We start from the raw sequence: 57,671 nt of genomic DNA on the forward strand, positions 1-57,671 counted from the left end.
GGATTTTAAAGTTTTGTTGATTTATTCGTATCTATTATTGTTTTTTATTGAAAAACACATCAGGGTAAAAATTTTAACCATGCTGGATTATTGGCTCAAATTATTTTAACAATTCATTCGAGCGTCCCTACCAACCGGCTTCGAGAATTCCTTTAGTCTCATTCGGGACACATTCGGAAAATTCGGAATGTGTCCCGAATGAGACCAAGTTTAAATGGAGGAAAAAAAAGATTGTAAATTTTTAGGGATGGCCAGAATAATGACTGAGCATGGCATACAAAACGAGGTTGCCAAAAAAGGCAACCTCGTCTATTATTTTTTGGAATTTGTTCTAATATATACCGTGCAGGGATCCACCTTTAGCGGCAAGTTGATCAACTCGCTTCTCCACTGCCGGATCTTTGATCAGATCAGGAGCATGATGAGGTTTACTTCTCGCATCGATGATCACAGGACCATGGCAGCCCCAGTGTTTATGGCTCGTGAAACTATCGATACCATAAATATCAAAGGCAGGATTGGACTTTGTAAAGGTCACCCACACAAAATTGTTTTCATTTTCTGCGGTAAAGTCTGCATCATCTGCTAATACGATAAGCTGTATGCCTTCCCAATTTCTATCCTTTGCTGCCGCGCACCATTCTCCCAGCAGCTTGGCTTCTTCTTCATAGCTCGTAAAGGCTTGACCATCTAGTACGATGATCCCAGGTAAAGCCAATTTTCCATGGTTGAAAGGTCTTGGTAAATCTAATCCCACAGGATATTCGCTAATCAATTGTCTTTTTACTTCCCCTACAGCTGCAAAAGTGACCTTTGATCCTGCATTCAATCCATCCCCTGTATAATCCAGGGTATCGATTGTCGTGTTGGTTTGGAAGTGCAGATCCCTGCTAAGGTCAATCCTTTCGAAGATATGGGTAAAGAAATCCTTGATACTATGGATATCCAATTGAGGGTTATCCTCAAAGGCTGAAATAAATAGATATTTCGCAAGACTGAGTTGGTTGGTACCTAAAATCTGGTTTGCAATGGTCAATACTTCCTGAGGTCTATCGACCTTTTGATATGGCGTATATCGTTCGCTACCTATGGCAAACAACAGGGGATGCACTCCAGCTGGGTCAACGGCATGTACAGCATGTAGACCGCCGATCTGCTGAGGGATGGCATTACCAGTAATTTCATGGATCAATGCACCAAAGCTGGTATCTTCTTGTGGAGGCCTACCCACGACGGTAAAGGACCAGATGGGGTCCTTTCTATGGTAAACCTTATGTACCTTCATCAATGGGAAAGGGTGTACCAATGAATAATAACCGATATGGTCCCCGAATGGGCCTTCAGGTTTGTTGTCATTTGGATAAACGGTACCCGTAATGACAAAATCAGCATCTGCAGAGATACAGAAGCCTTCCTCATCATAGAAATAACGGAAGCGACGGTTCCCTAGGGCGCCAGCAAAGATCATTTCGGAGAGTCCCTCTGGGAGAGGCATCACAGCCGAAAGCGGATGTGAAGGCGGACCACCGACGAAAATACTGACCTTCAGCGGTTTCCCTAAGGCATTTGCTTTGGTCTGATGTATACCGATACCACGATGCAACTGGTAGTGCAAACCGATCTCTTGATCTTGGACATATTCATTGCCCCCTAGCTGTATCCGATACATACCAAGGTTGGCATTCATGATGCCCGGTTTGCTGATATCTTCTGTATATACCTGCGGCATGGTCACAAAAGGGCCACCATCCATAGGCCAGTTTACGATCTGAGGAAGTTCGGAGATCTTGGTTTGCCCATACAAAATGGGAGCTGCAGATTTCTTTTTCCAAGGCAAAGCACCCAAGGCCACCATGGAAGAGCCCGCATAGGAAAATGGTTTTTTCAAAACGGACATCGGGTTCATTTTGACGTCAACCAATTTCTTGACGTGATCCAAGGTGTCCCGGAACATGAATTTCGATCGCTCAAGGGTTCCAAAGAGGTTTGATACTGCCGGAAATTTTGATCCTTTGACATTCTCAAAATATAAGGCCGGACCCTGGGCATCATATACCCGCATCTGAATAGAGGCCATTTCCAGGTAAGGATCGACTTCTTCTTTGATTCGGATAAGATGACCATGTTTTTCTAGGTCGGCAACACATTCTTGTAAACTTTTGTATCCCATATTTAATAGCTCGCTTAGCTACAAATGTAAGCTAATAGCGGGAATATAAGAAGGTTTAAGAATTTATTGGTCGAGCTTGATGACCTGATCTAGCGGGGTAAAGGAGAATAAGATTTTGTTTTTCCAAGATGTATTGTCAATAGGGTATTCACGCTCCATGAGGCGCTTGAATTCAATAAGGTCCTCTTTATGGATATGGTAGGCTTTTTTGAAAACCAAACTCATAATAAAATGTGGGACCAATATGCTTTTCACTTCGGCATTAGGGTACAAAGTTTTCTTGTACAAGCGATAAATTTCTTGAACGGTGATGGTTCTTGGCCCTCCAATCTCAATGGTTTCATTCAGGAAACATTTGTCCCAATCCACATTATAGACCCAGCGTAAGAGGTCCAGAGATGAGATAGGATTGAACTTAACTTTGGCAATGGCATTATCATAGGGCAGATAACGTCCATTGATCAGGAGATGCATATATTTATCCAGGACACTGCCCTTCCCTATAGCCAAGTTTTTGAGCACGATGGTATAGGTGATATTGGAAGCTTTCAAGAGCGCTTCAATATCCTTAATAAAAGGCTTATCCATTAGCCTTGCTATATAGACGATTCGTTTACCTCCATTTAACTTGGTCAGTTCAATGAAGTTTTTCAATGTTATAAGTTCTAAATTAAGGTTAACGAGTTCACCTAATGTAGGAACATGGGTAATATAAATGGAAAGGCCCACTCCAGACTCGATTTTAAAGGCTTCAAATTCTCTGCCTCTCCGCAATAAATCGACCTTATCAAGAGTTGCCGTCAATGTCTCAAACACTCTGGATTTAAACAAATCCAAGTCCCTAACAATCCCATGTACATTAAAATCCTCCCTGCTCAGGTTACTCATGGCTCGTTTTCCCAAATAAGAATTCAAACCTGATAATAACACTTCCATCTTCCCTCCTCTTATTTGTTATAATATTTATTTAATGCTAACAGAATTAAACTGCGAAAGTTTAAAGTTTCTAAAAATTTTACAAATCAAATAAATTTTAACAATTAATCACATTGTCTTTGACATGTAAAAATTCGGGTTGGGGATGCCCCCAGTCACTTAGAATAGACTATATTTGTTAAGTAACGCATTTCGGGGTATAATATGAGTAAAAGAGTAGTTCTTGTTTGGTTTAGGAATGATTTAAGACTGCATGACAATGAAGTATTAATTGAAGCTATAAACAAATCAGACTTAATCATTCCCGTTTACTGTTTCGATCCTCGTTATTTCCACAAAAACAAATTCCAACAAAACAATACCGGCATCAAGAGGGCACAATTTCTTTTGGAATCGGTTGCGCAATTAAAGGCGAAACTCCAAAAAATGGGCAGTGACCTGATGACATTTGTTGGAAAACCTGAGGAAATCCTTCCTGTTTTATGTGCTAAATATGAGGTTGGAGAAGTATTCCACCATCGGGAGGTAGCCTCGAGGGAGACCCAGATTTCCGAGATCGTGGAAGCCGAGCTTTGGGAGAACAAAATCAACCTGAGGCATTTTATCGGCCATACCCTTTTTCACAAAGAGGACCTACCCTTTCCAATCAAGGATATTCCTGATAAATTCAATATTTTCAGGAAAAAGATCGAACGAGAAAGTTCGGTTCGCCTTCCCCTTGCTGCGCCTCAGAATATTCCTAGCCCGCAACACTTGGAAGAAACGAATATCCCTAGCTTAAAGGAGTTAGGCTATACCGAAGAGGAAATAGAACCCCTCGCTGGGAAAAGCTTTGAAGGGGGCGAAGATTTTGGTATAGAAAAACTTAAAAACCTTTTGGACCCCAATTACGAAGGGCTGAACAATTTCTCATTGATCTCCCCATATATCGCTATTGGAGCCCTATCGCCGATTTACGTTTACCATGAGATGCAGGATTCAGCGTTGGTCCAAAATAAAAAAAGATACGATCGCCTGATGACCATGCTATTGTGGAGAGACTATTTCCGCTTTATGCTCAAAAAATATCCCAATGTATTTTTTAAGCTAAATGGAATGGAAACAGAGCAAAATAATATAGAAAGCATCAATGAGGAATTGGTCCTGAACTGGAAAACGGCCAATACTGGTCAGGAAACAGTTGATGATAGCATCCAAACTCTATTGAGCACAGGAAACATCACCTATGCGGAGCGAAGGTTGATTTCCAAATATTTTACCCAAGAGCTAGACTCCAACTGGCTTGCCGGTGCTAGCTTTTTTGAGGAGCACCTATTAGATTATGCGCCAGCAACCACCTATGGCTTTTGGTCGCACATGGCTTCTGTGGGGACCAGTCCTAAGGAAAACAGCTGTGCTGACTGGCAAGATCTTGCCAAGAAATTATATGTTTCGAAATAAACAAATTCATTTTCTCAACGTTAAAATATTATGGAGAAAACAATAATAAACCCAAAGTTTATCAAAAATTGACTATTATTTATTTCTTAAACAGAATACACGAAAAAACATGCTAAAACATTGTATTTTATATCGATTAAATGCGGAAAAGTATGTTTATTATTTATAAATTTGGCAAAATTTTATCACCCCAATCCACATGGACAAATTGACATTTTTGAGTAATGCTGATTCGAGTTACATCGACGGTTTATATCAAGCATACAAAGCTGACCCAAATTCAGTAGATTTTGGTTGGCAAAAGTTTTTTGAAGGATTTGACTTTGGTCAAACATCAGAAGGTGGTTCGGTTGAATCAGTTGAAGGTGTATCTGATCACGCATTAAAAGAAATCAACGTACTAAACATGATCCATGGTTATAGAGACCGTGGTCACCTATTTACCCAAACCAACCCTGTTCGCGAGCGTCGCAAATATTACCCAGGCAAAGAGTTAGAGACATTTGGCCTATCAGAATCTGATATGGACACGGTTTTCAATGCTGGTGTGGAAGTTGGTTTAGGCCCTGCCAAATTAAGAGATATCCGTCAGCTGATTGAAGACACTTACTGTCGTTCTATTGGTGCTGAATTCAAATACATCCGAAATCCTGAGAAAATCAAATGGTTGCAAGACCATATGGAAGCGGACAGAAACCAACCTCACTACGATGTAGATCAGAAGAAACGCATTTTCAGGAAACTGAACCGTGCGGTGATCTTCGAAAGTTTCTTGGGGACCAAATTCTTGGGACAAAAACGTTTCTCCCTTGAGGGTGCTGAAAGCTTAATTCCAGCATTGGATTCCATCATTGAAAAAGGTGCTAGTTTAGGAATCCAAGAATTTATGATCGGTATGGCTCACCGTGGTCGTTTGAACGTATTGGCAAACATCATGGGTAAACCTTACAAAACTATCTTCTCTGAATTCGAAGGTAAAATGTATGCCGAAGAGGATCCCGAATTACAATTTGGTGGTGACGTAAAATACCACTTAGGGTATTCATCGGACGTGACTACAGAAGACGGTAAATCTATCCACCTATCTCTGGCTCCAAACCCTTCGCACCTAGAAACCGTAGATCCTATCGTAGAAGGTATCACGCGCTCTAAAATCGACATGAAATACAATGGCGATTCATCGAAGATTGCGCCGATATTGATTCATGGAGATGCGGCAATTGCAGGTCAAGGTGTGGTATATGAGGTAACTCAGATGTCAAAACTTGAAGGATACCGCACTGGTGGTACCATTCACATTGTCATCAACAACCAAGTTGGTTTTACGACCAACTATAAAGATGCCCGTTCAGGAACTTACTGTACGGACGTTGCCAAGATCTCTTCTTCACCAGTTTTCCATGTCAATGGAGATGATGCTGAAGCAGTAGTTTATGCGATTAATTTAGCGGTAGAATACCGTCAGAAATATAAAACTGATGTTTATATCGACCTATTATGTTACCGTCGTTACGGGCATAACGAGGCTGATGAACCTAAGTTTACTCAACCATTATTGTACAAGGCTATTGAAAAACATCCGAATCCAAAAGATGTATATGCCAAGAAATTGGTGGATGAGAAATCCATTGACCAGACCTATGTGAAAAACACAGAGAAGGAATTTAAGGATTATCTTCAAGAGCAATTGGACATCGCCAAGAAAACAGATAAATTGGACGAAGAAGTTCCAATGTTCGGTGGAGCGTGGAAAGGTTTACATGCCGCTAAAAAGGCTGATAACTATGAAGAGGTAGACACGAAGGTTCCTGCAAAGGAATTCTTGAAATTGGCTACGGAAATCACGACCCTACCAAAAGACAAGAAGTTCTTCCGTAAGATCTCAAAATTGTTCGAAGATCGTGCTGCCATGGTTAAAAATGACAACTACGATTGGGCGATGGGTGAATTGATGGCTTATGCTACCCTATTGGATGATGGCAAACGCGTTCGTATTTCAGGACAGGATGTTCAACGAGGTACATTCTCTCACAGACATGCAGTTTTGACTTTGGAAGACTCGGAGGAGAAATACATTCCATTGGCAAATGTTAATGGTGGTGAGCGTTTCAACATCTATAACTCCTTACTTTCTGAGTATGCAGTCCTAGGTTTTGAATATGGATATGCATTGGCGAATCCTCAAGCATTGACAGTTTGGGAAGCACAGTTTGGTGACTTCTACAATGGTGCTCAGATTATCGTTGACCAATATTTGTCAAGTGCTGAAACCAAATGGAAAAGATCGAACGGTTTGGTCATGATGTTACCTCACGGTATGGAAGGTCAAGGTCCAGAGCACTCTTCGGGACGTATCGAACGTTTCTTGGAATTATGTGCGAACGACAACCTGATCATTGCAAACTGTACCACTCCAGCGAACTACTTCCACTTATTGCGCCGTCAATTGGTAAGAGATTTCCGTAAACCATTGGTAGTCTTTACGCCAAAAAGTTTATTGCGCCATCCAAAAGTGGTTTCTAAACTGGATAACTTTACCAAAGAGAACTTCCAAGAAGTAATCGATGATAGCTACGCAAAAGCAACGACCGTAAAACGTGTATTATTCTGTTCAGGAAAAATCTACTACGATTTATTGGAGAAACAACAAGCAGACAAACGTACCGATGTAGCCATTGTTAGGGTTGAGCAATTGTATCCTGCACCGGTAGATCAATTCAAGGCGATCCGTGCGAAGTACAAGAAAGCGACTGAATTCATCTGGGTTCAGGAAGAAAACGAAAACATGGGTGCATGGCCATATTACTGCCGTATATTCCGCAAGACTGATCTTGATTTCACGGATTATATTGCACGTACGGAGAGCGGAAGCCCTGCTACAGGTTACATGAAAAAACATGTGGCACAACAAGAAGCAATAATTAATAAATCATTCGAATAAACAAAATGTTTAACCGTCCGTTGTAATATTATAGTATATTTAATGGAGGTTTAAAAGAAGTAAATATGAGCTTAGAAATCAAAGTCCCTTCGGTTGGTGAATCAATTACCGAAGTAACCTTGGCCCAATGGCTAAAACAAGATGGTGATTACGTCGAAATGGACGAGAACATTGCCGAATTAGAATCTGATAAAGCAACGTTTGAACTACCTGCTGAAAAAGCTGGTATCCTACGTATTATTGCACAAGAAGGTGATACACTGGAAATCGGTGCGGTAGTATGTACCATTGAAGACGGAGACGCTCCTGCAGGATCTGGCGATGCTCCAGCGAAAAAAGAGGAAGCTCCAGCTGCACAGGCGGAGTCAAAACCTGCTCAAGCTGAAGCTGACGAAAGTCCTGAAACTTATGCTGCTGGCACAGCATCACCTGCTGCCGCTAAAATCTTAAGAGAAAAAGGAATCGACCCATCTACGATCAAAGGAACAGGTAAAGACGGAAGAATCACCAAAGAGGATGCTGAGAAAGCTCAAGCAGCTCCAGCGAAAGCGGAATCTAAACCAGCGGCTCCTGCTGCAGCGGTAACTCCATCTGCTCCAGTGAGTGCAGGTGAGCGTGTTGAACGTCGTGAGAAAATGAGCTCATTGCGTAAAACAATCGCTAAGCGTTTGGTTGCTGTTAAAAATGATACAGCCATGTTAACTACATTCAATGAAGTAAACATGCAACCTATCATGGATCTTCGTGCTAAGTACAAAGATACTTTCAAAGAGAAACATGGTATCGGTCTAGGCTTTATGTCATTCTTCACCAAAGCAGTGACTACTGCCTTGAAAGAATGGCCTGCAGTTAATGCTCGTATCGAAGATAATGAACTTGTATATTCTGACTTTGCTGACATTTCAATTGCGGTTTCTGCTCCAAAAGGATTAGTAGTTCCAGTAATCAGAAATGCAGAGTCTATGGCCCTATACCAAATCGAAAAAGCAATTGCTGAATTGGCTACAAAAGCTCGCGACAACAAATTGACGATCGACGAAATGACTGGTGGTACATTTACCATTACCAATGGTGGTGTATTTGGTTCAATGATGTCTACGCCTATTATCAATGCCCCTCAATCGGCAATCTTAGGTATGCACAACATTATCCAAAGACCAATCGCTGAAAATGGCCAAGTGGTTATCCGTCCAATGATGTACATCGCTCTTTCTTATGACCACCGTATTATCGACGGTCGTGAATCAGTGAGCTTCTTGGTACGCGTTAAGCAATTACTTGAAGATCCAGCTAGATTATTATTGGAAGTTTAATTCCAAAACACATAATTCTCAAAAGGTCGCTTAAAATAATTAAGCGACCTTTTGTATTTTTGAGAGATTCTTTATAAGTTGAGCTCCAAATTATTTTATGCAGCATTACCTATTTTCCATGTCAAGACCAGTCCTAACAGCTTTACTTTTATTGATAAGCTTCAGCACATTTGCACAAAAGATAGGCCTTGGGATAGATTTTTTCGGATATGCAGACAACAGGGAGTATGGAGCCCAATATACCATCCCAAAAACCTTCTTTGGAGCGACCATCTCCCCTAACCTATACTTCGAGATAGAGAAGAACCATAGGCTTTATGGCGGAGCGCATTTTAATCAGGAGTTTGGAATCAATTCAGAAAACAAAAGTCGATGGAACCCCATCGCATACTATAACTACAAGACGGAAAAAATTGATTTTGCTTTGGGGTTTATGCCTAGGTATGAACGTTTGAAAGACATTCCTCGCATGGTTTTGGCTGACACCTTGATGTATGACCGACCAAATATTGAAGGGATGTACTTCAATTACAAGAACGGCAATTTCCAACAATCTGTTTTCATTGACTGGATGAGCAAACAAGGTTATCAGAATAGGGAACAATTTGTCGCTGGAATATCTGGAAAATTTAGCATTGGAAACTTCTTTATCCGTAATGATGGGATGATGTACCATAATGCGCTAACTAGCAATGATAGCATCGACGAACATATACAAGATAATGCGGTAGTAATGCTAAGGCTGGGTGTAGATCTAAGCCATAAGACTGTCTTTGACTCACTGACCATTGATGCTGGTGCAGCTATGGGATTCGATCGCGTCAGATCGGTCTATGACATGCAAAAAGCAAATGGATTTATCTCCAATATACATCTGGGCTATAAAAGGTTTTTTCTGGCTAATACATTGTACCTAGGTGAACCATTGAACCTACCTAATGGCGACTCGTTTTACCACCGTAGGACCTATGATCGTTTAGACTTAGGTTGGATGCCCTTCAAATCAGACAAAATAGAAGGAAAGTTTACCGCCTCATTCCATTTCTCCCCTGGAAAAGTGGACAATCAGCAGATGTTTACCCTTCGATATAAATTTGGAAAAACCATTGTAAATTAATCGGCCACTAATTTGTTGTGGATCATCCGATTGTTGTATTGTTGCATAAAAGATTGCAGATGTTTCATCAGGGAGTCATGAACCTGAGGTTCCTTTCCTTTCAGGTCATGCTCTAATAGCTTATCGGTTTTGAGGTTATAGACAGACTTCACTTCCTTATCTCCATAGGTCATGAAATAATCACCCATAAAAAAGTTGTAGATATTCCCAATATTGCTGACCACGAAGTTATTTCGGTCGGGAGCTAAGGCATCAAATCCAAAAGAGAAATAAGGTTTATCATATTCCAAATAGTTCAATACCGTAGGCATGATGTCTATCTGTTGAACAAGCTTATCGGAAACACCTTTTAAATCCCCGCCAGGATAGTAGAACACAATTGGGATGGCAAAGGAATTGGGCATGGTATTGTACTCTTTAAAATGGCTCATACTGGCATGGTCGGCACAGATCACAAATAAGGTATTCTTGTACCAGGAACTTTTTGAAGCCGTTTCGAAAAATTCCTTTAGGGCATGGTCAGCATAACCTAAAGGCTCGTGCAAAGGAAGGGTTCCCTTCGGAAACCTACCGGCATATTTCTCTGGAACCTTGAAAGGGTGGTGTGAGGACAAGGAAAAAAAGCTACTGAAAAAAGGTTCTTGCATTTGATCCATTTCTTTTGCCATGTATTGCATAAAGGGCTCATCCCAGATTCCCCAGATACCGTCAAAATCAGCATCATTATTGTATTCATTTTTACCATAATAATGCTTGATTCCCGCTAACTGCATATAGGCCGAAAAACCCATGCTACCATTCGGGGCTCCATGGAAAAAGGAAGTTTCATAGCCTTCATCCGAAAGCAGCTTTGCTAAACTTGTTGTTTTGTTTCCTGAATAGATCGAAAGTACAAAGGGTTCTCCAATCGAAGGTATCCCTGTAATCACAGAAGGCAATGCATCGATGGATTTACGGCCATTTGCATACGATCTGGTGAAAGTATAGGATTGCTGGATCAAGGAGTCTAGGAAGGGAGTATATCCTTTGTAAGTTCCATTGTCCAGATCTTTGTTAAAGAATCCAATATGCTCTTTACCAAAACTCTCCATTATCAAAACGACAACGTTCAATTTCTTAAACTGTGCAGAGTCCTTAGGTTGATGGACAACCGGGTACATGGCATTAAGTTCTTGGTCTGAAAAGAAATGCTCCTCTTTGAGGCTTACAGCCTTTAAAGTCTTCAAGATCGAAAAGGGCGTATTGAGCACGATGTTCATTTCCTCCGGGGATTTCACATAATCTCCGGCATTGCTCAATGTGATCGGTCGAGTGCTATGGGCCCAGCCACCACGTACACCTCCAACAAAGAGAAAAGCCACGGCCAATAAAAGCACTAACTGCACGGAATAGAATTTCCAATTGAATGCCACCGGTTTTTCAACTTGGACCAGGTCATAGAGCTTTATCAACCCCCATACGATCAGGATAAAAAACAGTAGCAGGTACCAATATTCCAAACCAAAGTCCAAGAACAAATTTCCAAGATTCTCTTCATTGGCAAACTGCCCAAACACGGTTCCGGTAGTTCGCTTTAAGGTAAAAGGGTAATAGGCGAAATCAACAAGGTTAAGGGCTATTCCTATACTATTGGATACGACAAAGACCCATTTGGTTATTTTGGAAAAAACAGGGTTATATTTAAAAGGAACTGGAAAGGAAACAAGCAGGATATATAGGATATTGATGTACAGCAAAGCTACGATATCAAACTTCACTCCACCAGCCATCATGAGCATCAGTTCAGAAAAAGTTACCTGGGGAAATTGGGACATATTGAATCCATAGAACCCGAGCCTAAGGATTCCATAGAGCAATAGCATCAATCCAAGGCGAATTGCCATTGCTAAATAAGGTCCAAACCATCCTCTTAACTTAATCATATTAATATTTCATAAAATCTTCATATACCTCTTGGTAATAAGCTTTTGCCATATTCATAAGGCTATCTGCTTTTTCCTTGGGGTACTGCTCGTTGGCAATAAAGTTCACTCGGTTCCCTACACGATCGTATGAAACCACTTCCTCTTTGGTTATGATGCCAAATGCATCCTTAGAATTATAGAAGGCGACCTGAGGGAAGCTATGGTTGAAAAGATCACGACTCCAACGATAGCGATCAGTAGGTAGTTTTAATTGATTTAACAGGGATTTGGCAAGATCTGTTTGATTTCCGATCATGTTCATCTTTTTCCCTCTGTATTCAGCTTTTATAGGTTCACCAAAGAACAAAAGCGGAATATGAAAACGTTGGGGCATAGTGATGTCCCATTTCTCCGAAGGCAATCGGTGACCATGGTCTGCCACAAGCACAAACAAAGTATTTTTGTACCAATCTTTGGTTTTTGCCTGCTCCAAGAATTCATGGACTGCCTGATCGGTATAAAATGCCGTACTCTTGAACTTGTTTACATTATTGTCCTTACCAAATTTATAGCCATCGTAAAGGTCAAAAGGTTCATGATTGACCAAGGTAAAAATACTGGAAAAGAAGGGTTGATCTTCTTCATCCAAGTCTTCGATCATTCTTTCAAACACGACATGATCATACACTCCCCAAGAGGTTCGCGGCAACAGCGGGTTGAAGTTCATGATATCAACTACTTTTTCAATACCATGGGACAACATATAAGACTTAAAGTTGTAAAATTCACTCTGCCCACCATGATAGAATGAGGTTTTATACCCAGCATCATGGAACTCCTGCCCTATTGCAGGCATATTTTCATGTTTATCGATATATTTTATGATGCTTTCAGGACCTTGTGCAGGAAATCCGCTGAAAATACCGACAATGCCTTTATCAGAACGATCAGACGCTGCATAAATCTGGTCAAAAAACAGACCTTGTGCAATCAACTCTTCAAAATGTGGTGTTATTCCCTTCTCTCCGCCCATGGAATGTATCAGATCAGCAACGAAACTTTCCAGGACAATAACCACGACATTAGGCTTTTTGGCATTCAGGATATTGAAGGTGGAGTCCGGTATTTCTGTGAAAGCAGGTTTCAATACTGTTTTGGCCTCTTCGTCGGCGGAAAAGTATTTATATGGAGAGCGCATGCGCTGGTTTCTCGTAAAATACTCGCGCAACAGGGCGTAATGGGTATTGACCGCTGCATGATTATAAAAGGTATTGGCTGAAAAATAGGCTTTACTAGGATTCAAAGGGGCCCTTCCAAATCCACCACGGATAAATCCGAAGAGAAAAAGTCCACCAATGAAGAACTGTATCCCCAATATCCACCATGCTAATTTCTTAGGGAACCTCACTTCTCTAAATAGCCTTAGAAATAACCAATATCCTCCAGCAGTCAACAATACGATGCCCAGGACAGGAATCAAGATTGGGGTCGATTCAGCTGAGGCCGCTGCTCCAGCAGCATCTTCAGCGATGGCATCAATGGCGCGTTTTGAAATTTTATCCCCCCATTCCCTATAAATATTGACATTGGCAAAAGTGACAATCTGAAATAGGATAAGTATCAGAAAAGTATAGGCATAGAGCAGTTTTCGCTTAAGGATCTCGTTAGAATAATGGTTCAGAACGAGGTAGCCCAGAAAAGGAAGGGCACATATATAAGAGACCACGGAAAAGTCAAGTGGCAATCCGTGGTAGTAAATCCTCAATACATCCTTAAAGTTGGAAAAATTGACTTTATCGTAAAACGAAATTAGGAATATCAATCGATCTAAGAAGCTCATCAATAGCCAGTAGCCAAAATAGAAGAAGAAACCCCTTAAATCCTTAATAACATTTTTCATGTCATAAAAAATTCAATCGCCAAATTTACATTTAATTACAGATAGTAACAGTTAATTAACATTAATTTTTCATTTAGTAAATACAGCGGATTTATTTACGGTTAGCAAGTGGGAAATAAGGCATTAAATGCGTATTTTTGTAACCTTTTAGAACATTAAGAATATAATGAGCATAGCAAAAACGTACAATCCAAAAGAAGCTGAAGAGAAGTGGTATTCCTACTGGATGTCAAATGGATTTTTCCGTTCGGTACCAGATGAGCGCGAACCATATACCATTGTCATGCCACCTCCAAACGTCACTGGGGTCTTACATATGGGCCATATGTTGAACAACACCATTCAAGATGTGTTGATCCGTCGTGCACGTATGCAGGGCAAAAATGCATGTTGGGTTCCGGGAACAGATCATGCATCCATTGCTACCGAGGCGAAAGTCGTTGCTATGTTAAAAGAAAAAGGCATCGAGAAAACTTCCATCAGCCGTGATGAATTCTTGAAATACGCATGGGAATGGAAGGAAAAATACGGTGGTATTATCTTGAAGCAATTGGAAAAACTAGGAGCTTCATGTGACTGGGAAAGAACCAAGTTCACCATGGACCCTGACCTTTCTGAAGCGGTGATCGATACATTCATCAAATTTTATAAAGAAGGTTATATCTATCGCGGCATCCGCATGGTAAACTGGGATCCAGAAGGTAAAACCGCTCTTTCTGATGAAGAGGTTATCCGCAAAGAAGTCAATCAAAAGTTATACTACGTACGCTATAAGATCAAAGATTCGGATGAATATGTGATCATTGCTACGACACGTCCGGAGACTATCATGGCTGATACAGCAATCTGTATCAATCCTTTGGATGAACGCTATAAACATCTTCAAGGCAAAACGGTATTGGTTCCATTGATCAACCGTGAAATCCCGATCATCCAAGATGAATACGTGGAGATGGAATTTGGTACAGGTTGTCTGAAGGTAACTCCTGCCCATGATCTGAATGACTATGAATTGGGTCAAAAGCATAATTTAGAGGTTATCGATATCTTGAATGATAACGGTACTTTAAATGAGAAAGCACAGATCTTGGTTGGTGAGGATCGTTTTATTGCCCGTAAGAAGGTAGCAACATTACTAGAAGAAGCAGGCCAGATCGAGAAGATCGAGGACTATAAATCGCAAGTAGGTTTCTCGGAACGTACTAACGCTGCCATTGAGCCAAAGCTATCGATGCAATGGTTCTTAAAGATGGACAAACTTGCGAAACCAGCATTGGAATATGTGGAAGATGGCACCATTAAGCTGATTCCTGAAAAGTTCTTTGCTTCCTATAAGCATTGGATGGAAAATGTGAAGGATTGGTGTATTTCCCGTCAATTATGGTGGGGACAACGGATTCCAGCATGGTACAACGAGAAGAATGAGTGGGTAATTGCGAAAACTGAGGCCGAAGCCATTGCAGAATTTGAAAATACCGGAAAATCCGCAACAGGTATCCGTCAGGAAGATGATGTATTGGATACATGGTTTTCATCGGGTCTATGGCCAATGTCGGTTTTTGATGGTGTAAGGAATCCAGAGAACCCAGACTTCCAATATTATTACCCTACAAATGATCTAGTGACAGCACCAGAAATCTTGTTTTTCTGGGTTGCCCGTATGATTATCATGGGTCATGACTATACACAGAAACCTCCATTCCGCAATGTATATCTGACAGGTATCGTTAGGGATAAATTGGGTCGCAAGATGTCCAAATCATTAGGAAACTCTCCTGATCCGATTGAATTGATGGAGCAATATGGAACAGATGGAGTTCGCGTAGGGATGCTTCTATCCTCTCCTGCTGGAAATGACCTGATGTTTGATGTTTCATACTGTGAACAGGGAAGAAACTTCGCCAATAAGATCTGGAATGCATTCCGTTTGGTTAAAGGTTGGGAAGTAGTAGAGCAAGAGGCTACAGCTTCGCAAAAAATGTCTGCAAAATGGTTTGAATCCCGTTTTAACCAATCCTTGGTTGAAATTGAAGAGCATTTTGCCAATTACAGGCTTTCAGATGCCTTAATGGCAACCTATAAATTAATCTGGGATGATTTCTGTTCATGGTACCTTGAACTGGTAAAACCAGCATACCAAGCGCCAATTGAAAAAGAAACCTACGAAACTGTTAAAGGTCTATTCCAAAAGGTACTGAAGTTAGCTCATCCATTTATGCCTTTCATTACGGAAGAGTTATGGCATGATGAGATTTTTGGAACCCGCAGCACCGAAGACTGCATCATTGTAGCTGATTTCCCTAAGGTTGAGGCATTCGATGAGAACACCATCAAAGAATTTGCTATCGTTCAACAGATCATCTCTGAGGTACGTAATATCAGAAATTCTAAAGGTCTGTCTCCAAAGATTGCTCTTCCTTTAGCTATCAATGCAACGAATATTGATTACAGTCAATACCAAGATAGCATCAAGAAGCTGGCGAACATTGAAGACTTATCCTTTGTAAAAGAAAAAGTAAGTGGAGCGGTAAGTTTCCTTGCTGGAAAAGACGAATGTTATGTTGCCCTGGAAAACAACATCGATGTTGATGCGGAAAAGGAAAGAATCAGCAAAGAGATTGAATACCTGAAAGGATTCTTGATCTCTGTTGACAAGAAGTTATCAAATGAGAGATTTGTGCAAAATGCAAAACCTGAAATCGTAGAAAACGAGAAGAATAAAAAGGCGGATGCAGAAGCCAAGATCCAGATATTAGAAGAAAGCTTACAGAGCTTAGGTTAATACCTGAAAAATAAAAAAGAAGCCCTCGCACAACTTGTACGAGGGCTTTATTATTAGACTAAAACTTCTATTTATCGACTCTCAGGAATTTTCCATCGAGATCAAATACTAGATCAGTATCATTTTTCAGCTCTACAGCCATCACATCGATATCCTTATCGATTGATTGAATGGTCTGACCGGCATAATTGGCATTGATATATTCCTGAACCGAAGAAGGTAATACCGCCATCGGTACAACTACATCCCCTTTGGTACTGATTTCTCTCCATTCGCCATCTTTATCAAAATCAATTTCCGTATTATCAGAAAGGTCCACATCGAAAACAGTCCCATCCGTCACTGGGCTTTGTTTATTTTCAACATGTTGGATTGTTGCATTCGGGAAATGGTCTTCTATAAACTTTTTTGCAGCATGCGGCAAAACATCCGCTGGATTATTTGCCGGAATGGGACCTTGGGTGGAACCATCCGAAACCGCACTGTCCGCATTGTTATTGTTCTGTTTATTCTGGTTATTGCAGGCCAACATTAATAAGGCCGATCCTAATATCAATAGTTTTTTCATGTTTACTCCTTTTAAACATAAACAGCTACAACTAATATTTGTTTGTAAGGAAAATTCATTAACCTTCTTTTAGGTTAACTTTAGCTAATAAATGACATTCGTCATTAATGTTTATAATTATAGAAAACTTAATGAAATTTGAGTTGTATTAGGTTATAACATATAATCTAGATATCATGCTACATAACTCATAAATCATGGAAAACTTTCTTAAAACCATTAGAACAGCCGTAAAACAATGGTATCTGCCGTTGATCGTGGGTATCCTACTTGTTATTTTAGGTTTTTACGTACTAGCCACCCCTTTGACTTCTTATCTGGCCCTATCGTTCGTTTTTAGTATTTCATTTTTATTTTCTGGGGTGATGGAAATCATATTCGCCTTAAACAACAAGAATGAAATCGAAGGCTGGGGTTGGTATTTAGCAGGTGGGATCCTGAACACCTTATTCGGGTTGTTATTGTTGAGCAATCCTGCCATATCATTGGCAACATTACCCTTTGTAATCGGGTTCTTTGTGATGTTTAAATCGGTTCAATACCTTTCATTTGCTTTGGACCTAAAACAATATGGGATCAAGAATTGGGGATGGATCTTATTTTTTTCCGTACTAGGTATGATTTTCAGCTTTATCCTGTTGTGGAATCCTGTATTTGCAGGACTGACCATCGTCATCTGGACAGGTATGGCTATAATCTCTGCCGGATTGGCTTCCTGTATCCTATCCTTTCAATTGAAAAAACTGAAAAACATTTCGGAAAGGACACCAGAGGATTGGAAAAGAAGATATGAAGAACTGAAAGAAGAATACCATCGATATAAATCGAATAACTAAATTACAATTAGCAAAAGTAAAGGCTGGTCTATATTAGATATTGGCCAGCCTTTCGGTTTTTATGAATGTTGTTCTTTTTGTTCTTCTACTTCTATCTTTGGCGGAATCAATTTATAGATTACCGGAGTTACTATCCTTGACAATAAGGTCGAACTGATCAATCCACCGATCATCACCGTTGCCAATGGCGAAATCAGGGGATTGGACGACCAAGCGATCGGCAATAATCCACCAATGGCAGTTAATGTTGTCAAGATGATCGGCAGGAACCGAATCTCGCCTGCTTTTTCAATGGCTTCATTCAACGCCATCCCTTCCCTTCTCAACTGGTTGGTGAAGTCCACCAAAAGGATGGTATTCTTGACTTCAATACCTGCAAGGGCAACAATACCAATGGTGGCCACAAAGGACAGAGTATTTCCAGTTGCGAGCAAGGCCAGCACAGCTCCAACAACACCTAAAGGAATTACAGACAATACTATCAATGTACTCTTGAAGGTTTTGAATTCCAAGATCAGCACCGCGATAAACATAAAAATGGTAATCAGAATAATGGTTCCAAAACCTCCAAATGCCATCTCACGGCTTTCCACCTCGCCGCCCATCTCATAGAAATAACCGGTAGGGAAAGGGAATTTTTCCATCTGCTCGATTACCGAATTGATAACCTCATCGTTTCCATATCCCTTTTTCACAAAGGAATTGACCGCAACGGTCCTGATCTTATTCTGGTGATAGATATTGGAAGGCGACTCTTCAAACTCGAGTGTAGCCAATTGGGTCAATGGAATGGAAGTACCTGCAACATTGTCGATAAAGATACCTTCTAAGGTTTCTATGGTTGCTTCGCCATCTCGCGGGACACTGACCATGATATCATAGTCATTATCATCGGAATTCGGGTCAGAATAGGTACCTACGCTATATCCAGACAAGGCTACTCGGATAGTTTGGTCAATAGATGAGGTCGGCACACCAAGGGCCATGGCTTTCTCGCGATTGATGTTGACCTTAATGTCCGTTTTATTGTTTTTTATAGGGTTATTGACATACTCCGAACCTTCTGTATTTTTCAACAGCTCCTCTACTTTATAGGATAAGGCCTGAAGGGTATCGAGGTTCTCGCCAAATACCCTGACTTCTACTGGTGAAATGATCGGAACGCCCTGTTCGAAATCTCGCACTTCTACTTTTGCACCAAGATAGGGCGTCCATTTGGCTCTCAATTCTTCAATTAAGGCGACCTTTTCCTTTGAATTCACGTCACCGTGAAGCTGTACAAAGATATCCGCATAAGAAACGTCTTCCCGAGCCTGTTGCATATTATAATAGACCCTGGGGTTTCCTTTTCCGATGTTTGAGGTATAATACTTTACTTCAGGAATCTGTTTTAGATCATGCTCAATGGCTTTTGTGATGCTATCGGTTGTCTGTATATTCGATTGCAAGGCGGTCTTGATGTGGACCATGAACTGCGGTTTCTCCGAAGCTGGGAATAAACTGAAACCTACGATAGGTATCAGGGCCAATGAGCCCAAGAAAATAGCCAAGGCAATAATGGCGGTGCGACCAGGATGCTTTAAGGCTTTGTCCAAGAAAACGCCATATGATTTATGGATAATTTTCTGCATGCCTCGAAGGATGGCATTTCCACCTTCTTCTTCATGCGGCTTCAGGATCTTACTGGAAAGAAAAGGAACAACCAATATGGCAATAAACATGGATCCAATCACGGAAGAAATAACCGCAATAGGCATACTGCGGATGAATTCACCCGCCATCTCAGGCATAAATACCAGCGGCATAAAGGCAATCACCAAGGTGACCGTACAGCCCAATACCGCTAATGCTATCTGTTCTGTTCCTTTTATAGCGGCTTCCATCTTGCTATATCCTTCACGCATCCAGCGTTCGATATTTTCCACAACAACGATACTATCATCAACCACTAAGCCCAATGCCACCACAAAGCCAACTATACTTAACTGATTCAATGAATAACCAAAGGAATTCATTGCGATAAGTCCAATTCCAAGGGATAAGGGGATGGCGATCATAACCACCAGGGATGCCCGGGTTCCCAAAGGCAATAAGGTAAAGAGTACCAAGAAAATAGCTATTCCAAAATCAATGGCCAACCCTCCAAGGCGATTGTTTACATTTTCTGCCTGATCAAAATTGAGCACCAAGTCTATATTGTCTGGCAATCCTGCCTTAAATTCTTCCAAGATCTTTTTATACTCTTCTTGCGTATCGGAAATATTCATCCCTTCCTTCTGGGCAGCATTGATAAGGATGCATTTATAACCATTCAAACGGGTCATATGGTTACTTATACCAAATGTAGGATAGACATCCGCCACATCCTTCAATAAAATATTTCGCCCTTGGGCACTCGAAATGATGGTATGCTGTATATCGCTGATGCTCTGATAATTTCCTGAACTCTTGACGCTAAAAGACTGGCTCCCGGCATTGATACTTCCAGCAGGGATGTTTTGATTTTCACTTTGGACCGCTTGGATAATCCTGCTCATCGGGATATTTAATTCTGCAAGCTTGGCCTGGTTCAGGTCGATACGGACCTGTTGGTCAGGAAGACCTGAAATTTCAACTGATTTTAAAGCTTTCACTTTTTCAAGCTCCTCCTTCAGTTTGTCGCTATATTTCTTCATGCTGCTTGCTGAAGCATTCTCAGAGATCAGAGCCGCTTGGATAACACTGACATTGGTTGGGTCGATCTTGAGGACCTCCATGCTGTATATATTATCGGGTAGCTCCGAGTTGGCAGCATTCAATTCACGTACTAATTCTTGGTATTTATCATCGTAATCTTCTCCATAATCGAATTCCACCAAGAAAAATGCTACGCTGTTATTGATGGTGGTTTTAATGGTTTTGATATGGTCCAAGGCATAGAACCTGGCTTCCAATGGTTTCACCACCAATTGTTCCATATCCTTTGGGCTGGTTCCAGGATGCACCACCAAAACTGGGAAAGTGACCCCCTTCATATCAGGATCTTCTGCCCTTGGCATGGTCAACATGGATGTAATAGCAACCACCAGAATCATCAATACCATGATCATGGTAAATTGGTAGTTCTTAATTGGGTATTTAATTAAGCTCATGATTTCGGGTGTTAGGTATTATTTTTTAACAACAATTGCTGATCCATCGACCAAATACGGGCTTCCGGAAACAATGATGGATTGCGCTTGCTCAAGACCAGCTGCAACTAGTACATCATCATTTTCAATTTTGGCGACCTTGATCTTTTGCTTTTTGGCCGTTTTGCCATCTTCTGTGATGAAAACATAGCCTTCACGCCCATTTCCGTCCAGCAAGGCGGAGAATGGGATGCGCCATTGGTTGCCTGCTTTCATTCCAGAATTCATGATAATGGATTTTCCAAAAATCCCTGTAGCCAGTTTATAGCTAGGTTTTTCCTTTAGTTCCAAAAAGATGGTAAATGTACCGGTCTGCGGATCCAATCCTTCTGATTTCTTAGAAACCACTGCATCCAAAGTATCGGTAGGCATAGCATCTGTGCTGATCTTGGCCGGGTCACCAACCTTGATCTGGCTCCATTGCTGGTCTCCAACACCAACCTTCAGCTTCCAATTGGCATTGCTTGCACCATTGACTTGCAGGATCGGTGTTCCAGGACCGACAACTTGACCTTCATTGGCCATTTTCGCGAGCACAAATCCAGAAACCGGAGAATATATATTGGAATATTGTTGATTGAAACTTACAGACTTCAGATCTTGCTGGGCAACATCAAGCGCTGTTTTTGCATTCTGCATTTGCTCCAGCGTGGCTACACTGTCCCGGTACAGCTTACTTGCACGCTCGAAATCCCTTCTGGCCTTTTCTACAGCAAGTTTAGCTTGTCCAGCTTTTGCATCTACCTCAGAACTCAGTACAGAAGCTAAAAGCTGCCCCCTGCGGACCGCATCGCCTTCTTTGACCGTGATCTTAGAAATTACACCGCCATTCTTAAAGCTTAATACAGTTTCATCATCTGTGGTAAAGACGCCTGTTGCCTCTATTCCAGAATCTCCTGCTCCAATATTGATAGGCATCAATTTAACGGGAATGGTATCCTGTACGGATAATTCAGATTTTCGTTCGGCTTGTTTACAGCTAGAAATGGAGATTGCTATTCCCGCAAACAATAGGGTTGTATATGCTAATTTCATGGGTCTTATTTTAGTTGATATGATGCGTTTTCTCGTTCTAATTTTGCTATGGCAGACAATAATTTGAAGGCTGCAATATTATTAGCCATTTGCGAATTGGTGTACTGTGACCTGGCGTCGATGGTTTCGATATAGGTGTTGACACCTTCATTGAAGCCTCTTAATATCAACCGCTGATAGGTTGAAGCTGCTTCCATCTGGATTTTTGAACTTTCGTAGTTCTTTTGCATAGCTATCAATTCATTTTTAGCTACCTCAGCGGAAAGTTCCAATTGCTGTTTGGCTTGATCCATTTTGTTTTGAGCTTCGGCGACAGCAATCTGGTTTTCCTGGATCTTCAGTCGGTTTCTGTTTCCCTGAAATATGGGGAAACTCAATTGAGCACCCACCATGAAATATTGCGATTGACGGCTTACGCGCAAACCCTCAGCCTGTGATCCTAAATCCAAAAAGGCACTGAGCTTTGGAACAAAGGCTTGCTTGCTCATCTCTACCAAAGACTCTTGGATGGAAATATTGCCTTCAAGCGACTTCAATTCTTCACGGCCATCGATATTTACCGATAGTTCGGTTGCATGGAGTTCATTGGTCCTGCTTTGTGCAGGATCAAAATAGATTTCTGCATTCGCATCTCGGTTCAATAGTGAATTGAAATAATACTTGGCATTCTTGATCTGCTGTTCTGCTTCTGCGATTTTTGATTCCTGTTGCGCGATTTCGGCATCTGACCTGATCACGTATGCTGGCAGTCCTTTTCCTGCTTCCAGTAATTTTTCGTTCACCCGCCTGCCCTCTTTGGCTAAAGTCAAAGCGTTCAAATAAATCTCTTTGGCTTGGACCGCACTTAAATAATTGAAATAGGCTATTTTAATATCCTTAACTAATTCCCTTTTGTAGGTTTCTGTTTCGGTCTTGCTCAGCTCGACCATTTTTTCACGGACGACCTTATTGTGTTTGATATCAGTATTGATGATTGGCACGGATGTCCTCACCTTGGCATCGTAATAGTTCTTTGGAAGGAAGGTTATCTGTTCATTCTCAATCTGGGGGAAATTGCTGCTTTGAGTCAATTGATTCAACGTAGTGTAGACTGGATTCAACATATCGCCAATTGGAAGGTCGATGGATCGGCCGCCATCTGCATGAGAATAGGTCAAGTCGAAAGTGATGTTAGGAAGGTACATGCTCCTTGCCACCTCTAGTCCATTCATTGCCTTTTTCATGGATAGGTCTTTCTGGATCAACACCAAATTGCTATCCAGGCCCTGTTGTACATACTGTTCTAATTGATGGTCTTGCGCGTAACTGATTCCACTTATTCCGGTAAAAAGGATTATCAGCTTAGTTAGTGATTTGTATAAGCTCATTATTAACAGTGTTAACTATATATTCAAAAAAAACTATTTTGTTGCTTGGATCAATCCAACCAGGATGAGGTAGGAAGAATAAACATGGTCTTCCAGATCACCTGTTTTTCCAAACAACTCATGTAAACAATCTAAATGCTTTGTGATATGTAATGAAACCAATCCATGCACAGAACTCCAAGCTTGAATGGTCACAAATACAGGATCCATACCTTTGAAATAACCCACCTGTTGACAATCAACAATGGTCTTCTTTAATAATTCGATCACCAATTCACCCTCAACCCAAGAACTATCCTCTATCTGCGAATTCAAGAAAGACAATGGCTCCTTCATCATAAACATAACCTGGTAGTATTCAGGGTGTGTAAAAGCAAAATGAATGTATATCCGTCCGACTGCTTTTAAACGTTCAAAGGGATCTTCCACTGTCATCAATGGAAGGAACTGATCCTTCAGCATCCCGAACCCTACTTGATGTAAGGCATAAACGATATCATTCTTATCCTTATAGTATAGATAGATCGTTGTAGGACTGAATCCAATTTCCTTTGCGATCTTTCTTATTGAAGTCGCCTCATACCCTTCCTGGACAAACAGCTTTTTTGCTGCTTCTAAAATCACGGTACGTAGGTCTTCTTTTTGTTTTATTTTCTTTTCCACTTGATATTGTTTTCAAAAACAAAACTACTTAACAGTGTTAAGTAGTTTTGTTTAATTTTTCTAAAAAGACATTTGTATGACAATCCAATAAAAAAGGAGCTGTCCAAACGGACAGCTCCTCATTCAACTAACCACAATTAAACTTACTTCACTTCAATTAGTCTCTTTGCTACGATTGCTTCTTCTTTTTTACCGATCTTAATATTCAATACTCCATTTTCATAGGCAGCATCGATATTAGAATAATCAACTACTTCAGGTAGTGTGAAAGATCTGGAGAACGAAGTGTAGCTAAATTCTTTTTTGCTATATACTTTACCCTCTTCTACTTTTTCTTCTTGTTTTTCAACAGAGATATTGATTACATTCTTATCCACATTGATCTTGAAATCTGATTTCTGCAAACCTGGTGCAGCAACTTCAATATGGAAAGCTTCTGCGGATTCCGTAATGTTGACTGCAGGTACGCGTGTTACCAAGCGGTCTGTTAAAAATGAATCATTGAATAAATTGTCAAATACATTGTTTACAAATGGATTCACTGCATCTGTGTTGTAAGATTTTCCTGGTAATTTTATTAATGCCATGTTTAATTCCTCCTTATTTTTTAGTTCTTTAATTTCTGTTTTATAACATCCTATAATCAACTAACGTACCAAGGGCATACAAACTTATTTACAAGACAATTTGTCCTGTATCAAGCAAAAAACACAGCCAAAATGACCGGTTAAGAAAAATACAACATGATTTTTAGACAGTTAATCCTTTGTGTAATAAAGAGATACTACAGAATTAGCAACATCACCTCCAAATGGAGGATTAATCTTTCGAATGGATATCTCGATCTGTTGGATATGCGAATATTCTTCAACAATTCTGTTTAGGATATCTTCTGCTGCAGACTCCAGTAACTTTCTGCGAGGGCTCATCACCTCTACCAAGATAGCATAAAGCTCTTCGTAATTTACTGTATTTTCAATTTCTTCAGCGTCTGGATTTTTGAAGGGGAAACTTACTGAAACACTAACCATAAACTCATTCCCTAAAACCTGCTCTTCTTCATAGTAACCAATCGGTGAATAAAAACGAACATCTTCTAGTGCAATTTTTTGGGTAATCTGGGCCATTATGAATAAAGTTTTTGATTTTGCTTATTAAAAATAATGTTTTTTCTTATATTAACCATAACAAAATACTTAAACCGATGTTAAAACATTCTTTATTAATAGCATTGCTTGCTGGAGTATCCTATGCAAGCGCACAAACAAAGTTTAAACCTGAAGACACTGAATTTTATGAACCAGTTCCTCGCGTCGTTAATACCAAAGCTAATGCAGCCCCTTCGGATGCCATTGTCTTGTTCGATGGAAAGAATCTATCGGAATGGGTAAGCGACAAAGATGAAAGTGCTCCGCAATGGACCATCAAAGATGGCGTACTAACGGTTAAGCCAGGTACTGGTGGTATCCATACCAAAAAGACCTTTGAAGATTTCCAATTACATATCGAGTGGAAAAGCCCTGAAACCATCAAAGGTGAAGGTCAAGGACGTGGAAACTCCGGCATATTCCTACAAGGAAAATATGAACTTCAGGTATTGGATAACGACAACAACAAAACGTACACCAACGGACAAGCGGGAAGTATATACAAACAAAGCCCTCCTCTTGCAGAAGTGAGAAAACCTGAAAGTGGGTGGCATACCTATGATGTGATCTATTCAGCTCCTAAATTCAACAAGGACGGTCATTTGATCAAAAGAGGAATGGTTACTGTGCTACATAATGGCGTAGTTGTTCAGAACAACACCGAAATCCAAGGTACAACAGAATACATTGGATTACCTAAAATGCAGGTCCATGGCGCGGGTCCGATAGCATTACAAGATCATGGTGATCTAGTTTCTTTCCGAAACATTTGGATCAGGGAACTATAAGAAATTAAGAATATTAAATAGCAAAGGGGCAATCAAAAAATTGCCCCTTTGCTATTTAAAAGGTGATAGCCTACTTCAGAAGCTTCACTTCATATAAGTCTTTTCTTCTATCCTTCAAGATCTTGACAGTTCCATACTCATGCAGATCACGCAGAGCGTAAAGATCAACGTCAGCGATCAGGACCATTTCGGTATTTGGCGTGGCTTCTGCCTTGATTGCATTGTTTGGAAAGGCAAAATCTGATGGAGTGAATACCGCAGATTGTGAATACTGAATATCCATGTTGTTTACACGAGGCAAGTTACCTACCGACCCTGCGATCGCTACATAACATTCATTTTCGATAGCCCTAGCTTGTGCACATGCACGGACACGGATATAACCATTCTGTGTATCAGTCATAAAAGGCACAAACAAGATCTGCATTCCTTGATCCGCCAAGATCCTGCTCAATTCCGGGAATTCAACATCATAACAGATCAAAAGCCCCACTTTACCGCAATCGGTATCAAACACCTTCACTTCCGAACCGCCCACTAAGCCATAATACTTCATTTCATTCGGTGTAATATGTATTTTCTTATAATGGTCCAAACTACCGTTACGATGACACAGGTAACTGATGTTATACAACTTACCACGCTCCATGATTGGCATAGATCCGGAAATAATATTCACGTTATAAGAAACGGCAAACTGCTGGATTCGCTCAACGATCTCCTTGGTATGTTCCGCTAACTTCTCCATGGCCAGACGCTCTGGAAGCTCATTATAAGGGCTCATCAATGGTGTATTGAAAAACTCAGGGAACATGATGAAGTCGGTATTGTAGTCACTCACCGTATCCACGAAGAATTCAATCTGATCATAAAATTCCTGAATATCCTTAAACTGGCGCATCTGCCATTGCACCAAGCCCAAACGGATGGTTTGCTTGGTTGCCGAGTTCGAAGGAGCGTCCGGTTCATAATAAATATTGTTCCACTCCAATAAGGTCGCTACCTCCATCGATTCCGCATCTTCAGGAAGGTAATTCTTTAAGATCTTCTTAACGTGGAAATCATTGGAAAGCTGGAAGGTCAGAGTAGGATCATAGATCTCTTTTCTTTTCACCTTTTCAATGTAGGTCCTTGGGGTCATACTGTCCGAATAGTTATGGTAATTCGGAATACGTCCACCGGCGATGATCCTTTGTAGGTTCCTCTGCTCACATAACTCTTTTCGCTGATCATACAACCTTCTTCCTAATCGCAAGGAGCGGAAATCCGGATGCACAAATACCTCGATACCGTATAGGGTATCCCCATCTGTATCGTGTTTATCAAACTTACCATCATCAATGATGCTGTAATATTTATCGTAAATATTGGTCTTGCGTGAATTCAGGATAATGGATAATGCACATGCCACAACTTTCCCATCCACCTCAACAGCGATCTGTCCTTCAGGAAAAATATCGATAAGGTCAACAATATTCTCTTTGGTCCATGGATCCCCTACCAAACCATGGTAAGCTTCTTCCATAGAATTCTTTAAATCCTTATAATCTTTTTTACTAAGGTTTCTAACTTTAATATCCATTTTAATATGATTGAATTGCCAGAAGCGGCAAAGTTATCCATAAAACAAAACCCATTCCAAATTTTAACTGAAAATCACTATCCATTCGTAATGAACATCTTAGCTATTTAAGAGCAATCTCCATTTCCGCGAAACCGTGTAGGATTAAAAACAGGTTTTTATTTCAGTAAAATACATTAAAAAACAAAACATTCAGCAATATTTTCAAGAAACTGATTTTAACAGGCCGGAATCATTTCATGATTTTATACCTTCTCAGGAAACATCAAACAAAAATAGCTGCCAATGGCAGCTATTTTAAAGCTTTATGAAATAAATTTAAGCTTCGCCTTTTGGAGTTCCGAAGTTAAGGGGATATGGCATATCCTTTGGCTGGATTGTTCCATTCTGCCCTTCAAAACGGCTGATGTTCTCCTGCAAAGCTTTCATTAATTGTTTTGCATGTTCAGGTGTCAAAATAACCCTAGACTTAACTTTAGCCTTAGGCACACCAGGCATAATCCTAACAAAATCCACCACAAACTCTGTATTAGAATGGGTGATAATTGCAAGATTTGAATACACTCCTTCTGCAATCTCTTCGGTTAGTTCTATGCTTAATTCTTGTCCTTCCGGATTTGGATTAGGGTTTTCCATGTCTGTTCTCTTCTCTAATTTATTTTATTTACTAAATGTTCTGAAATCCTGATCTTTTTGGATGGTGAGGACCATTTCGTAGATCAATCGGATCACATTATCCACATCTTCTCTGTGAACCATTTCAACAGTTGTGTGCATATAACGCAAAGGTAAGGAAATCAACGCAGATGGAACACCTCCATTTGAATATGCAAATGCATCGGTATCGGTTCCCGTAAATCGTGATGACGCCTGTCTTTGAATTGGAATATTATTCTTTTGGGCCACCTCGATCAACTGTCTGTTCAAGTTAATCTGAACTGCAGGGGCATAAGAAACCACAGGTCCTTTCCCACAGGCCAGATCGCCTTGGGTGATCTTATTGATCATCGGTGTATTGGTATCATGGGTAACATCCGTGACGATCGCCACATTTGGCTTGATATAATTGGCAATCATTTCTGCTCCGCGAAGACCAATCTCTTCCTGAACCGAATTGACTACATATAATCCAAAAGGAAGTTTTTTCTTGTTTTCCTTCAACAATCTGGCAACCTCGGCAATCATAAACCCACCAGCTCTGTTATCCAGTGCCCTACCTACATAATAGCGGTTGTTCAAGATCATGAACTCATCCTCATAGGTGATCACACAGCCAACGTGGATGCCCAGTTCTTCGACCTCCTCTTTGGAAGTACAGCCACAGTCCAAGAAAATATTCTTCAGGTTCGGGCTCTCTTCTTTTTCACCAGAACGGGTATGGATGGCTGGCCAGCCAAAAACCGCTTTCACAATACCCTTGTCCGTATGGATATTGACACGTTTTGACGGAGCGATCTGATGGTCAGAACCGCCATTACGGATGACATAGATCAAACCGTCTTTAGAGATATAGTTCACAAACCAAGAGATCTCATCCGCATGAGCCTCAATTACCACCTTGTATTCTGCTTTCGGATTTATGATCCCAACCGCAGTTCCGTAGTTATCAATATAGGTCTCATCGACATAGGGCTTGATATAGTCCAACCACATTCGCTGTCCTCCCCATTCAAAACCTGTTGGAGAAGGATTATTGATATATTTTTCAAAAAAAGACAAGGAAGCATCCGTCACTACCGATGCTCTTTCTTCTACTTTTGCTGATTTTTTCGCCATAGTGAAGTATTAATTCTCGCAAAATAAGTATTTCCTTAATTTTCGCAAAAATAAAATCCGAAAGCTTATCTTTACCGGACACATTATTGCAATATGTTAGATATTTTAAGTTTTATTACCTGGGGACCTGAACCAGAAATCTTTAAAATTGGATCATTTGGCGTACGCTGGTATTCGCTATGTTGGTTGTTAGCCTTTGTAGTATCTTACTTCTTGATGCTCAAGATCTTTAAGAGAGAAGGAAAATCGCAAGAGTTATTGGATAAATTAACCATTTATATCTTTGTTGGAACTTTAGTTGGTGCTCGACTTGGTCACTGTTTCTTCTACGACTGGGCATACTACAAAGAACATTTCCTGGAAATATTCATCCCCTTTCAGAAAATCAATGGAAGTTGGGAATTAACTGGTTTTACCGGATTGGCGAGCCATGGTGGCGCCATTGGTATATTGATAGCCTTATGGTTGTTTTCAAGAAATACAAAAACTAATTTCATGTGGATTACAGACCGTTTGGTCCTTGTAGTGCCTATTGCAGGAGCTTTTATTCGTCTAGGGAACTTCTTCAATTCAGAAATGATCGGGAATCCTACAGACCTTCCATGGGCGGTCGCATTTACCCACATTGACCAGATCCCTCGTCACCCTGCACAAATGTATGAAGCCATTGCATACGTCATTATCTTTTTTATCCTTTGGGCGATGTACCAGAAAAACAAAGACCCAAAACCAGGGAAATTATTTGGAATATTCTTGATCCTTCTTTTTGGAGCACGTTTCGTAATTGAATATGTAAAAATCGATCAAGTAGCTTTTGAAGCTGGAATGTTATTGAACATGGGACAGATCTTAAGTATTCCATTCATCTTACTGGGAATCTTTCTGTTGGTCAGAAAGCCTAAAGAAACTAAAAAAGCTTAACAACATATAGCCCTGTATTAGAACAGGGCTTTTTTTATCCTTATTGAATGTCATCTGCTCTAAAAAACAACAGAAAAGTCACGCTGCTAATTTTAGGTTTACTATCTGCAATCGGACCTTTCTCCATTGATCTTTATTTACCTGCTTTTGATGTCATAGCTGAAGACTTCAATACTTCCGTGGATAAAGTTCAACTGACGCTTACCAGTTATTTTATCGGCATTGCCTTCGGTCAGATGATCTACGGACCGTTATTGGACAAATATGGCCGCAAAAAGCCGCTATTGGTCGGGTTAGCTATATATTTCTTTGCTTCCCTTCTGTGTATCTTGACCAAGGACATCAATCATCTCATTATCCTTCGATTCCTACAGGCTTTGGGAAGCTGTGGTGGCATGGTTGGCGCAAGAGCTATGGTAACCGATTATTACAGCAATCGTGAGGCGGCCAAGGTCTTCAGTTTATTGATGTTGGTCATTGGGGTCTCGCCTATCCTTGCCCCGAGCATCGGCGCCTTTATGCTGGCCCATTTTGATTGGCACTATATCTTTTTATTCTTGGCTGTGCTATCCTTATTTATTTTGGTTGCTACGGCTTTCTTGTTGCCTGAAAGCTTTGCTGGAAACCGAAGTTTGTCCTTAGCGCCAAAATCTATCTTGGGGAACTTCTGGCAGGTCCTTTCCAATAAGGTCTTTATTTCCTATTGTCTGATCGGCTCTATTGCTTCGGCCGGAACTTATGCCTATTTAGCGGGTTCCTCCTTTGTGATGCAGCAATTCTTTGGGCTAACAAAAGCAGAATACGGAATAGCCTTTGCCTTTATAGCATCTGCGATGGTCATTGCAACCCAATTGAACCGTTACTTTCTAAAAAAACATAGCAGCGAATACATCAGCCGGATGGCGAATACTTGGCAGGCCTTCATAGGAATACTGATGATTATAGCATTAATGACCAATAGCCTGAGTTTTCCGGTATTATTGATCCTAATTTTTTGCTTCCTTTTCGGTCATGGTTTTATTTTCCCGAATACCTCAGCCGTAGCTTTGACACCTTTCAAAAGCCTAGCCGGCAGTGCATCTGCCCTATTAGGCTGTATCCAGATGGCCATTGGAGCCTTTGCTTCAGCCTTGGTCAGCTTCTTCCATAATGGAACGGCATGGCCGATGCTAATGGTGATGTGCTCTGGAGGAATTTTGTCCCTGATACTACACCTTATCGTCAAAAAAAGGGTTCCAACAACAGAATCTTAATCAAAAAAATAACATAAAACAAATAGCGGGGAACTTATGGTTCCCCGCTATTTGTTTTATGTTCATGAACTTATCCGTTCAAAAAGCTTTCTAATCCCAATCGATAACTATCCAATCCGAAGCCTAATATTACACCTTTGCAATTTTTGGACAGGTAAGAATGATGTCTGAATTCCTCACGTTGGTGAACATTGGAGATATGAACCTCCACAACAGGCGTATTGATCGCAGCGATTGCATCTGCTATGGCTACTGAAGTATGGGTATAAGCACCGGCATTCAATATTACCCCATCAAATGAAAAGCCAACTTCATGGAGTTTATCGATAATTGCTCCCTCAGAATTACTCTGAAAATAATGCAGGTCCAAAACCGCATATTTATCTTTCAGTTGTTCAAAATAGGTTTCAAAGGATTGGTCTCCATAGATCCCCTTCTCTCGAACACCAAGTAGATTCAAATTAGGCCCATTTAGGATTAATATCTTCTTCATTATTTGCGTTTATTCGATAAAGATACTATAATCCTAAAGATCTCCATAAAGATTACGGAAACTTGAACGTAATCCCACGGTAATTACACCAGATTTCTGGGTCGGAGCTTTTTCGATCTTGTTATAACGCTGCGTATAGCCCACTTCAAACCTCAAATTATATTTCGGGTTCAAGACATAGGCAGCTTTTAAATCCGCGTAGTAAAGATCGTTTTGAACACCTTGGCCGATTTTGTTTCCATAGGTATTAGGTGCAGTATTGTACGATTGGAAGATATCTCCACCATAGTTGATAAACTGTCCCAATTGTCCCATCGGATCGGTCCCATAACGACTGTACATCCCTTGAACAGAAAAATCAAAACGATTCCAAGAATAGTTTGCAATACCGATCAACTCCCTAAAGTTCGCTCCTCTAGGATGCGCCAAAGGTTCCCCACGGTTACTATAGTTAGAGATCGAAACAAAGTGCTGATAGGTATATGGACGAACCGCATTATATTCTGCCAAAATATTTAAGTTTCTTACACCAAAAATATTAAAGGCTTTTGCTCCCAATTGCATACCCCATTTATTGTGTTTATATCCGTTGTTTGAGAAGAATTCCTTCGCAGTAAATTCACCTAAGAGAAACTGACCGTAAGCAGTCAAGTTATCAAGGATCTTATACTTGGCATTCAAACCCAAGAACATCTTATCTGGGGAAGAAATATTATTATTTTCCACCGGTCTCAGGAACAATACAGGATTTAGGTAATTGAAATCGAACCCTCTATGTCCAGCTTGATTACGGTTGGCCCAAATAACGGATTGGAAGAATCCTAAGGACAATCTATTGGTCACATTCCAATCTAAATACTGGAATGCACCCCATTTGATACCATCACCAAAACGACCACCTGAATTCAGGGAGTCAATCCTTGGATTATTTGGATCGGTCATATATGCCCAAATGGAAGTATATTGCACATTACCAACCTTACCGGTCAATTTCAAATGCGCCATATTTGCTGAAAAATCTGACAATAGAACAGATCTATACCCATCACCTATAAAATTCTTATCATAGGCCAAGGTCGCTTGGAAATAGTCACTGAAATCGTAAGTTAGGTTCGCTGTAGCATACATCCAGTCCTTGGTCTTGTTGAATGGTCTCTTGGCCATTGCCTGTCCAGGAACAACCTTCGATTGCATGATATACTCATCGATATATCTTGGGAATACACCTTGATTCTCGAAGAAGTTACCATAGAAAGTAAATTTATCTTTGATGGTAACACCCGCTTGAACCCCACGGGTATTTAGCCAAGTGGTCCTTTTATCAGGATCAATCATTTCTGTACCGATGACAAAGTCTGGTAAAACATCCAAATAAAAGGAATGGTCTTCTTTTTCAACCTGAACAAGGTGTTCATTGAAGATCTTGCGCATAAACCAGTTATCTGAATCCACCGGATTCAATGATTGAATGGAATCCATCTTCTCTAACAATCGCCCTTTAAACAAATAGGGTTTTGAAGAAGTATGATAACGCGTATTCGGAGAATACAACTCCTCATCATACTTTTGATAATGCTGGTAAGAGTAAGGCTGATTTTTGACTTGCGCATGCAATTGGCCAAAGGCACTTAGGCTGAGCAGTCCGGCTATTGCATAAGATAAAGTATGTTTCATAAATTATTAGTCGAGATGTTTGGGCTATACTATCAAATTTTATTCCTAAAAACTCCCAAAGGTACTTTTATTAATTGAGCTAAACTTATTTTTGCTCATATTAAACGCTAAAACGTTTAGTCTATCCAAGGTAAAATCAAGTACAATTTGTATATTGCTACCTAATTAATTGTAAAACTATTCTATTAAAAATATGAAACGTAGAACTTTTCTTCAAAATTCTGCCTTATTGGGCGCCGGAATGCTCGCTAGCAAGTTCTCTTTTGCCGAGGGGATCAATGATTTCCCAGTAGTCCGTACGCCGGTAGACAAACGTCATTTCAGCAGTAAGTTGGTGGAAGGCATGATCAAGGAATTCCAGAAAAATGTAGCCGATAAAGAACTTGGTTGGATGTTCAACAACTGCCTTCCAAATACCTTGGATACCACGGTATATGATGAATCCAAAGGCGATAGAAAATTAACCTATGTCATTACGGGCGACATCGATGCCATGTGGCTTCGCGACAGTAGTGCACAGGTTTGGCCGTACATTCAGTTTGTCAACAAGGACAAAGACCTCAAAAACATGATCCTTGGATTGATCAACAAACAATCTGAATGTATCAATATTGATCCTTATGCCAATGCATTTTACAATGATCCGACCAAAAAAGGAGAATGGTTTACGGATCACACCGACATGAAACCGGGAATGCATGAGCGTAAATGGGAAATTGACTCCCTTTGTTATCCTATCCGCCTGGCTTACCGCTATTGGAAAGAAACAAATGATAATACGCCATTTGATGATACTTGGGTAAAAGCGCAAGAAGCTACCGTGAGGACCTTCAAAGAGCAACAACGTAAAAATGGTGTAGGACCTTATAAGTTTGAAAGAACAACATCTAGAGGTTCAGATACCCTACAGGTAGATGGATATGGATACCCTGTGAATCCAGTGGGATTGATCGTTTCCAGTTTCCGTCCTTCCGATGACTGTAGCATTTTCGGATTCTTGATCCCATCAAACCTTTTTGCCATTGTCAGCCTTCGTCAATCTGCAGAAATCCTTAGAAAAGTTAAAAACAATACGGCGCTCGCTACAGAAATGGAAGCACTTGCCAATGAGGTTGAAAAAGCTGTTAACCAATATGGTATAATTGACCATCCAACACATGGCCGAGTTTATGCATTTGAGGTGGATGGATTTGGAAGTTACCTGATGATGGACGATGCCAATGTACCTAGCCTATTAGCCCTTCCTTATCTAGGTGCGGTGGATGTCAATGACGAGGTTTACCAGAGAACAAGAAACTTTATCCTTTCGGATAAAAACCCATTCTTCTTTAAGGGAAAATTTGCAGAAGGCATCGGTGGTCCACATATCGGCCGCGATATGATTTGGCCGATGTCAATCATTATGCGCGCAAATACCTCTACCAATGATGAGGAAATCAGACAGTGTGTACAAACCTTAAAGAAAACACATGGCGGAACAGGCTTTATGCATGAATCTTTCCATAAGGATGATCCAAAAAAATTCACCCGTCACTGGTTCGCATGGACCAATACCTTATTCGGAGAATTGATGTGGAAACTTTATAAAGAAAAACCAGAGCTATTAAAAGCTTAACAACATAAAAGCCCTCAAACCAATGAAGTTTTGAGGGCTTTTTATTTCTATCTTGTTTATTAACTTCTAGGCTCGGCCATGACAAGATAATACGTTTCTGAAGAATTTATTGGATCCTGTGCTGGTTGGGCCAATAAAACGATGTTATTTTTTGCCGTCTGCCAGATTTTTATTGGATAATATTTTTCATCCAATGGATTTTTAAAAAGCTCCTTGTATTTTCCAAAGAGATTAGTTTTTTTAACATCTCCGGTGTAACTAAATTGACTTTCACCAAAATTCGTATTGATACATCTTGTTAATGCATTGAATGATATTTCTGAATATTCATTTCCCAATGTACCTCTGCCCAAACCAAATTCTAGCCTAGCAAATGGTTTATCTCCAGTAATGTTACTTTTTAGATTAAAATACTCTTTACTAAAAGTATTGTTTGAACTGTAAAACTCTATATCCTTGCCATCCTTCCAGTTTATTCCCAAGAAGTCTTTTGTGTTTTTGAAATGAAATTCTACCGAATCCCTTCTTACAACAGCGTTGTCCTTAAAGGCTGATAAATAAAGGGTATAAGTCCCTGGTATGGAGAATGCAAAGCCAACCTTTACAGTAACTGAAGATTTAGTTTTTGATTCAAAATACATCTTTGGAATTTCCCAATGAACAGAATCAAATACTCCCATATATGTAATACCAATATCAAAAGGATCAGCTTTTTCTCCTTCTAATCCCAAAAAAGCATCCACGTTTTCGAAAAGACTCAGATCCGACTTATTTGCATTAATAGTAATTTTCGGATATTCTACCGCTGGTTTTGGCTCAGGCTCTGGCTCTGGCTTCGGATCAGGTGTAATCTCACTCTTTGTACATGCAGCTAACAAAGCTACTACGGCAATTAAGGCCAATGTGATTTTTTTCATAACAAATAAATGGAATAGTTAAAAAGTACTTATACAGTCAAATACCGATATTATTAATAATGTATCTCACTAACAAAATGACCAAATTTATTTCGATTGGTTTAAATAAATCTGAAAATTTAATATTGAGTTAACATTAGCAGGAACCCTCTGTAGGATTAACGAAAAAACTAAAACTGAGATGTGCATTTAACCGTATCAAGATTAACCGGAGCTTTTAAAAGATTAACAAAATAAAAGCCATCAAAACTTCTTTGTTTTGATGGCTTTTTTTAATCCATTCAGCAGAACTATTAAATCCTGGGTTCTGCCATTACATGATAATACGTTTTTACAGGATTTAGGGGATCCTCAACTGGATAAGCCAATAAAACAATGTTATTCTTTGTCGTTTGCCAGATTTTCACTGGATAATAATTTTCTGCCAAGGGATTTTTAAAAAGCTCATTGTATTTTTCTATGAGATTAGATTTTTTAACATCCCCACTATAATTAAATTGACTTTCTCCAAAAGTCGTATTGATACAATTTGTTAATGCGTTGTAGGATAATTCTGAATATCTATTCAACGGGACTCTGATAAAAGATGGTGTTAGTCTAGCAAAAGGTTTATCCCCTGTGATATAACTTTTTAGTACTAAAAAATCAATAATAATATTATTGATTGAACTGTAAGTTTTGAATGAACTATTAAATTCTTCATCCTTGCCATCCTTCCAGTTTATTCCTAAGAAGTCTTTTGTGTTTTTCACATGAAATTCTACCGAATCTCTCCTTACTACAACATTGTTCATAAATGCTGATAAATAAAGGGTGTAGGTTCCTGGTGATGCAAACGCAAAACCTTCTTTAACTAGCAAAGAGGATGAAGATCTGGAATCGAAAAACATGTTTGGGATTTCCCAATGGATAGAATCGAATATTCCCGTCAAACCAAAACCAATACCATGGAGCTCTTCTTTCTCGCCTTCCAATCCCAGAAAAGCATCTACCTTTTCGAAAAGACTAAGGTCCGTCTTTTTTGCATTAATGGTAATTTTCGGGTATTCTACAGGTGGTTCTGGCTCTGGTTCAGGTTTAATCTCAATCTTTGAGCATGCAGCTAGCAATGCTATAAAAGCAATTAAGGTTAATATGATTTTTTTCATTACAAATGAATGGAATAGCTAAAGTGTACTAAAGGCGTCAAATATCTTAAAATTCCTCAAGTTTCTTACTACAAATTGACTAATTTTATTTCAGATGGTTTAAATAAATCTGAAAATTTAATATTGAGTTAAAATTAGTAGGGAAGTTCTGTAGGATTAACGAAAAAACTAAAACTGAGATGTGTTTTTTTTTCAGATTCACTGCACCCACACAAAACTTTATACGAAACAATTTTTGCAATCATTTGCATTTGAAAACAGAATCTGCAACCTTTGTATCAATTTTTAAGAAAGCACATTGTTCATGTCTGCAAAAAACAGTCCCGGTCCTATTGGCATATTTGATTCTGGTTATGGTGGTCTTACGGTTTTCAAAGAGATCCATAAGCATCTTCCAGATTACGATTACATTTATTTAGGAGATAATGCTCGTGTTCCCTATGGCACCCGATCGTTTGAGACTGTATATGAATATACCAAAGAATGTGTTTTCAAATTATTCGAACTGGGCTGCAATCTGGTTATCCTGGCTTGCAATACCGCATCCGCCAAGGCCCTAAGGACCATTCAACAGCATGACCTCCCCGAAGGCAAAAAGGTATTGGGCGTTATCCGTCCGACCTCCGAAGTCGTCGACCAATTTACAAAAAGCAATAAAGTTGGAATTTTGGCGACCCAAGGAACGGTAAACTCCAACTCCTATGTCCTTGAGATCAATAAATTCCATCCGCAGATCGAAGTATTCCAGCATGCCTGTCCTTTTTGGGTCCCTTTGGTGGAAAACAATGAGCTAGAAAGTGAGGGCGCAAATTTCTTTGTCCAACAAGATATCCAACAATTGCTTGCCACGTCACCGGAGATGGATACCATCTTATTAGCTTGTACCCACTATCCCTTATTATTGCCACTGATCGAGAAATATACACCAAAAGGCATCAATATTATTTCTCAAGGAAAATTGGTAGCAGAAAGCTTGGTTGATTACTTACAAAGACATCCTGAGGTAGAAGAGAAATGCTCAAAATCCAGATCTCTTCAATTCTTTACCACGGATGACCCCAATGATTTCAATCAGAAGGCGGAAATTTTCTTTGGCAAAAAGATCAGTTCAAAGTTTATCAAGGTATAAAATTCAGTTTGAGTTAAATTAAGTTAATAATCTAAAAACTAACGTTTTACTTTTTATTTTTAGGTATAAAACATACCTAGATGAGAATCCTTTTACTTTTTCTCTTGATCATTTCTGGAACACTTTCCCAAGCTCAGACCGTTTCTGGTATCCTTCGAGATTCGGAGACCGGAAGAATATTGGTCAAGGCCAAAGTAAAAAGCAGTATTGCAGAAACTTTTAGCGATCTGCAAGGAAAGTTCTCGATTAAGGTTATGCAGCAGGATAGCCTGTTTTTCTATCAGCAAGGTTATCAGGTACTGAAGATAAACCTTTATTTGGATCAACCCCAAAAAGATTTATCCATCATTACCTTAAAACCGAGTTATATTGCCATTGAAGAAGTAAAGGTTGAAGGAAAAACAGAGAAAAACGATTCCACTCAAATCAAAATCGACCTGGGCATCCCAAAAACGCCAAAATATCGACAGGTTGTACTAGGTAGAGCAGATATGTCAGGCAATCCAAGAGGATTCTTGGCAAATGGAAGTACGGCAAGGTTGTTTACCGTAGATTTGCTAGCAGTCAAGAGAATGCTATTTAAGAGCAAAGTCAAAATCCCTTTAGAAGAACAATTGGAAGCCGATGAGTATAGCATACAATATATCGACATGACATTCTCGAAGGAATTGATCGAAGAAATGACCGGTCTGAAAGGCGATCAGGCTACTATCTTCCAAAACACCTATAGACCAAGCTATGAAGAGTTTTCTAAAATGTCAGATTACGAACTCCGTGCCTATATCAAAAACCGCTTCGAAGAATATAAACCATCAAACTAAAAATGAAAAAGCTACCCAAGGGTAGCTTCTAATCTTTATGATGCTTTAGCCTGTAGAGCCAAACCATATAATTTCATCTGTTTGACCATGGAAAGCAATCCATTTGCCCGAGTCGGCGAAAGATGCTCCTTTAAACCTATCTGATCGATAAAATAAAGGTCGGCATCCGCAATTTCCTTTGGACTATGCCCAGATAGTACTTTTACCATGAGACTGACCAAACCTTTAGTGATGACCGCATCAGAATCAGCCGTAAAATATAATTTTCCATCATCTTTCAACTCAGGGACCAACCAAACTTTAGATTGGCATCCTTTGATGATATATTGATCTTGTCTATTCGATTCATCAATCAATGGTAATTCCTTCCCTAATTGGATGATGAGTTCATATTTCTCCATCCAATCTTGATAAAAGGAAAAATCCTCAATCAATTCATCCTGTATTGCCTTAATTGTCATAATCTTTTATACTAACATGGCAACGGCACGTTTCACTCCTGCCACCAATGCGTCGATTTCTTCTTTTGTGTTATAAACTGCTAAGCTTGCCCTTACTGTTCCCGGAATATGGAACTGCTCCATCACGGGTTGAGCACAGTGATGTCCCGTACGAACCGCAATTCCCAATTTATCCAACAGCACGCCGATGTCATAAGGGTGGGTACCATCAACAACAAAGGAAATCACGGAAGATTTCTCTTTTGCTGTACCGATAAAACGGATTCCTTCTACTTCACTCAATCTTTCCGTAGCGTAGGCCAACAATTCATCCTCATACTTCTTGATATTATCCAATCCCAAATGATTGATATAATCAATGGCAGCATTTAAGGCAATTCCGGCTTCAATATTAGGTGTACCGGCTTCAAACTTAAAGGGAAGTTCATTGTACGTGGTTTTCTCAAAGGTCACATCTTTGATCATATCACCGCCGCCTTGATATGGAGGCATCTTATTCAACCATTCTTCCTTACCGTACAATACTCCAACACCTGTCGGGCCGTACATCTTATGTCCTGAGAACACCAAGAAATCAACGTCCAGTTCCTGAACATCAATTTTTATATGTTGAACAGCCTGCGCAGCATCAATCAGCACTGGTGTATTTTGAGCATGCGCCAAATCAATGATTTCCTTGATTGGATTGATCGTGCCCAATGCATTCGAGACATAATTTACGGAAACAATCTTGGTTTTGGGGCTTAATAAAGATTTATAGGCATCCATATCCAATTCACCAGCTTCTGTCATCGGGATTACCTTCAAGGAAGCACCCTTTGCTTCGCAGATCATCTGCCAAGGAACTATATTAGAATGGTGCTCCATGGCCGAAATTAGGACCTCATCCCCTGCCGAAATAAACTCCTGTCCAAAACAGGTCGCCACTAAATTAATGCTGTCTGTTGTTCCTTTGGTAATAATGATTTCATAGTCATGCTTTGCATGAATGAACTCCTGAACCTTTCTACGGGTTACCTCAAAGGCATCCGTGGAAATCTGACTTAGGTAATGAACCCCACGATGAACATTGCTGTTCATATCGGTATAATAGTTTAGGATGGCATCAATCACCGCTTTAGGCTTCTGTGTTGTTGCACCATTATCTAAATAGACCAAAGGCTTCCCGTTTACCTCACGTTTCAAAATCGGGAAATCTTCTCTTATCGCTTTGATGTCTAATGTATTCAATTCTAACTCTTTTTAATTAACACACAAAGTTAAGATATAATAAAACATATCGGGCATCAATAAAGTTATTTATAAGTAATAATCCATATTGCGGTTTGAAATAATAAAATATTAAATTATTATTAAGAGCAGATTGACTACCTTTGTTATAATTATGCAAGAACTACCTTTAAACATACCAGAAGGCTCAAGAAAAGAGGTAATGACCTACTTGGAACCCTTCATGCTCAATGAAATGGCCGAGTACCTAAAACCTGTTGAGGATATGTGGCAACCAGCAGATTTTCTGCCTGATTCTGCAAGAGACACTTTTTTTGAGGAAGTCCGTGATTTACAGGAAAGCGCGAAGGAATTACCTTACGACTTAGTAGCAGTGCTGATTGGCGACACCGTGACCGAAGAAGCCCTACCTACTTATGAGTCTTGGTTGACCATGGTGGACGATGTAAACAAAAACGAACAAGGTGGCTGGATGAAATGGGTTCGTGCATGGACTGCGGAAGAAAACAGACACGGGGATTTGCTGAACAAATACCTTTACCTGTCGGGCAGGATTGACATGAAACAGTTTGAGATCTCCGTTCAATATCTGATCAAGGATGGTTTCGACATCGGTACAGGTGCCGATCCCTATAGAAACTTTATCTATACTTCATTTCAGGAATTAGCGACCAATGTTTCACATAGACGTGTTGCTGCCCTTTCTAAGAAAAGCGGTGATAAATTGCTGGCAAAAATGTGTGGTGTTATTGCTTCGGATGAAGCGAGACACGCAAAAGCATATATGTCCTTTATCTCTCATGCCATGGCAGTAGACCCTAGTGAGGTCATGATTGCATTTGAAGACATGATGAAGAAAAAGATCGTCATGCCGGCGCACTTCCTGAGAGAATCTGGAGAACCTCAAGGTGGAGCGTTCGCCCATTTCTCGGATGCTGCTCAACGATTAGGCGTGTATACGGCCGTTGACTATGTAGATATCCTAAAAGAATTGATCAATGATTGGAAAATCGACCAAGTTTCTGGATTGAATGAACAAGGTGAGAAAGCTCGCGACTATCTCATGCGCCTACCAGATCGCTTATTGCGCCTGGCCGACCGCATGAAAGTCCCAGAGAAACAATATAACTTCAAGTGGATCTATTAATCCCTTGATTCAAAACCCAAAAGAGACCGCAGATTGCGGTCTCTTTTGGGTTTTGAGATATTTATTTGAACCAGGATCAAAGGGATGGGAGGATGGACCAAGATCATGGTATGAATATGGCTTCCTAGCCTATTTTAGGCCTCAATTCCGTCGGGGCGTATCGCATTCGCCCGCTTCATATTTTGAATAAACAATAGGTTTTTATTTGCGTACATATCTGTACATTTGGTTTCCGCCACGATGTCATTCTGGCGAAGGAAGGATCTCGGAACTATACAAACAATGATTAAAACGGCGTACTTTCCTGCACCTTTGGTTATCCCTTTTTGTCATGTTGAGGAACGAAACATCTCGGATAATTACAGACCAAATCGAAAAATTGTTTGAGGATTACATTGGCGTACAGGTCCTGCACCTTCGTTGCAGCATTACTGGCAGTTTTGGGAGGAGAACCGTACAGATGCCTCACTGATCGTTCAGAAACAAAATGCGCTAATGAGGGATTCAGAGTGAAACGAAGAATCTATTGTTTTTATTTTTTTGAGATGGTTGTCATTCCGAAATCGTAAGATGAGGAAACCATTTCAAATAAAGAATGGATAGGTCCGAGACCCTTCGGGGAAAGCCCTCAGGGTGACATAGAAAGGGTATAGAAAAATATTCCACCCACGCTGGGTGTTGGCCATTTCAAACATCCAGGTTCTACAAAGATTCCACCCCTTCCAGGGGTTTACAAAACAAACATTTCACCTTCCAAAGGAAGCCCTTTAGCCCCCCGGCTCATTTCCAATGGCGGAAAAATGGAATGAATGCCGTTGCCCGGTGCGATGGGATTGCTAAAATAATTGAACCCTTCTAGGGTTCTTTGATTGCAAGAATTTTGCATTGTCATTGAGTTAAGAAACACCATCCTTCCAAAGGAAGCCCTTTAGCCCCCCGGCTCATTTCCAATGGCGGAAAAATGGAAAGAATGCCGTTGCCCGGTGCGATGGGATTGCTAAAATAATTGAACCCTTCTAGGGTTCTATTTATTGCAACAATTCTGCATTGGCAGAGGGTAAAGGAACATTTCACCTTCCAAAGGAAGCCCTTTAGCCCCCCGGCTCATTTCCAATGGCGGAAAAATGGAAAGAATGCCGTTGCCCGGTGCGATGGGATTGCTAAAATAATTGAACCCTTCTAGGGTTCTATTTATTGCAACAATTCTGCATTGGCAGAGGGTAAAGGAACATTTCACCTTCCAAAGGAAGCCCTTTAGCCCCCCGGCTCATTTCCAATGGCGGAAAAATGGAAAGAATGCCGTTGCCCGGTGCGATGGGATTGGCCTTGGAATGCTTCCTCAAGATCATCCCATCAAAAGGGAGGATATTGAGGAAGATATTCCCGACATCAAGGCATTCTTTTCATGTGAAGTGGATGGTGCGAAAAGCCATCTTAAATGAGCCGAAGCGTTTTGGTTACTTTTGCGCCTCAAAAGTAACGAAGAGAATTGGTATCCGTGAGCTCCTCCGTCGGTTTGGTTACTTTTCCGCGAAAAAGTAACGAATACCCCCCTTCTATCTTATTTATTACAGAGTTTATTTGAATTCCCTTTCTCAAATCCGTAATTTCAAGGCACATTACCTGGAATCACATAACATCAATACATGAAACCCAAATTTGACCGCATATTAAGTCAACTTGACAATGAAGTGTACAAATTCCGACACTTTAGCGATCAATTGTTTTCAACGAACTTCCATTTTCATAAAGAGATCCAAATTAACTATATACAAGAGGGTTCTGGGCAACGTGTGGTCGGGGACAATATCTCCAATTTTGAAAAGGATGAACTTACGCTTTTGGGGTCCAATCTACCACATGTATGGTACTCCAATCCATCCAGCCATCCAGATGATAAAAAGGCAATATCCATTACCTTGTTCATTGATGTAGACAAATGCCTATCGCTATTGGATCCTCTGCAAGAAACCCACTCCCTGCGGAATTTCTTTGATAAGATGGATCGGGGCGTAATGTTTCTGGGTAAAACAAAAAAAGAACTGACCAAGCTACTTTTTGCCATCAATGAAGCAGAAGATCTGCAGAGGACCATCTATTTCCTGCAGCTGTTGGAACGCTTGATCAAGGCGGAGGACTTCCGATATATATCGAGCTCATCCTATAGAAACCGTTATTCAACCCAAGAATTTAAGGGCAATCAGGTAGATCACATTATCCGTTTTGTACTAGAGAACTACAATAAGGAGATTAAACTGGATGAGGCAGCGGAGATGGCGAGCATGACCAAACAGGCCTTTTGCCGTTTTTTCAAAGCTAGGACCCAAAAAAGCTTTATACAATTCGTCAACGAAACCCGAATCAGCATTGCTTGTCAAGAGATTTTAAAAACCGACAGCCTGATCAGCAATATTGCCTATGATTGCGGTTTTTCAAGCCTATCCAACTTTAACAAGATATTCAAATCGATCAAGGGTGTAACGCCCCGACAGTATAAGGATCGGTTAATGGGAAGGCTGGAAGCTTAATTTCCCGTAATCAGAAATTCACAAGTGCCTTTATAACCATTGAATTCGGATCCAAAAGGTCTTGAAATTTATGCCCAAGTTCTTCAAAACCAATTTTATGTGTAATAAAATGTGCTAGATTGATCTTTCTATTTTTCAAAAATAAAATGACCTCTTCAAAATCACTTCGATCAGCATTTCTACTGCTCATTAAGGTGGCTTCACGTTTATGAAATTCAGGATGACTGAATTGAATAGCCCCTGCTTGCAATCCTATCAAAACATACCTACCCGTATGGGCAAGGTACTGAAAACTGGAATTAATGGCCTCCAAATTACCACTAGCATCGAATACTACATGTGCCATAGTTCCCTTACTGAACTCTTGCAACTTCTCCACTGCAGAACCCGACCTCACATTAAAGGTTTCTAGTTCTTCTACCATTTTTTTAGCTGCAGCCAATCTATCCTCATGTACATCCAACAAAAGGACCTTAGCCCCTCTCTCTGTAGCAAAAATTGCTGTAGCAATCCCTATGGGACCTGCACCAACAATGAGCACGAATTCTCTAGGCTCCAATTTTGCCCTTTTGACAGCATGCAATGCAATAGAAAAGGGTTCTACCAGTGCTAATTCTTCAGTTCTTAAGCCTTCTCCAGCAATCAAGAAACTATCAGGAACTTGGATCAACTCTTTCATTCCACCATCAATATGTACGCCGAACACCTGCAAAGAAACACAGCAATTCCCTTTCCCCTTTTGGCAAGCCACACATTCCCCACAATTAAAATAGGGCAATACCGTCACTGATTGTCCCTTTTGGAAATTAGGGTCCATTGTTTCTACGATTTCGGCTGCAATTTCATGACCTAGCACCCTAGGATAGGTAAAATAAGGCTGCGTTCCTTCAAAGGCATGCAAGTCAGTCCCACAGATGCCGATTGCCTTGACCTTTAACAGGGAATGTCCAGGTTTGATCCGATTACAGACCTCTTCTTTATATTCCAATTCTCCAGGTTTTTTACATGCTAAGATTTGCATAGATTTAGGATTTAGATTTCATAAAATTAATTATGTTTGAGAAAGGATTTTTGATCGATATTATCTTTAAATAAATAGATATTAACAAAGAAAAGCCATTCCAAAAAAACCAAAAATTTGAGTTCAATAAAATATTCATTAAACTCTGGCTCAACCATTTCATTTAAAATTTGATGTAAGTATACCAGCAAGTTCCGACCTCATTCGAGACACATTCCGAATTTTCCGAATATGTCTCGAATGAGGTCAAACTGAGGTCCGAAGGTTATTGATCTGGAGGAGTCAATGAAAATCGAATTTTGGAATTTCATCAATCATAATAATCATGTAATATTTCAGTCCAAATTCTTTGAAATGTTAAATATTGAGTAAATTTACTTGTTGTACTAATAGTTGTTATGCTAAAAGAAAAATTCAATCAATATTCCTTTATCCTAGACCGTACGGCTAGAAGGGTAAAGCAGTTTGCCCAGTCATCCTTTTCGGCACATGGGATTGACCTCACTGTAGACCAATGGTCGGTAATAAAGACGCTATATGAGCAGGAGGACTTGACCCATAAAGATCTGTCAGAGAAATGTGGGAAAGACCAGCCAACGATGACCAGGATCGTCGATCTATTGTTGAAGAAAGGTTATGTACATCGCATTGTGCATCCTAATGATCGTAGGAGCCTGCATATTCAATTGACTGAGGCTGGACAGGCGCAAGCGAAAAGCTTAACTCCTCTGGTAAAAGATTTTAGGATGAAGGCATGGGAGAATTTGACAGAAGAAGATTTCGAAAATTTCACGAGAATATTAAACACAATTTATAATAATCTAGAAACAAAATAAAAAGATATGATTACGACAGATATTTGCATAATTGGAGCTGGACCAGTAGGTCTATTCGCTGTATTTGAAGCCGGTCTTTTAAAAATGCGCTGTCATTTGATCGATGTATTGCCACAGGTTGGCGGCCAGCTATCGGAAATCTATCCACACAAACCAATCTATGATATCCCGGGCTATCCCAGTATTACCGCACAGGAATTGATCAACAATCAGATGAAGCAGAATGAGCCATTCCAACCCACATTTACCTTGGGTGAGCGGGTTGATGGCTTGCAGAAGCAAGAGGACGGATCTTATATGGTAGTCGGTTCGGAAGGTACACAGATCCATTGCCAAGTTGTGGTTATTGCAGGTGGGCTAGGTTGTTTTGAACCTCGAAAACCAGAACTGCAAAACCTGAGCAATTTTGAGGGCAAGAATGTGCACTATATGGTCAAAAATCCAGAAAAATTCAGGGACCAACGCATCGTTATCGCTGGAGGTGGTGATTCTGCATTGGACTGGACCATCTTTCTGAGCGATGTCGCAAAAGAGGTGACATTGGTGCACCGCAGTGACAATTTCAGAGGAGCACCGGATTCAGCAGAGAAGGTCTTCAATTTGGCACAAACCGGTAAGATCAATCTTTTGCTATCCCATAACTTACAGAGCCTCAATGGCAATGGCCATTTAGAATCTATACTTATGACAAACAAAAGCAAGGAAGAGATTGTTGTTCAAACAGATCATTTCATCCCACTTTATGGATTGAGCCCTAAGTTAGGGCCGATTGCAGATTGGGGATTAAACATTGATAAAAATGCCATTGAGGTGGATACATTTGATTATTCGACCAATGTGGAGCGGATTTATGCCGTCGGTGATATCAACACCTATCCGGGAAAATTAAAGCTGATCTTATGTGGTTACCATGAAGCAGCATTAATGGTTCAGAGTGCCTTTAAGTATGTCTATCCGGAGCAAAAACTAAGTTTTAAATACACGACAGTAAACGGTATCAATGCGTTCTAATTATGGAGAATATCATCACTATTAATGTAGAGGATCGAGATGGCACCAGGCAGGAAGTCATGGTCCCTACAGATGTAAACCTGAGCTTGATGGAAATCCTGAAAGCATCAGAATACGATATCTTGGCAACCTGTGGCGGTATGGCACTCTGTGCTACCTGTCATGTAGAAGTTCTTGAGGGGGCAGAAAATCTGCCAGAAGCGGAAGATCAAGAGCTAGATATGCTAGACACCTTGCCTGATTCGGATGACAAGAGCAGGTTAGCTTGTCAGCTGAGGTTGACCGATTCGAATAATGGTTTGACCATAAAGATTAAGGGAAGTTTACAATAAGCTCCAATATAGTGTACTTACTACACTTAGTTCGCTATATTTAACTTATTGAAAACAAAGAGAATAGCACGAGTTTAAACATCAATTTCATGTTTTATCTAAATAAAATGCAAATTATTGATAAAATATGCAGGAAAATGTCAGATATTTGTGCCTTATTTTAAAATTCTTATAACAAGGAAGTATTATGTTACTAAATCGTTCTGAAAGAAACTTTCCCCGAGTTATCATAATTGGAGCTGGATTCGGAGGTGTGGAATTAGCTCGACAGCTGAAAAACAAAGAGGTGGAAGTTCTGTTGATAGACCGTAACAACTACCACACCTTTCAACCCCTGATGTACCAAGTAGCGACCGGTACCTTAGCGTCTGATTCTATTTCATTTCCATTGCGTAAGATGTTCAAGAACCAAAAGAACTTTCGTTTCAGATTGGCGGAGGTATTGAGCATTGACAGCAAAAATAAAATGGTCCACACATCGGTTGCCGACTATGATTATGATTACCTTGTGATCGCAACGGGAGCTACTTCCAACTTCTTTGGCAACAAACAGGTGGAGAAATATGCATTACCGATGAAGAACATCATCGAAGCATTAAATATCCGAAGCTATCTCCTACAGAACCTTGAAGAAGCGGTTTTGAGAAAGAACGCCTCTGATAGAGAGAGATATCTAAATTTCGTTGTTGTGGGTGGTGGTCCGACGGGAGTTGAACTTTCTGGTGCCATTGCCGAATATCAACAGCATATGTTGAAAAAGGATTATCCAGAACTATCGACCTATGAGATGAAAGTCTTCTTGGTAGAAGGAACTGGAAAGATCTTGGGTGCTCTATCCGAAAAATCATCCCGCGATGCAGAGAGATACCTGCATGAGTTAGGTGTAAAAACCATATTGAACACGGTCGTAACGGATTATGACGGTAACACCGTTACCCTTTCTTCAGGAGAACAGATCCCTACGAAAACGGTTATCTGGGGAGCTGGCGTGATGGGACAAATGCCGGAAGGTATCAACCCAGAAATTATCCAACGTGGTAACCGAATCAAAACCAACGAACAATGTATCGTGGATGGCGAAGAGGTGGTATATGCCATTGGAGACGTTTCTGCCATGATCTCTGAAGAAAACCCTAGAGGTTTACCTGGTGTTGCTCCAGTTGCTCAACAGCAAGGAAAATATGTTGCAAAGCATATCCTAAACAAACTGAACAACCAAGAAACAGAAAACTTCAAGTACTTTGATAAAGGTTCCATGGCCACTGTTGGTAGAAACAGAGCGGTGGTGGACATGGGAAACCTGCACTTAAAAGGCTTTATCGCATGGATGACCTGGATGTTTGTGCACTTGGTATCGATCTTTGGATTCAGGAACCGTTTGGTTACATTCGTCAACTGGTCTATTAAGTTCCTGACCAAAAACTCAGGCATCCGTCTGATTATCCATAAGTATATCAGACCTCAATCTGAACCAACCGTAAAGGGTGAAGAGGTAGCTCAGCAATAAAACAAACTATAATATTTTAGAGAAAGGTTGACCAAAAGTCAACCTTTTTTTGTGAAAGAGTATCGTTTGAACCAGGATGGAAAAGATAAGAGGATGGGCCAAGACCTGGGAAGAACCAGGATGGAAAGGGATAAGAGGATAGGCCATGATTTTGATCAATTTGTCGCTGGAAAGTCTCCGTTGCTGTAGGTCGTATAGCATACACCCGCCACATACAAACCTTAATAATTTGTGCCAAACTGATGGTTTCCTCGAATTCTCTTCGTTTCTTTTGAAGCCCAAATTAACCAAACCGACAAAGGAGCTCACGGACACCAGCTCTCTTCGTTACTTTTGAAGCGCAAAAGTAACCAAAACGCTTCGGCTCATTTAAGGTGACTTTTCGCACTGTCCTTCGCACATGGATAGAATGCCTTGATGTCGGGAATATCTTCCTTCAAAATTCTCCTTTTTGATGGAGAATTTTTTGAAAGCATTCCAAGGCCATTCCCATCGCGCGAGGCATCGGCATTCTTTCCATCTTTCCGCCACTGGAAATGAGCCGGGGGGCTAAAGGGCTTCCTTCGGAAGGATGGATGAATACTTTAAGAATTTTAAAACTCCTGGAAAGGGTGAAATGTTTGTAGAAATTGGATGTTTGAAATGGCCAACCCACAGCGTGGGTGAAATGTTTTTCTGTAATTTCCCTTTATTGGCATAATAACAATAAAAAAATAGTTCCCTCATCTTACGATTCGGTATGACATCATTCCCATAAAAAAACAACAATAGATTCTTCGCTTCACTCTGAATCCATCTTTAACGTAATTGCGATTCTGAACGATCAGTGAGGAATCTGTACGGTTCTCTACTTATAAATGCGTGTCATTCTTTACCGAAGGTAAAGGACCTGTTCGCCAATGTAATCCGTGATGTTTCAATCATTGTTTGTATAGTTTCAAGATCCTTCCTGGGTCAGAATGATGCTGTAGCGGTAACCGAAGGTGCATGAAAGTACAGCAATACAACTATTATTTATTCAAAAACAGGATGCGGGCTTATGCAATAAGCCCCTACGCAATTGCGGACAAATATAGTCCAAGAAGCCGCTCTTAAGCCCAAATCTTGGTCCATCCGGTGGGTGAGCCTGTCGTACCCCCATCCCGTACCCTGAGCGTCATCGAAGGGAATCCTGGTTCACCTTCAAAAATCCATCTTAATTACTTGGATATTTTATGATTCGAAAGCCAGCGATCCTTGAAGAGATTGATTGGTAAAAAAAACTCCTGAATGTACTGTTCACACGTATGACTTCATCTAGGAATGAACCTCCTCTAATACTAGCGTTTGTTACAGCAATTTGACCTGGATCTACAACAGTGTTTATACCATAGACCCTTGTTTCGTCTAAGCAAAACTCAAATACATTTCCATAAATATCGTACAGCCCCCAGGGATTTGGTTTCAACATGCCTACCTCTATTAATTTATTACCAGAATTTGCACTATACCATGCATATTCCGCAAGTTCACTTTCATGACCAGTTAAGGTTTCATCATCTTCCAGAAAGAAATAATCAGCTTTGCTGCCTGCCCTCGCAGCATATTCCCATTGCGCTTCGGTTGGGAGATCTCCACCTGCCCACTGGGCATATGCCCTAGCTCCAACCCAAGTCACACAATTGACGGGTATGTTTTCTTTCCCTGGAAAAACCTTCCATTCACCATTGTCCTCAATAAAAAAATCATCATTATCAATCCATTTAACGCCTGGATTATTGGGATCCCAGGCGTTCATACTGTTTATGCCGGCATTTACAGCCTTGAGGAATTCAAGATATTGCGCAACAGTAATCTCATATTTGCTCATCAGGAAATCTCTGGTCAGGGTTACCTGATGGGCAGGGTAAGTGCTTGTTGCAGTTCCAGGTTCGGTAGCTCCCGAACCCATGGTAAATGTTCCGGCAGGGATATGGACGAATTCCAAACCTTTTGACCGAGCTATGATTTCACCCGCATCAACCTGCCAATCCATCGCTGAGACCCTTTTGACCTCGACCGAACCTAGGTTGATCGTGACCTGGTATTCGTATTGCTTACCGGAAACAAAAGATTCGGATAAAGGCAAGTTATATTCCAAAACCTTATCCCCGACCTTGAACTGAAAATGCTCTTGGCCATGATTCGTCGGGTAATTCATGATAGCTTCCCGCTGTGTCCCAAGTCCAATGTCGGAGGAGTTAAGAAAACCCGTTGTACGATAGAAAACATTGTATTTCAAAGCACCGGCGAATCCCACAAGGCTTATTTCGACCTTTCCTAAATCCTCAGCGCTCAACCCTAGGCCGGGCACTAGGGTGAATTTCAGCTTACTGTTCCTATGCTTTAAACTTATTGGACCTATAGGATTGTACATGTCGAAATTGATTCTTTCGAATTCGACAAAGTCCAGTTTGGCCTGATCAAGCTGATTTGTAAAGTCCATCATAAGTTCGCCATTAGAAACCTGCTGATAGGGACTGTACAGGAAGACATCTATAGCGCTACCATCTTGGGGGTAGGTTATCGGATGACCTCCATCAGCTGGAAGCAGCTCTCCTGATTCATATATATACTTCCGGTTGTTCACCAGTGCACTATTCAGGTCCCTTGATCCGGTCGGGAGGACATAGACGCCAAATTCCTGTCCCTCGACAGGGGTAGCAGCGTTCATCGCCGTGATACTGCTCGGTTTTGCCAGGACCAGTTTAAGTTCCTTGTCCTCGGATGGAATCGCTATTCCATCGTCGCGCCTACAGGAAAACAACAGCAGGAGCATGCAAAGTAATGGATAGATTATTTTGGTTCTTTTAAACATAATATTGGTTTGGCTATCAAAGGATTGATAATTCAAGTTAATCGAAAAGAATCGATAGGCTAATATATTAATTATTAATAAACAATAAAATGTTTATTGAGAAATTTAGTTATTGAATGGGAAATATTTATTGTTTTTAGGATTATTGAGAATGTCTCTGATTAGATGCAGGATGTTCAGTCCGACGTGGGCGGAAAAAAGCAAACCGGCGAGACCAAAAGTATCACGGGTTTTATTGGCGAACAGTTTCTTAACCTTCGGTTAAGAATGACAAATTTTTAGGGAGAAGAATCGGTACGCCAATTTTATTTAGACCCTGACATCCATTATCTTTGATAATGGACCTGTACGCCATTCAAACCTATAATATATTCAAAAACAGGATGCGGGCTTATGCAATAAGCCCCTACAGTCCTGGGGAATTTCCAGTGTTATATTGCCAAAATGATCTTGGTCCATCCTCCCATCCTCGTCGGGTGAGCGGAGCCGAACCCAATCCTGGTTCAAATCCAGATCTTGGTCTATCCTCTCATCCTCGTCCTCTGAGTGGAGACGAAGGGCATCCTGGCTCAAAAAAACTACGTCCCTCCTTCCTTTCGTTAAAAAATGTTAACAAATCCTTCTTTATGTACGAAATAAAATCCGACTGCGTTATAGTATTAAAGAAAAGCAAAAGAGTAAAAGAGTATATAATTTCATAATTTAGGTTAATAATTGGTTTGGTAAAAATCCTGAGCTTCCCCAGCTCAGGATTTTTTATTGAAATGGCTTTTAAGTCACCTGAATATGGTCTGATGTTCGATTCAATTTCCTATTTTTGATATCCGCATAAAAGAAAGAAGGAAATCATGACAAATAAAGAGATAGCTAAGGTTTTTAAATTGTGTTCGCAATTGATGGAACTGTACAACGAGAATCCATTTAGGACAAAAGCAATGGCCTCGGCATCTTTTCGGATCGATAAATTACCTTTTGCGGCGAGCCAATCTGATCTTGAAACCCTAAGTGAACAACCTAATATCGGTAAGAGTACTGCTGAAAAGATCATGCAAGTCATTACTTCGGGTACTTTTCCAGATTTGGACAAACTCCTTGCAAAAACCCCAGAGGGTATTTTGGAAATGCTTAAAATCAAAGGCCTTGGACCAAAGAAAATACAGGTTATCTGGAATGACCTGGAAATTGAATCGGTCGGAGAGCTATACTATGCATGTAATGAAAACAGGCTGATTGAAGCCAAAGGTTTCGGTCTGAAAACTCAGGAGGACATTAAAAAAGCCATTGAATTTTCGATCGCCAATCAAGGTTGGTTCTTATTTGCCAAGGTTATGCCATCGGCGCTCGAAGTCATACAACATTTTGAGAAAGCATTACCCCTAGCTCCCCTCAGTGTTACTGGAGACTACCGCAGGAAATCTGAAGTTTTGCAACAGGTGCAAATATTGATCGCTGCGGAACCAACGGCAATTCATCAAGCGATCAAAAGCTTAGCATATGAGTTTGACATCAATAAAGAAAACCAAAGAATCAGTTTCAAGGACCAAAATGGAATTCCATTTGAAGTATTGTCCTGCAAAGCAGAGCAATTTGCCAAGAACCTTTTGATCAGCACAGGTTCGGAGGAACACATCAAACAATTGGAAGAAATCGGCGAGCTCCAGAATTTGGAATCGGAAAATGAGATCTATAAATCTTTAGGATTGGAATATATAGAACCTGAATTGAGGGAAAGTGGAAATGTGATCGAACTGGCAAGGGCCAATAAACTACCCAAGCTCATCACCTACGCAGACCTTCAAGGATCATTGCACAACCACTCGACCTATAGTGATGGTGTTCATTCTTTGAAAGATATGGCCTTGTATTGCAAGGAAGAATTAGGATTGGAATATTTAGGGATTTGCGATCACTCCAAGACAGCAGTTTATGCCAATGGCTTGAGTCTGGAAAGACTGGAACAGCAATGGCTTGAAATTGACGAATTGAATAAAAAATTAGCTCCCTTCAAAATCTTCAAGGGTATTGAGTCAGACATCCTTTCAGATGGATCTTTGGACTATCCAGACGAAGTCTTGGCTAAGTTTGATTTTGTGGTGGCCTCCATCCATAGTAATTTAAAAATGGACCAGGACAAAGCAACTGATCGTATTGTTAAGGCCATTGAAAATCCATATACCACAATTTTAGGTCACCCAACAGGACGATTATTATTATCTAGAGCGGGTTATCCTTTGGACTTCAAAAAGGTAATCGATGCCTGTGCTGCCAATAAGGTCGTTATTGAAATAAACGCCAATCCATTGAGACTGGATCTAGACTGGAGATGGCATCAATATGCACTAGAGAAAGGCGTGCTTTTATCCATCAATCCAGATGCCCACAGAAAAGAAGGCTTTTTGGACATGGAATATGGAGTTTATGTTGGCCGAAAAGGCGGTTTGACCAAAGAGATGTGCTTAAATGCCTTTGATCTTCAAAAAATCGAAGAATATTTTAACAACAGGAAGAAACATTAAAACCTACTTTATAAGACCGATATGATAAGAACAAAATCAATTTTCCTCGGCATGTTATTATGTGCTGCAAGCTATACAGCAGAAGCACAATTGATGAAGGCCAAGGAATTATATAGCAAAGCCGATTCATTACGTGGAGAATTGACTGCATTGCGCACCTGCTATGATATCCAATACTACCATTTGGACGTTAAAGTTGATATTGATAATAAGTTTATTTCAGGCAGCAACCTGTTTAAGTTTGAAGCTGTTGAACGTTTCAATAAATTACAGTTTGACCTATTTGATAACCTTTCCGTAGACAAAGTGGAGTATAAAGGCAAGACCCTTCCTTTTACTAGAGAATACAATGCGGTATTTGTTGATTTTCCAGAGTATATAGAAAAAGGAAAGGTTGATTCTTTTACGGTTCATTATTCTGGAAATCCTATTCAGGCGACCAGAGCTCCATGGGACGGGGGTTTTGACTGGAAGAAAGACAGTAATGGGAAACCTTGGGTAGCCACAGCTTGTCAAGGCTTGGGTGCTAGCGTTTGGTGGCCAAATAAAGACCATCAATCGGATGAAGTGAAAAGCATGTTGATTTCCGTGGCAGTTCCCAATGGGGTCATGAATGTGTCCAACGGAAGATTGGTCAAGACGGAAAAACTGAAAAATGGATATACCAAATATCATTGGAAGGTTGAAAATCCGATCAACAATTATAATGTGGCGCTTAATATTGGGGACTACACCCATTATAAGGAAACATATGCTGGAGAAAAAGGCCCGCTATCTGTTGATTATTATGTCTTAAAAGAAAATGCTGGTAAGATCGACCACCTAAAAAAGAATGCGAATGAGACATTAAAGTCATTCGAGCATTGGTTTGGACCCTATCCTTTTTATGAGGACGGCTATAAGCTGGTTGAAACAGCACATTTAGGCATGGAGCACCAGAGTGCAGTTGCCTATGGCAATAAATACCAAAATGGATATTTAGGCAGAGATGGATCGAGAACCGGCTGGGGATTGAAATGGGACTTTATAGTGGTCCATGAATCGGGACATGAGTGGTTTGGAAACAACATCACCTCGAAGGATCTTGCCGATATGTGGATCCATGAGAGTTTCACCAATTATTCAGAAGCCCTATTCATTGATTTCTTTTATGGAAAGGAAGCCAGCCAAGCCTATGTTAATGGCAACCGTCGAGGAATCCAAAACGATAGTCCTATCCAAGGACCATACAACGTAAATAAAGAAGGTTCAGGGGATATGTACAACAAGGGTGGTGTATTGCACAACATGATCCGGACCATGATCGATGATGACGACAAATGGCGGAATATCCTACGCGGATTAAATAAGAAATTTTACCATCAGACGGTTGATTATGGCGATATCGTAGAATATATGAGCAAAGAGTCTGGCATCAACCTCGATAAAACCTTTGAACAGTTTGTACAGACGAAAAGTATCCCGACTTTAGAGGTCATTGAGAATAGTCCAGGTGTCTTTATGATCCGTTGGATATCAGCAGTAAAAGACTTTCAGATGCCGGTCCATATCTTTGATAAAGACGGAAAAAGATTGAGAATAGACCCTACAGACAAATTTAAGGTGATGAGGTTGGATGGATTAACGAAGGAGAACTTTAAGGTGGATACTTATAATTATTATATTGGTACTACAATACAATAAAATAAGCCTAATTTCGTTCACAATATCATATTTAAAAATTTGAATATTTTCGTCGACAAAAGATGTTTTTTTATAAGTAATGCTTTCATAAAAAACCATTTTTTTTCATTAGGTTTGCAATTAAATTACAAATAATACTTACACATCTAAATGGGGCTTTTTAATTGGTTTACGCAAGAAGTTGCAATAGACTTGGGAACAGCTAACACCCTAATCATTCACAATGATAAAGTAGTAGTAGATGAACCCTCAATTGTAGCATTTGACCGCACAACAAATAAGGTGATCGCAATCGGTCGTCAGGCAATGCAAATGGAGGGTAAAACTCACGACAATATAAAAACGGTAAGACCATTGCGTGATGGTGTGATAGCAGATTTTACAGCTGCTGAGCATTTAATCCGCGGTATGGTTAAGCTTATCAACAAAGGTAAGAGCTGGTTTTTCCCATCCTTACGTATGGTGGTTTGTATTCCCTCGGGCATAACAGAGGTCGAGAAACGTGCTGTTCGTGATTCGGCAGAGATTGCTGGAGCGAAGGAGGTTTACTTGATCCATGAACCTATGGCAGCTGCTGTGGGTATCGGTATCGATGTGGAAGAACCTGTAGGAAACATGATCATTGATATCGGTGGAGGTACCACTGAAATTGCCGTGATTGCCCTTTCGGGAATTGTTTGTGACCAATCTATCCGTGTTGCGGGAGATAACTTCGATTCAGACATTGTTCAATATATTCGTCGTCAGCATAATATTATGATTGGAGACCGTACAGCGGAGAAAATCAAGATTGAAGTTGGCGCAGCATTACCAGAATTAACAGATCCACCTGAGGATTTCGCGGTTCAAGGTCGTGACCTAATGACTGGTATCCCTAAACAGATCACTGTATCCTATACGGAGATTGCGCACTGTTTAGACAAGTCAATTTCTAAAATTGAGGAAGCTATCTTAAAAGCATTGGAGATCACTCCTCCAGAACTATCTGCTGATATCTATCAAACAGGTATCTATCTGACAGGTGGTGGTGCTTTACTTCGTGGATTGGACAAACGTATTCAAGCGAAAACAAAACTTCCTGTTCACGTTGCGGAAGACCCACTTCGTGCAGTAGTTAGAGGAACTGGGATTGCACTTAAAAACATCGGACGATTTA

45 protein-coding genes (1 of these 45 running past the window's edge) are annotated in these 57,671 nt (G+C 40.3%); 23 read left to right on the forward strand and 22 right to left on the reverse strand.

The genetic code is table 11. The features are described from left to right. Positions 1-331 precede the first annotated feature (331 nt). Together ACWIB3_RS06700 and ACWIB3_RS06705 are read right to left on the reverse strand one after the other, a co-directional pair. Positions 332-2,170 (reverse strand): UbiD family decarboxylase, encoded by a 1,839-nt coding sequence (locus ACWIB3_RS06700; protein WP_454291228.1) that lies wholly within the window; start codon positions 2,168-2,170, stop codon positions 332-334. Positions 2,171-2,233: 63 nt separating this feature from the next. Continuing rightward, on the reverse strand, positions 2,234-3,106 hold the full coding sequence (locus ACWIB3_RS06705; RefSeq protein WP_185214187.1) for a Rossmann-fold NAD(P)-binding domain-containing protein: 873 nt from the start codon (positions 3,104-3,106) through the stop codon (positions 2,234-2,236). Positions 3,107-3,310: 204 nt separating this feature from the next. Between ACWIB3_RS06705 and ACWIB3_RS06710 the strand changes: the two genes are divergently transcribed. The 4 genes from ACWIB3_RS06710 (at position 3,311) to ACWIB3_RS06725 (ending at position 9,917) form a co-directional block, all read left to right on the forward strand. Further along, a complete protein-coding gene (locus ACWIB3_RS06710) occupies positions 3,311-4,546 on the forward strand; it encodes a deoxyribodipyrimidine photo-lyase (RefSeq protein WP_313261242.1) in 1,236 nt (411 codons plus the stop codon). 199 nt (positions 4,547-4,745) lie between these two features. Then, positions 4,746-7,487, forward strand: coding sequence for a 2-oxoglutarate dehydrogenase E1 component (locus ACWIB3_RS06715; RefSeq protein WP_185214185.1), 2,742 nt, complete (start codon positions 4,746-4,748; stop codon positions 7,485-7,487). A 65-nt stretch (positions 7,488-7,552) separates the two neighbouring features. After that, the gene (gene odhB, locus ACWIB3_RS06720) at positions 7,553-8,800 is read left to right on the forward strand and encodes a 2-oxoglutarate dehydrogenase complex dihydrolipoyllysine-residue succinyltransferase (protein WP_454291229.1); all 1,248 of its coding nucleotides are present in this window, start codon (positions 7,553-7,555) and stop codon (positions 8,798-8,800) included. 97 nt (positions 8,801-8,897) lie between these two features. Continuing rightward, positions 8,898-9,917 (forward strand): hypothetical protein, encoded by a 1,020-nt coding sequence (locus tag ACWIB3_RS06725; protein WP_454291230.1) that lies wholly within the window; start codon positions 8,898-8,900, stop codon positions 9,915-9,917. Here ACWIB3_RS06725 and ACWIB3_RS06730 read toward each other — a convergent pair. Next, positions 9,914-11,839 carry an LTA synthase family protein gene (locus ACWIB3_RS06730; RefSeq protein ID WP_454291231.1) on the reverse strand — a complete coding sequence of 642 codons (1,926 nt, stop codon included), beginning with the start codon at positions 11,837-11,839 and terminating at the stop codon, positions 9,914-9,916. The two genes, ACWIB3_RS06725 and ACWIB3_RS06730, sit on opposite strands and share 4 nt — an antisense overlap. 1 nt (position 11,840) lies before the next feature. Beyond that, complete coding sequence (locus ACWIB3_RS06735) at positions 11,841-13,721, reverse strand: LTA synthase family protein (protein ID WP_454291232.1); 1,881 nt, start codon at positions 13,719-13,721, stop codon at positions 11,841-11,843. A gap of 166 nt (positions 13,722-13,887) precedes the next feature. On the opposite strand from ACWIB3_RS06735, the gene ACWIB3_RS06740 reads away from it, so the two are divergent. Beyond that, positions 13,888-16,503, forward strand: coding sequence for a valine--tRNA ligase (locus ACWIB3_RS06740; RefSeq protein ID WP_454291233.1), 2,616 nt, complete (start codon positions 13,888-13,890; stop codon positions 16,501-16,503). A gap of 67 nt (positions 16,504-16,570) precedes the next feature. Here ACWIB3_RS06740 and ACWIB3_RS06745 read toward each other — a convergent pair whose 3' ends face one another. Beyond that, positions 16,571-17,071 (reverse strand): PepSY-like domain-containing protein, encoded by a 501-nt coding sequence (locus ACWIB3_RS06745; protein ID WP_185214180.1) that lies wholly within the window; start codon positions 17,069-17,071, stop codon positions 16,571-16,573. A gap of 197 nt (positions 17,072-17,268) precedes the next feature. On the opposite strand from ACWIB3_RS06745, the gene ACWIB3_RS06750 reads away from it, so the two are divergent. Next, positions 17,269-17,907 carry an HdeD family acid-resistance protein gene (locus ACWIB3_RS06750; protein WP_185214179.1) on the forward strand — a complete coding sequence of 213 codons (639 nt, stop codon included), beginning with the start codon at positions 17,269-17,271 and terminating at the stop codon, positions 17,905-17,907. A 59-nt stretch (positions 17,908-17,966) separates the two neighbouring features. Here ACWIB3_RS06750 and ACWIB3_RS06755 read toward each other — a convergent pair whose 3' ends face one another. The 6 genes from ACWIB3_RS06755 to folB form a co-directional block, all read right to left on the reverse strand. Then, positions 17,967-21,038, reverse strand: a complete 3,072-nt coding sequence (locus tag ACWIB3_RS06755; protein WP_454291234.1) for an efflux RND transporter permease subunit — start codon at positions 21,036-21,038, stop codon at positions 17,967-17,969. A gap of 18 nt (positions 21,039-21,056) precedes the next feature. Next, a complete protein-coding gene (locus ACWIB3_RS06760) occupies positions 21,057-22,112 on the reverse strand; it encodes an efflux RND transporter periplasmic adaptor subunit (RefSeq protein WP_454291235.1) in 1,056 nt (351 codons plus the stop codon). 5 nt (positions 22,113-22,117) lie between these two features. Further along, on the reverse strand, positions 22,118-23,479 hold the full coding sequence (locus ACWIB3_RS06765; protein ID WP_454291236.1) for a TolC family protein: 1,362 nt from the start codon (positions 23,477-23,479) through the stop codon (positions 22,118-22,120). Between the two features lie 33 nt (positions 23,480-23,512). Next, complete coding sequence (locus tag ACWIB3_RS06770) at positions 23,513-24,142, reverse strand: TetR/AcrR family transcriptional regulator (RefSeq protein ID WP_185214175.1); 630 nt, start codon at positions 24,140-24,142, stop codon at positions 23,513-23,515. Between the two features lie 143 nt (positions 24,143-24,285). After that, on the reverse strand, positions 24,286-24,729 hold the full coding sequence (locus tag ACWIB3_RS06775) for an Hsp20/alpha crystallin family protein (protein WP_185214174.1): 444 nt from the start codon (positions 24,727-24,729) through the stop codon (positions 24,286-24,288). A 171-nt stretch (positions 24,730-24,900) separates the two neighbouring features. Beyond that, positions 24,901-25,269 (reverse strand): dihydroneopterin aldolase, encoded by a 369-nt coding sequence (gene folB, locus ACWIB3_RS06780; RefSeq protein ID WP_185214173.1) that lies wholly within the window; start codon positions 25,267-25,269, stop codon positions 24,901-24,903. A 77-nt stretch (positions 25,270-25,346) separates the two neighbouring features. On the opposite strand from folB, the gene ACWIB3_RS06785 reads away from it, so the two are divergent. Continuing rightward, on the forward strand, positions 25,347-26,078 hold the full coding sequence (locus ACWIB3_RS06785) for a 3-keto-disaccharide hydrolase (protein ID WP_185214172.1): 732 nt from the start codon (positions 25,347-25,349) through the stop codon (positions 26,076-26,078). A 70-nt stretch (positions 26,079-26,148) separates the two neighbouring features. Here ACWIB3_RS06785 and ACWIB3_RS06790 read toward each other — a convergent pair whose 3' ends face one another. The 3 genes from ACWIB3_RS06790 to ACWIB3_RS06800 form a co-directional block, all read right to left on the reverse strand. Then, entirely contained in the window at positions 26,149-27,660 is a 1,512-nt protein-coding gene (locus ACWIB3_RS06790; RefSeq protein ID WP_185214171.1) for a carbon-nitrogen hydrolase family protein, read from the reverse strand. A 318-nt stretch (positions 27,661-27,978) separates the two neighbouring features. After that, on the reverse strand, positions 27,979-28,296 hold the full coding sequence (locus tag ACWIB3_RS06795; protein ID WP_185214170.1) for a DUF3467 domain-containing protein: 318 nt from the start codon (positions 28,294-28,296) through the stop codon (positions 27,979-27,981). Between the two features lie 24 nt (positions 28,297-28,320). Further along, positions 28,321-29,436: a M42 family metallopeptidase gene (locus tag ACWIB3_RS06800; protein WP_185214169.1), complete on the reverse strand. Its 1,116-nt coding sequence runs from the start codon at positions 29,434-29,436 to the stop codon at positions 28,321-28,323. Positions 29,437-29,529: 93 nt separating this feature from the next. Between ACWIB3_RS06800 and lgt the strand changes: the two genes are divergently transcribed. Both lgt and ACWIB3_RS06810 read left to right on the forward strand, forming a co-directional pair. After that, entirely contained in the window at positions 29,530-30,357 is an 828-nt protein-coding gene (gene lgt / locus ACWIB3_RS06805; protein WP_185214168.1) for a prolipoprotein diacylglyceryl transferase, read from the forward strand. Between the two features lie 47 nt (positions 30,358-30,404). Next, positions 30,405-31,610, forward strand: a complete 1,206-nt coding sequence (locus tag ACWIB3_RS06810) for a multidrug effflux MFS transporter (RefSeq protein ID WP_185217572.1) — start codon at positions 30,405-30,407, stop codon at positions 31,608-31,610. A gap of 70 nt (positions 31,611-31,680) precedes the next feature. Here ACWIB3_RS06810 and aroQ read toward each other — a convergent pair whose 3' ends face one another. Continuing rightward, positions 31,681-32,103 (reverse strand): type II 3-dehydroquinate dehydratase, encoded by a 423-nt coding sequence (gene aroQ / locus ACWIB3_RS06815; protein WP_185217573.1) that lies wholly within the window; start codon positions 32,101-32,103, stop codon positions 31,681-31,683. A gap of 33 nt (positions 32,104-32,136) precedes the next feature. Further along, positions 32,137-33,777 carry a gliding motility protein RemB gene (locus ACWIB3_RS06820; RefSeq protein WP_185217574.1) on the reverse strand — a complete coding sequence of 547 codons (1,641 nt, stop codon included), beginning with the start codon at positions 33,775-33,777 and terminating at the stop codon, positions 32,137-32,139. A gap of 193 nt (positions 33,778-33,970) precedes the next feature. Here ACWIB3_RS06820 and ACWIB3_RS06825 point away from each other — a divergent pair, with 193 nt between their 5' ends. Then, complete coding sequence (locus tag ACWIB3_RS06825; RefSeq protein ID WP_454291237.1) at positions 33,971-35,392, forward strand: glycoside hydrolase family 125 protein; 1,422 nt, start codon at positions 33,971-33,973, stop codon at positions 35,390-35,392. Positions 35,393-35,451: 59 nt separating this feature from the next. Here the strand turns inward: ACWIB3_RS06825 and ACWIB3_RS06830 are convergent, their stop codons facing one another. Together ACWIB3_RS06830 and ACWIB3_RS06835 are read right to left on the reverse strand one after the other, a co-directional pair. After that, positions 35,452-36,309: a hypothetical protein gene (locus ACWIB3_RS06830; RefSeq protein WP_454291238.1), complete on the reverse strand. Its 858-nt coding sequence runs from the start codon at positions 36,307-36,309 to the stop codon at positions 35,452-35,454. 293 nt (positions 36,310-36,602) lie between these two features. Next, a complete protein-coding gene (locus ACWIB3_RS06835; protein ID WP_185217577.1) occupies positions 36,603-37,457 on the reverse strand; it encodes a hypothetical protein in 855 nt (284 codons plus the stop codon). Positions 37,458-37,761: 304 nt separating this feature from the next. Between ACWIB3_RS06835 and murI the strand changes: the two genes are divergently transcribed. Together murI and ACWIB3_RS06845 are read left to right on the forward strand one after the other, a co-directional pair. Continuing rightward, positions 37,762-38,586, forward strand: coding sequence for a glutamate racemase (gene murI, locus ACWIB3_RS06840; protein ID WP_454291239.1), 825 nt, complete (start codon positions 37,762-37,764; stop codon positions 38,584-38,586). Positions 38,587-38,666: 80 nt separating this feature from the next. After that, entirely contained in the window at positions 38,667-39,407 is a 741-nt protein-coding gene (locus ACWIB3_RS06845; RefSeq protein WP_454291240.1) for a hypothetical protein, read from the forward strand. A gap of 35 nt (positions 39,408-39,442) precedes the next feature. Here ACWIB3_RS06845 and ACWIB3_RS06850 read toward each other — a convergent pair whose 3' ends face one another. Together ACWIB3_RS06850 and ACWIB3_RS06855 are read right to left on the reverse strand one after the other, a co-directional pair. After that, positions 39,443-39,868, reverse strand: a complete 426-nt coding sequence (locus ACWIB3_RS06850) for a SufE family protein (RefSeq protein ID WP_454291241.1) — start codon at positions 39,866-39,868, stop codon at positions 39,443-39,445. 6 nt (positions 39,869-39,874) lie between these two features. Next, positions 39,875-41,098, reverse strand: coding sequence for an aminotransferase class V-fold PLP-dependent enzyme (locus ACWIB3_RS06855; RefSeq protein WP_185214158.1), 1,224 nt, complete (start codon positions 41,096-41,098; stop codon positions 39,875-39,877). Positions 41,099-41,252: 154 nt separating this feature from the next. Here ACWIB3_RS06855 and ACWIB3_RS06860 point away from each other — a divergent pair, with 154 nt between their 5' ends. From ACWIB3_RS06860 to ACWIB3_RS06870, 3 genes are all read left to right on the forward strand, one after another. Next, positions 41,253-42,245, forward strand: a complete 993-nt coding sequence (locus ACWIB3_RS06860) for an acyl-ACP desaturase (RefSeq protein WP_185214157.1) — start codon at positions 41,253-41,255, stop codon at positions 42,243-42,245. Between the two features lie 1,169 nt (positions 42,246-43,414). Next, entirely contained in the window at positions 43,415-43,687 is a 273-nt protein-coding gene (locus tag ACWIB3_RS06865) for a hypothetical protein (RefSeq protein ID WP_454291242.1), read from the forward strand. A 204-nt stretch (positions 43,688-43,891) separates the two neighbouring features. After that, entirely contained in the window at positions 43,892-44,773 is an 882-nt protein-coding gene (locus ACWIB3_RS06870; RefSeq protein ID WP_254528037.1) for an AraC family transcriptional regulator, read from the forward strand. Between the two features lie 10 nt (positions 44,774-44,783). Here the strand turns inward: ACWIB3_RS06870 and ACWIB3_RS06875 are convergent, their stop codons facing one another. Continuing rightward, entirely contained in the window at positions 44,784-45,794 is a 1,011-nt protein-coding gene (locus ACWIB3_RS06875; protein WP_454291243.1) for a zinc-binding alcohol dehydrogenase family protein, read from the reverse strand. Between the two features lie 398 nt (positions 45,795-46,192). Between ACWIB3_RS06875 and ACWIB3_RS06880 the strand changes: the two genes are divergently transcribed. The 5 genes from ACWIB3_RS06880 to ACWIB3_RS06900 all read left to right on the forward strand — a co-directional run bounded on the left by ACWIB3_RS06880 (position 46,193) and on the right by ACWIB3_RS06900 (position 49,669). Then, a complete protein-coding gene (locus tag ACWIB3_RS06880; protein ID WP_254528041.1) occupies positions 46,193-46,630 on the forward strand; it encodes a MarR family winged helix-turn-helix transcriptional regulator in 438 nt (145 codons plus the stop codon). A 6-nt stretch (positions 46,631-46,636) separates the two neighbouring features. Continuing rightward, positions 46,637-47,641 carry an NAD(P)/FAD-dependent oxidoreductase gene (locus ACWIB3_RS06885; RefSeq protein WP_454291244.1) on the forward strand — a complete coding sequence of 335 codons (1,005 nt, stop codon included), beginning with the start codon at positions 46,637-46,639 and terminating at the stop codon, positions 47,639-47,641. A 2-nt stretch (positions 47,642-47,643) separates the two neighbouring features. Further along, positions 47,644-47,973, forward strand: a complete 330-nt coding sequence (locus ACWIB3_RS06890; protein WP_185214151.1) for a 2Fe-2S iron-sulfur cluster-binding protein — start codon at positions 47,644-47,646, stop codon at positions 47,971-47,973. A 187-nt stretch (positions 47,974-48,160) separates the two neighbouring features. Then, positions 48,161-49,480, forward strand: a complete 1,320-nt coding sequence (locus tag ACWIB3_RS06895; protein ID WP_185214150.1) for an NAD(P)/FAD-dependent oxidoreductase — start codon at positions 48,161-48,163, stop codon at positions 49,478-49,480. A 51-nt stretch (positions 49,481-49,531) separates the two neighbouring features. After that, positions 49,532-49,669 (forward strand): hypothetical protein, encoded by a 138-nt coding sequence (locus tag ACWIB3_RS06900; protein WP_313261208.1) that lies wholly within the window; start codon positions 49,532-49,534, stop codon positions 49,667-49,669. Between the two features lie 1,006 nt (positions 49,670-50,675). Here ACWIB3_RS06900 and ACWIB3_RS06905 read toward each other — a convergent pair. Beyond that, positions 50,676-52,316 carry an SUMF1/EgtB/PvdO family nonheme iron enzyme gene (locus ACWIB3_RS06905; protein ID WP_454291245.1) on the reverse strand — a complete coding sequence of 547 codons (1,641 nt, stop codon included), beginning with the start codon at positions 52,314-52,316 and terminating at the stop codon, positions 50,676-50,678. Between the two features lie 848 nt (positions 52,317-53,164). On the opposite strand from ACWIB3_RS06905, the gene ACWIB3_RS06910 reads away from it, so the two are divergent. The 3 genes from ACWIB3_RS06910 to ACWIB3_RS06920 all read left to right on the forward strand — a co-directional run. Then, positions 53,165-54,832, forward strand: coding sequence for a helix-hairpin-helix domain-containing protein (locus tag ACWIB3_RS06910; protein ID WP_454291246.1), 1,668 nt, complete (start codon positions 53,165-53,167; stop codon positions 54,830-54,832). A 21-nt stretch (positions 54,833-54,853) separates the two neighbouring features. Then, positions 54,854-56,515, forward strand: coding sequence for a M1 family metallopeptidase (locus ACWIB3_RS06915; protein ID WP_454291247.1), 1,662 nt, complete (start codon positions 54,854-54,856; stop codon positions 56,513-56,515). A gap of 150 nt (positions 56,516-56,665) precedes the next feature. Next, positions 56,666-57,671 carry the 5' portion of a rod shape-determining protein gene (locus tag ACWIB3_RS06920; RefSeq protein ID WP_093098220.1) on the forward strand. It continues 17 nt past the right edge of the window, so the window shows 1,006 of its 1,023 coding nt (coding positions 1-1,006); it begins with the start codon at positions 56,666-56,668; the stop codon falls past the right edge of the window.

Source organism: Sphingobacterium sp. NPDC055431 (assembly GCF_053644255.1).

Excerpts from the sequence above, each read along its gene's own strand:
- ACWIB3_RS06700 (WP_454291228.1), bottom strand. The coding sequence starts at position 2,170 with ATGGGATACAAAAGTTTACAAGAATGTGTTGCCGACCTAGAAAAACAT.
- ACWIB3_RS06705 (WP_185214187.1), bottom strand. The coding sequence starts at position 3,106 with ATGGAAGTGTTATTATCAGGTTTGAATTCTTATTTGGGAAAACGAGCC.
- ACWIB3_RS06710 (WP_313261242.1), top strand. The coding sequence starts at position 3,311 with ATGAGTAAAAGAGTAGTTCTTGTTTGGTTTAGGAATGATTTAAGACTG.
- ACWIB3_RS06715 (WP_185214185.1), top strand. The coding sequence starts at position 4,746 with ATGGACAAATTGACATTTTTGAGTAATGCTGATTCGAGTTACATCGAC.
- odhB (WP_454291229.1), top strand. The coding sequence starts at position 7,553 with ATGAGCTTAGAAATCAAAGTCCCTTCGGTTGGTGAATCAATTACCGAA.
- ACWIB3_RS06725 (WP_454291230.1), top strand. The coding sequence starts at position 8,898 with ATGCAGCATTACCTATTTTCCATGTCAAGACCAGTCCTAACAGCTTTA.
- ACWIB3_RS06730 (WP_454291231.1), bottom strand. The coding sequence starts at position 11,839 with ATGATTAAGTTAAGAGGATGGTTTGGACCTTATTTAGCAATGGCAATT.
- ACWIB3_RS06735 (WP_454291232.1), bottom strand. The coding sequence starts at position 13,721 with ATGAAAAATGTTATTAAGGATTTAAGGGGTTTCTTCTTCTATTTTGGC.
- ACWIB3_RS06740 (WP_454291233.1), top strand. The coding sequence starts at position 13,888 with ATGAGCATAGCAAAAACGTACAATCCAAAAGAAGCTGAAGAGAAGTGG.
- ACWIB3_RS06745 (WP_185214180.1), bottom strand. The coding sequence starts at position 17,071 with ATGAAAAAACTATTGATATTAGGATCGGCCTTATTAATGTTGGCCTGC.
- ACWIB3_RS06750 (WP_185214179.1), top strand. The coding sequence starts at position 17,269 with ATGGAAAACTTTCTTAAAACCATTAGAACAGCCGTAAAACAATGGTAT.
- ACWIB3_RS06755 (WP_454291234.1), bottom strand. The coding sequence starts at position 21,038 with ATGAGCTTAATTAAATACCCAATTAAGAACTACCAATTTACCATGATC.
- ACWIB3_RS06760 (WP_454291235.1), bottom strand. The coding sequence starts at position 22,112 with ATGAAATTAGCATATACAACCCTATTGTTTGCGGGAATAGCAATCTCC.
- ACWIB3_RS06765 (WP_454291236.1), bottom strand. The coding sequence starts at position 23,479 with ATGAGCTTATACAAATCACTAACTAAGCTGATAATCCTTTTTACCGGA.
- ACWIB3_RS06775 (WP_185214174.1), bottom strand. The coding sequence starts at position 24,729 with ATGGCATTAATAAAATTACCAGGAAAATCTTACAACACAGATGCAGTG.
- folB (WP_185214173.1), bottom strand. The coding sequence starts at position 25,269 with ATGGCCCAGATTACCCAAAAAATTGCACTAGAAGATGTTCGTTTTTAT.
- ACWIB3_RS06785 (WP_185214172.1), top strand. The coding sequence starts at position 25,347 with ATGTTAAAACATTCTTTATTAATAGCATTGCTTGCTGGAGTATCCTAT.
- ACWIB3_RS06790 (WP_185214171.1), bottom strand. The coding sequence starts at position 27,660 with ATGGATATTAAAGTTAGAAACCTTAGTAAAAAAGATTATAAGGATTTA.
- ACWIB3_RS06795 (WP_185214170.1), bottom strand. The coding sequence starts at position 28,296 with ATGGAAAACCCTAATCCAAATCCGGAAGGACAAGAATTAAGCATAGAA.
- ACWIB3_RS06800 (WP_185214169.1), bottom strand. The coding sequence starts at position 29,436 with ATGGCGAAAAAATCAGCAAAAGTAGAAGAAAGAGCATCGGTAGTGACG.
- lgt (WP_185214168.1), top strand. The coding sequence starts at position 29,530 with ATGTTAGATATTTTAAGTTTTATTACCTGGGGACCTGAACCAGAAATC.
- ACWIB3_RS06810 (WP_185217572.1), top strand. The coding sequence starts at position 30,405 with ATGTCATCTGCTCTAAAAAACAACAGAAAAGTCACGCTGCTAATTTTA.
- aroQ (WP_185217573.1), bottom strand. The coding sequence starts at position 32,103 with ATGAAGAAGATATTAATCCTAAATGGGCCTAATTTGAATCTACTTGGT.
- ACWIB3_RS06820 (WP_185217574.1), bottom strand. The coding sequence starts at position 33,777 with ATGAAACATACTTTATCTTATGCAATAGCCGGACTGCTCAGCCTAAGT.
- ACWIB3_RS06825 (WP_454291237.1), top strand. The coding sequence starts at position 33,971 with ATGAAACGTAGAACTTTTCTTCAAAATTCTGCCTTATTGGGCGCCGGA.
- ACWIB3_RS06830 (WP_454291238.1), bottom strand. The coding sequence starts at position 36,309 with ATGAAAAAAATCACATTGGCCTTAATTGCCGTAGTAGCTTTGTTAGCT.
- ACWIB3_RS06835 (WP_185217577.1), bottom strand. The coding sequence starts at position 37,457 with ATGAAAAAAATCATATTAACCTTAATTGCTTTTATAGCATTGCTAGCT.
- murI (WP_454291239.1), top strand. The coding sequence starts at position 37,762 with ATGTCTGCAAAAAACAGTCCCGGTCCTATTGGCATATTTGATTCTGGT.
- ACWIB3_RS06845 (WP_454291240.1), top strand. The coding sequence starts at position 38,667 with ATGAGAATCCTTTTACTTTTTCTCTTGATCATTTCTGGAACACTTTCC.
- ACWIB3_RS06850 (WP_454291241.1), bottom strand. The coding sequence starts at position 39,868 with ATGACAATTAAGGCAATACAGGATGAATTGATTGAGGATTTTTCCTTT.
- ACWIB3_RS06860 (WP_185214157.1), top strand. The coding sequence starts at position 41,253 with ATGCAAGAACTACCTTTAAACATACCAGAAGGCTCAAGAAAAGAGGTA.
- ACWIB3_RS06870 (WP_254528037.1), top strand. The coding sequence starts at position 43,892 with ATGAAACCCAAATTTGACCGCATATTAAGTCAACTTGACAATGAAGTG.
- ACWIB3_RS06875 (WP_454291243.1), bottom strand. The coding sequence starts at position 45,794 with ATGCAAATCTTAGCATGTAAAAAACCTGGAGAATTGGAATATAAAGAA.
- ACWIB3_RS06880 (WP_254528041.1), top strand. The coding sequence starts at position 46,193 with ATGCTAAAAGAAAAATTCAATCAATATTCCTTTATCCTAGACCGTACG.
- ACWIB3_RS06885 (WP_454291244.1), top strand. The coding sequence starts at position 46,637 with ATGATTACGACAGATATTTGCATAATTGGAGCTGGACCAGTAGGTCTA.
- ACWIB3_RS06890 (WP_185214151.1), top strand. The coding sequence starts at position 47,644 with ATGGAGAATATCATCACTATTAATGTAGAGGATCGAGATGGCACCAGG.
- ACWIB3_RS06895 (WP_185214150.1), top strand. The coding sequence starts at position 48,161 with ATGTTACTAAATCGTTCTGAAAGAAACTTTCCCCGAGTTATCATAATT.
- ACWIB3_RS06905 (WP_454291245.1), bottom strand. The coding sequence starts at position 52,316 with ATGTTTAAAAGAACCAAAATAATCTATCCATTACTTTGCATGCTCCTG.
- ACWIB3_RS06910 (WP_454291246.1), top strand. The coding sequence starts at position 53,165 with ATGACAAATAAAGAGATAGCTAAGGTTTTTAAATTGTGTTCGCAATTG.
- ACWIB3_RS06915 (WP_454291247.1), top strand. The coding sequence starts at position 54,854 with ATGATAAGAACAAAATCAATTTTCCTCGGCATGTTATTATGTGCTGCA.